The sequence below is a fragment of the Streptomyces sp. NPDC052299 genome, from assembly GCF_040679335.1.
Lineage (GTDB): Bacteria > Actinomycetota > Actinomycetes > Streptomycetales > Streptomycetaceae > Streptomyces.
This window is the reverse complement of the sequence record NZ_JBFAUP010000025.1, coordinates 1-57,671: the sequence shown is the minus strand read 5'-3', so window position 1 is coordinate 57,671 and position 57,671 is coordinate 1. Positions and strand designations below refer to the sequence as shown.

The 57,671-nt window shown below is 72.2% G+C and carries 45 protein-coding genes and 1 tRNA gene; 23 read left to right on the top strand and 23 right to left on the bottom strand.

Annotated elements, in window-relative coordinates:
- Nucleotides 1–339: 339 nt before the first annotated feature.
- Entirely contained in the window at nt 340–1,071 is a 732-nt protein-coding gene (locus AB0L33_RS31175) for a hypothetical protein (protein ID WP_365686740.1), read from the bottom strand.
- 204 nt (nt 1,072–1,275) lie between these two features.
- Between AB0L33_RS31175 and AB0L33_RS31170 the strand changes: the two genes are divergently transcribed.
- Complete coding sequence (locus AB0L33_RS31170) at nt 1,276–1,809, top strand: DUF3574 domain-containing protein (RefSeq protein WP_365686738.1); 534 nt, start codon at nt 1,276–1,278, stop codon at nt 1,807–1,809.
- 90 nt (nt 1,810–1,899) lie between these two features.
- On the opposite strand, the gene AB0L33_RS31165 is transcribed toward AB0L33_RS31170, so the two are convergent.
- Entirely contained in the window at nt 1,900–2,409 is a 510-nt protein-coding gene (locus AB0L33_RS31165) for an HXXEE domain-containing protein (protein ID WP_365686798.1), read from the bottom strand.
- 124 nt (nt 2,410–2,533) lie between these two features.
- Between AB0L33_RS31165 and AB0L33_RS31160 the strand changes: the two genes are divergently transcribed.
- Entirely contained in the window at nt 2,534–3,124 is a 591-nt protein-coding gene (locus AB0L33_RS31160) for a TetR/AcrR family transcriptional regulator (protein WP_365686736.1), read from the top strand.
- Between the two features lie 12 nt (nt 3,125–3,136).
- On the opposite strand, the gene AB0L33_RS31155 is transcribed toward AB0L33_RS31160, so the two are convergent.
- From AB0L33_RS31155 to AB0L33_RS31145, 3 genes are all read right to left on the bottom strand, one after another.
- Nucleotides 3,137–4,468 (bottom strand): SWIM zinc finger family protein, encoded by a 1,332-nt coding sequence (locus AB0L33_RS31155; protein WP_365686734.1) that lies wholly within the window; start codon nt 4,466–4,468, stop codon nt 3,137–3,139.
- Nucleotides 4,465–7,326 carry a DEAD/DEAH box helicase gene (locus tag AB0L33_RS31150; RefSeq protein WP_365686733.1) on the bottom strand — a complete coding sequence of 954 codons (2,862 nt, stop codon included), beginning with the start codon at nt 7,324–7,326 and terminating at the stop codon, nt 4,465–4,467. The genes AB0L33_RS31155 and AB0L33_RS31150 overlap by 4 nt, the downstream gene beginning before the upstream one ends.
- Before the next feature lie 173 nt (nt 7,327–7,499).
- Nucleotides 7,500–8,396: an SPFH domain-containing protein gene (locus tag AB0L33_RS31145; RefSeq protein ID WP_365686732.1), complete on the bottom strand. Its 897-nt coding sequence runs from the start codon at nt 8,394–8,396 to the stop codon at nt 7,500–7,502.
- Between the two features lie 237 nt (nt 8,397–8,633).
- On the opposite strand from AB0L33_RS31145, the gene AB0L33_RS31140 reads away from it, so the two are divergent.
- Nucleotides 8,634–8,981 (top strand): hypothetical protein, encoded by a 348-nt coding sequence (locus AB0L33_RS31140; RefSeq protein ID WP_365686731.1) that lies wholly within the window; start codon nt 8,634–8,636, stop codon nt 8,979–8,981.
- A gap of 3 nt (nt 8,982–8,984) precedes the next feature.
- Here the strand turns inward: AB0L33_RS31140 and AB0L33_RS31135 are convergent, their stop codons facing one another.
- Complete coding sequence (locus AB0L33_RS31135; protein WP_365686730.1) at nt 8,985–9,680, bottom strand: class I SAM-dependent methyltransferase; 696 nt, start codon at nt 9,678–9,680, stop codon at nt 8,985–8,987.
- Nucleotides 9,658–10,968: a helix-turn-helix domain-containing protein gene (locus tag AB0L33_RS31130; protein WP_365686797.1), complete on the bottom strand. Its 1,311-nt coding sequence runs from the start codon at nt 10,966–10,968 to the stop codon at nt 9,658–9,660. The genes AB0L33_RS31135 and AB0L33_RS31130 overlap by 23 nt, the downstream gene beginning before the upstream one ends.
- Nucleotides 10,969–11,120: 152 nt before the next feature.
- On the opposite strand from AB0L33_RS31130, the gene AB0L33_RS31125 reads away from it, so the two are divergent.
- Genes AB0L33_RS31125 through AB0L33_RS31115 form a run of 3 tightly spaced genes read left to right on the top strand, consistent with a single transcriptional unit; the run spans nt 11,121 to nt 15,139 of the window.
- Entirely contained in the window at nt 11,121–12,023 is a 903-nt protein-coding gene (locus AB0L33_RS31125; protein WP_365686729.1) for an SGNH/GDSL hydrolase family protein, read from the top strand.
- Nucleotides 12,024–12,026: 3 nt separating this feature from the next.
- Entirely contained in the window at nt 12,027–14,018 is a 1,992-nt protein-coding gene (locus AB0L33_RS31120) for a hypothetical protein (protein WP_365686728.1), read from the top strand.
- Between the two features lie 38 nt (nt 14,019–14,056).
- On the top strand, nt 14,057–15,139 hold the full coding sequence (locus AB0L33_RS31115) for a tyrosine-protein phosphatase (RefSeq protein WP_365686726.1): 1,083 nt from the start codon (nt 14,057–14,059) through the stop codon (nt 15,137–15,139).
- A gap of 22 nt (nt 15,140–15,161) precedes the next feature.
- Here AB0L33_RS31115 and AB0L33_RS31110 read toward each other — a convergent pair whose 3' ends face one another.
- Nucleotides 15,162–16,280, bottom strand: a complete 1,119-nt coding sequence (locus AB0L33_RS31110; RefSeq protein WP_365686795.1) for an ADP-ribosylglycohydrolase family protein — start codon at nt 16,278–16,280, stop codon at nt 15,162–15,164.
- Nucleotides 16,281–16,360: 80 nt separating this feature from the next.
- On the opposite strand from AB0L33_RS31110, the gene AB0L33_RS31105 reads away from it, so the two are divergent.
- Nucleotides 16,361–16,654, top strand: a complete 294-nt coding sequence (locus tag AB0L33_RS31105) for a DUF6343 family protein (protein WP_365686724.1) — start codon at nt 16,361–16,363, stop codon at nt 16,652–16,654.
- Here AB0L33_RS31105 and AB0L33_RS31100 read toward each other — a convergent pair.
- The 5 genes from AB0L33_RS31100 to rpsA all read right to left on the bottom strand — a co-directional run bounded on the left by AB0L33_RS31100 (nt 16,651) and on the right by rpsA (nt 22,113).
- On the bottom strand, nt 16,651–17,013 hold the full coding sequence (locus tag AB0L33_RS31100) for a tetratricopeptide repeat protein (RefSeq protein WP_365686722.1): 363 nt from the start codon (nt 17,011–17,013) through the stop codon (nt 16,651–16,653). The genes AB0L33_RS31105 and AB0L33_RS31100 overlap by 4 nt on opposite strands.
- Nucleotides 17,014–17,085: 72 nt before the next feature.
- Nucleotides 17,086–17,691 carry a dephospho-CoA kinase gene (gene coaE, locus AB0L33_RS31095; protein ID WP_365686720.1) on the bottom strand — a complete coding sequence of 202 codons (606 nt, stop codon included), beginning with the start codon at nt 17,689–17,691 and terminating at the stop codon, nt 17,086–17,088.
- A 74-nt stretch (nt 17,692–17,765) separates the two neighbouring features.
- Complete coding sequence (locus tag AB0L33_RS31090) at nt 17,766–18,704, bottom strand: PAC2 family protein (RefSeq protein WP_365686718.1); 939 nt, start codon at nt 18,702–18,704, stop codon at nt 17,766–17,768.
- Nucleotides 18,705–18,789: 85 nt separating this feature from the next.
- Nucleotides 18,790–20,313: an FAD-dependent oxidoreductase gene (locus AB0L33_RS31085; RefSeq protein WP_365686794.1), complete on the bottom strand. Its 1,524-nt coding sequence runs from the start codon at nt 20,311–20,313 to the stop codon at nt 18,790–18,792.
- Between the two features lie 291 nt (nt 20,314–20,604).
- Nucleotides 20,605–22,113: a 30S ribosomal protein S1 gene (gene rpsA, locus AB0L33_RS31080; protein WP_365686717.1), complete on the bottom strand. Its 1,509-nt coding sequence runs from the start codon at nt 22,111–22,113 to the stop codon at nt 20,605–20,607.
- Nucleotides 22,114–22,509: 396 nt separating this feature from the next.
- Between rpsA and AB0L33_RS31075 the strand changes: the two genes are divergently transcribed.
- Together AB0L33_RS31075 and hrpB are read left to right on the top strand one after the other, a co-directional pair.
- Nucleotides 22,510–23,322 carry a class I SAM-dependent methyltransferase gene (locus AB0L33_RS31075; RefSeq protein ID WP_365686715.1) on the top strand — a complete coding sequence of 271 codons (813 nt, stop codon included), beginning with the start codon at nt 22,510–22,512 and terminating at the stop codon, nt 23,320–23,322.
- Between the two features lie 49 nt (nt 23,323–23,371).
- The gene (gene hrpB, locus AB0L33_RS31070) at nt 23,372–25,876 is read left to right on the top strand and encodes an ATP-dependent helicase HrpB (protein ID WP_365686714.1); all 2,505 of its coding nucleotides are present in this window, start codon (nt 23,372–23,374) and stop codon (nt 25,874–25,876) included.
- A gap of 45 nt (nt 25,877–25,921) precedes the next feature.
- Here the strand turns inward: hrpB and AB0L33_RS31065 are convergent, their stop codons facing one another.
- Nucleotides 25,922–27,628: a lytic murein transglycosylase gene (locus AB0L33_RS31065; protein ID WP_365686712.1), complete on the bottom strand. Its 1,707-nt coding sequence runs from the start codon at nt 27,626–27,628 to the stop codon at nt 25,922–25,924.
- Nucleotides 27,629–27,851: 223 nt separating this feature from the next.
- On the opposite strand from AB0L33_RS31065, the gene AB0L33_RS31060 reads away from it, so the two are divergent.
- Nucleotides 27,852–28,721: a DUF4184 family protein gene (locus tag AB0L33_RS31060; protein WP_365686710.1), complete on the top strand. Its 870-nt coding sequence runs from the start codon at nt 27,852–27,854 to the stop codon at nt 28,719–28,721.
- A 150-nt stretch (nt 28,722–28,871) separates the two neighbouring features.
- Here the strand turns inward: AB0L33_RS31060 and polA are convergent, their stop codons facing one another.
- Entirely contained in the window at nt 28,872–31,583 is a 2,712-nt protein-coding gene (polA, locus tag AB0L33_RS31055) for a DNA polymerase I (protein ID WP_365686709.1), read from the bottom strand.
- A gap of 167 nt (nt 31,584–31,750) precedes the next feature.
- Here polA and AB0L33_RS31050 point away from each other — a divergent pair, with 167 nt between their 5' ends.
- The 7 genes from AB0L33_RS31050 (at nt 31,751) to AB0L33_RS31020 (ending at nt 40,844) form a co-directional block, all read left to right on the top strand.
- Entirely contained in the window at nt 31,751–34,024 is a 2,274-nt protein-coding gene (locus tag AB0L33_RS31050; protein ID WP_365686708.1) for an FdhF/YdeP family oxidoreductase, read from the top strand.
- A gap of 65 nt (nt 34,025–34,089) precedes the next feature.
- A complete protein-coding gene (locus tag AB0L33_RS31045; protein WP_365686706.1) occupies nt 34,090–34,560 on the top strand; it encodes a hotdog fold thioesterase in 471 nt (156 codons plus the stop codon).
- A gap of 648 nt (nt 34,561–35,208) precedes the next feature.
- Complete coding sequence (locus AB0L33_RS31040) at nt 35,209–36,426, top strand: branched-chain amino acid ABC transporter substrate-binding protein (protein WP_365686793.1); 1,218 nt, start codon at nt 35,209–35,211, stop codon at nt 36,424–36,426.
- 99 nt (nt 36,427–36,525) lie between these two features.
- Complete coding sequence (locus AB0L33_RS31035) at nt 36,526–37,455, top strand: branched-chain amino acid ABC transporter permease (RefSeq protein WP_365686704.1); 930 nt, start codon at nt 36,526–36,528, stop codon at nt 37,453–37,455.
- A 5-nt stretch (nt 37,456–37,460) separates the two neighbouring features.
- Nucleotides 37,461–39,239 carry a branched-chain amino acid ABC transporter permease gene (locus tag AB0L33_RS31030; RefSeq protein WP_365686703.1) on the top strand — a complete coding sequence of 593 codons (1,779 nt, stop codon included), beginning with the start codon at nt 37,461–37,463 and terminating at the stop codon, nt 39,237–39,239.
- 4 nt (nt 39,240–39,243) lie between these two features.
- Nucleotides 39,244–40,131, top strand: coding sequence for an ABC transporter ATP-binding protein (locus AB0L33_RS31025; RefSeq protein WP_365686701.1), 888 nt, complete (start codon nt 39,244–39,246; stop codon nt 40,129–40,131).
- Nucleotides 40,128–40,844 carry an ABC transporter ATP-binding protein gene (locus tag AB0L33_RS31020; RefSeq protein WP_365686699.1) on the top strand — a complete coding sequence of 239 codons (717 nt, stop codon included), beginning with the start codon at nt 40,128–40,130 and terminating at the stop codon, nt 40,842–40,844. The genes AB0L33_RS31025 and AB0L33_RS31020 overlap by 4 nt, the downstream gene beginning before the upstream one ends.
- Before the next feature lie 65 nt (nt 40,845–40,909).
- Here the strand turns inward: AB0L33_RS31020 and AB0L33_RS31015 are convergent, their stop codons facing one another.
- Nucleotides 40,910–41,560, bottom strand: a complete 651-nt coding sequence (locus tag AB0L33_RS31015; RefSeq protein ID WP_311313004.1) for a response regulator — start codon at nt 41,558–41,560, stop codon at nt 40,910–40,912.
- A 96-nt stretch (nt 41,561–41,656) separates the two neighbouring features.
- Here AB0L33_RS31015 and AB0L33_RS31010 point away from each other — a divergent pair.
- Both AB0L33_RS31010 and AB0L33_RS31005 read left to right on the top strand, forming a co-directional pair.
- Nucleotides 41,657–41,731 (top strand) — tRNA-Leu (locus tag AB0L33_RS31010).
- 109 nt (nt 41,732–41,840) lie between these two features.
- Nucleotides 41,841–42,611, top strand: coding sequence for a helix-turn-helix domain-containing protein (locus tag AB0L33_RS31005; RefSeq protein WP_365686698.1), 771 nt, complete (start codon nt 41,841–41,843; stop codon nt 42,609–42,611).
- A 9-nt stretch (nt 42,612–42,620) separates the two neighbouring features.
- On the opposite strand, the gene pyk is transcribed toward AB0L33_RS31005, so the two are convergent.
- Nucleotides 42,621–44,054: a pyruvate kinase gene (gene pyk / locus AB0L33_RS31000; protein ID WP_365686697.1), complete on the bottom strand. Its 1,434-nt coding sequence runs from the start codon at nt 44,052–44,054 to the stop codon at nt 42,621–42,623.
- A gap of 146 nt (nt 44,055–44,200) precedes the next feature.
- Nucleotides 44,201–44,902, bottom strand: a complete 702-nt coding sequence (locus AB0L33_RS30995; protein ID WP_365686695.1) for an SIMPL domain-containing protein — start codon at nt 44,900–44,902, stop codon at nt 44,201–44,203.
- A gap of 192 nt (nt 44,903–45,094) precedes the next feature.
- Between AB0L33_RS30995 and AB0L33_RS30990 the strand changes: the two genes are divergently transcribed.
- Nucleotides 45,095–46,900, top strand: coding sequence for a 5'-nucleotidase C-terminal domain-containing protein (locus tag AB0L33_RS30990; protein ID WP_365686792.1), 1,806 nt, complete (start codon nt 45,095–45,097; stop codon nt 46,898–46,900).
- Between the two features lie 70 nt (nt 46,901–46,970).
- Here AB0L33_RS30990 and AB0L33_RS30985 read toward each other — a convergent pair whose 3' ends face one another.
- From AB0L33_RS30985 to AB0L33_RS30970, 4 genes are all read right to left on the bottom strand, one after another.
- Nucleotides 46,971–48,374 carry a SidA/IucD/PvdA family monooxygenase gene (locus tag AB0L33_RS30985; RefSeq protein ID WP_365686694.1) on the bottom strand — a complete coding sequence of 468 codons (1,404 nt, stop codon included), beginning with the start codon at nt 48,372–48,374 and terminating at the stop codon, nt 46,971–46,973.
- The gene (locus AB0L33_RS30980) at nt 48,371–49,774 is read right to left on the bottom strand and encodes an aminotransferase class V-fold PLP-dependent enzyme (RefSeq protein ID WP_365686693.1); all 1,404 of its coding nucleotides are present in this window, start codon (nt 49,772–49,774) and stop codon (nt 48,371–48,373) included. Before AB0L33_RS30980 ends, AB0L33_RS30985 begins: the two co-directional genes overlap by 4 nt.
- Nucleotides 49,775–50,003: 229 nt before the next feature.
- Nucleotides 50,004–52,505, bottom strand: coding sequence for an aminopeptidase N (pepN, locus tag AB0L33_RS30975; RefSeq protein ID WP_365686691.1), 2,502 nt, complete (start codon nt 52,503–52,505; stop codon nt 50,004–50,006).
- 97 nt (nt 52,506–52,602) lie between these two features.
- Nucleotides 52,603–52,941 carry a chorismate mutase gene (locus AB0L33_RS30970; RefSeq protein ID WP_365686689.1) on the bottom strand — a complete coding sequence of 113 codons (339 nt, stop codon included), beginning with the start codon at nt 52,939–52,941 and terminating at the stop codon, nt 52,603–52,605.
- Nucleotides 52,942–53,097: 156 nt separating this feature from the next.
- Here AB0L33_RS30970 and AB0L33_RS30965 point away from each other — a divergent pair, with 156 nt between their 5' ends.
- On the top strand, nt 53,098–53,832 hold the full coding sequence (locus AB0L33_RS30965; protein ID WP_365686688.1) for a hypothetical protein: 735 nt from the start codon (nt 53,098–53,100) through the stop codon (nt 53,830–53,832).
- Here AB0L33_RS30965 and AB0L33_RS30960 read toward each other — a convergent pair.
- Nucleotides 53,822–54,700, bottom strand: coding sequence for an AraC family transcriptional regulator (locus AB0L33_RS30960; protein ID WP_365686687.1), 879 nt, complete (start codon nt 54,698–54,700; stop codon nt 53,822–53,824). The genes AB0L33_RS30965 and AB0L33_RS30960 overlap by 11 nt on opposite strands.
- Nucleotides 54,701–54,836: 136 nt before the next feature.
- Between AB0L33_RS30960 and AB0L33_RS30955 the strand changes: the two genes are divergently transcribed.
- Nucleotides 54,837–56,618: a beta-galactosidase gene (locus AB0L33_RS30955; RefSeq protein ID WP_365686686.1), complete on the top strand. Its 1,782-nt coding sequence runs from the start codon at nt 54,837–54,839 to the stop codon at nt 56,616–56,618.
- A gap of 72 nt (nt 56,619–56,690) precedes the next feature.
- Entirely contained in the window at nt 56,691–57,575 is an 885-nt protein-coding gene (locus AB0L33_RS30950; protein ID WP_365686685.1) for a hypothetical protein, read from the top strand.
- Nucleotides 57,576–57,671: the final 96 nt, after the last annotated feature.

Sequence of the window (57,671 nt, the reverse complement as noted above, 5' to 3'; positions counted from 1 at the left end):
GGGCCCGGGGGCGTAGCCGGCCCCCGAGCCCTGTGATTGCCGCCTGCTGTCGCACACCGGCACGTTTAAGGTCCCGCATCAGTTTTATGTCGTCGCGTCCTGCCTTTAGACGACCGCGGACCGGAGCTCCACGGGCCGGAGTCGAACCGGCATCTCGACGCACACGGGCACGGGCCCGGTCGATCCGGCGATAGGCGGCGCATGCTGAGCCTGGAGCGAGAGTCTGAGATTGATCACGGTCTCCGTCGGAGCCGCTTCGTCACGACAAACTTCAGTTTCAGCTTTGCGCTCCTCGCGCACCCCGACGGTTTCGACCACCGTCGGGGAATCCATGGTCGGTCACCCGAAGAGGTAACCGAAGACGGCGTCACCCACCCTCTGGTCCGTGACCTCCACGCCGTTGGCCTCCTCGCGGGCGAACTTGACGGCCTGCTGGAGCTTCTCGACCCGGTCGAGCAGTTCGTTCACCCGGCGCGCGGGCAGCGCCCCGGAGAACTTCACGGTCGTCCAGTAGCCGATCGGCACATCCTCGTAGTACACCTCGACCTGCGCCGGGTGCTTCTCGGTGGCCTCCGCCTTCACGTGGTTGCGGGGCACCTTCTTGGTGCGCAGGGTGCGGACCGGCTCGGTCTTCCAGGCGTCGGTGGACGGGTCCTGGGCCCACGCCTCGGAGGCGTCGAGCACCGGCAGCTTGCGGACGAAGGTGTTGACGTCGACGAGCTGCTTCTCCAGGAAGAGCAGGTAGGACACCGGTACGTCACTCACCAGGACGCGGCCGTCGACGGTCACGTCGGCGCGCGCCTCGCAGTTCGCCCAGTCCTTCGTGGCGGTCACGTCGAAGAGGCGGGTGAGCGTCTTCGCGGTCTCCCGCAGCACGTCCTCGGCCCTGACCTGCACCGGTGTCGACTCGGGCGGCAGCTGCTCGCCCTCCTCGTCCTTCGGCTGGTAGGTCCGGGAGATCCCGGCCAGGAGTCCGGCCTTCTGGAGGCCGTGATGCGCCGCCGTCAGGTCCTGGTGTGCCTTGGACTTGACGCCCTTCTCCACTGCGATGATCTGATTGAGTTTCGCCACGTCCAGGAAGCTAGCAGCGCCAACGACGCCTGGGCCAAGGGTTTTCCGGGGCGGTCGGCGCCCTTCCGTGCGCCGGTGCACGCCCGCCCGATCGAGTGGTTTCCCGGTGACGCCCGGCTTCCGCCGCCCTCGGCCGGTGCCCGCTTGCGACAGTGAGGCCCGCGCGTCTGCGCCTCACCCGTTTCCGGATCGAAGGGCTCCCCCATGCCTCTCCTGTCCCGCACGGCCGCCGCGAGCGACCCGGCCGGCACCCCCGACGACCGTCGCCGCCCGCACCGGCGGACCGCACTCGTCGCCGCCACGGCGGGGCTCGCCGTCCTGGCGGTGGGCACCCCCGTCGCGTACGCGACCCTCGGTTCGGGCGCCTCGCCGGAGCCCCGCCCCGCGGTGGCGGGGGCCGTGCGGGGGAAGGACTACATCGAGACCCGGCTGCTCTTCGGCACCGAACGCCCGGACGGCGGACCGGTGGTGACCGACCGGCAGTTCCTCGCGTTCATCGACGAGGAGGTCACCCCGCGCTTCCCCAACGGGCTGACCATCCAGGACGGCCGGGGGCAGTGGCGCGACTCCCACGGCGTCATCGAGCGCGAGCGCAGTTACGAGCTGACCCTGCTCTACCCGGCCTCCGAGGCCCGGCTGCGCGGCCGCCAGATCGAGCGCATCCGCGACGCGTACGAGAAGCAGTACGCCCAGGACTCGGTGGGCCGGCTGGAGGAGCGGCTGACGGCGGACTTCTGAGGGCGGGGCGCTCCCGCGCCGGGCGTACGGGCCGGGCCCGCCTGGGCGCATCAGGCGCCGGGTCTACGGGGCCGGGCCCGCCGGGGCGTGTCAGGCGCCGGAAGTACGGGTTCGGGTCAGCACCCTGGCCGCCGCGTGCGCGCCCGCCACGGCGGCCGGGAGGAGTGCCAGCCCGAGCGCCGCGTCGCGGGCGCCGCCGACCGGGATGTCCGCCGCGCGCAGACGGCGCAGCGCCCAGAGCGAATACGGGATGACGACGGTCGGCGAGGTGGCCACGCCCGGCGTGTAGCCGCCGTACGCCGCCGACTGGGCCAGGTGCACCACCCCGTGGAGCCCGAATCCGGCCAGGACGGTACGGAAGAACGGGCTGCGGCCGCCCGTGCGCGCCCCGTCGGCGGCGGCCGCCGCGATGAGCACGCCCATCAGGCCGATGGCCGCGTTCACCTCGCGCTGCGAGGGCGCCGCCCGGTCCCACACCCGGTCGGGCACCCACGGCAGGCGCTTCCTCAGCCGCGGCCGCGCGGTCCGGTGCCAGCCCGCCATGGTGGCGATCTCCTCCAGGTCGTTGGCCGCCCAGGCGGCCAGCAACCCCCAGGTCACGGCCGCGGAGACCCCGGAGTCCCGGTCGTCCTTCATGAGCATCCCCCTGTGTGTCGCGTTCCGGTGATCGGTCGCAGCCTATAATGCAACGCAACGTTGCGTTGCACTTTTCTCCGGAGCCGCCATGTCCACCCCTGCCCCGCGCCCCCGCCCCGGTAAGGGCCCCCGCGCCGCCGAGGCGATCTTCGACGCCACGCTGCGGCTGCTCGCCGAGCGCGGGTACGCGGGGCTCGCCATCGAGGCCGTCGCCCAGGAGGCGGGCGTCAACAAGACGACGATCTACCGCTGGTGGCCGTCGAAGGCGGCGCTGCTGCGGGCGGCGCTGCTCCGGGCCCGAGTACTGGACATCGAGGTCCCCGACACCGGTTCGCTGCGCGGGGACCTGATCGCCCTGACCGAGCAGGTGGCCGCCCTGGTCACCGGCGTACGGACGCGGGCGGTCGTGCGGGCCCTGGCCTCGGGGACGGGGCCGGCCGACGACGACCTCGCCGCGCTGGCCCGGGACTTCTTCGCGGACCGGTTCGCGCGCGAGCAGCCGGTGTTCGAACGGGCCGCCGCACGCGGGGAGCTGCCTCCGGGGGCCGACCCCAAGCTGCTGCTCGACCTGATCACCGGAGCCGTGTGGGTGCGGGCGGCGCTCCGGAACGAGCCCGTACCGCCCGGATTCGCCGCTGCCGTGGTCGACGCGGTTCTGCCGGCCGGGTGCGGCGGTTGAGCGGCGGGCCCCTCAGCCGCCGGTGAGCTCCAGAAGGGCGCCGACCGGGTCGTGGTCCGGCGCGGCGCGCGGCCACCACTCGTCCTGACCCGGGTCCGACTCGTAGCCGTACCAGCGGCCGTCGCGGCCGAAGCGGAGCTGGAGTGCGCCGCCGGGGTGCGTGAGGTGGTTGCGCCAGGGCTGGAAGCGGGGGAAGCCGGCGGCGGCGAGGGCCGGGCGGGCTCGGTCGAACGGGCCGGCCGGCGGGTCCCACGGGGTCTCCAGGACCGCGAGCCCCTCAGCCCCGCCCTGCCGCCAGGCGGCCACGGCGCGGGCCAGGTCCGTGGTATTGCGGCCGGTGGCGGCGGCCAGCTCCCGGTAGAGGGCGCGGGTCGTCGCGGTGAGCCCGGCGGTGGGCCCGGCGGCGGCGAGACGGACGGCGTCCTGCCAGGTGGTGAGCCCGGCGAGCGGGTCGTGGCCGGTGGTCAGCAGGGCGTGGGCGCGGGCTGCCGCGTCGGTGGCGAGCTGGTCCAGGGCGAGCGGGTCCCGGGCGCCCGGGAGGACGGGGTAGGCCGGCGGGCGGCCCGGATGCGGGTCGACGGGGAAGGGCGCGGGCAGCGGAGGCAGGAAGCGGTCGGCCAGTGCCTCTTCGGCGGGGACGGACGGGGTGTCGGGGGCGGGGGGCCGCTCGCGGGCGGAGTGCGCGGCGTTGCGCCGGGCCAGCTCCTCCAGCAGCTCGCGCTCGCCCCGGCCGCGCAGCAGGAGCAGGACGAACGGGTCGGTGTCGAGCAGGAGGGCCAGTTGGTAGCTGAGGGCCGCGACGTGCTTGCAGGGGCGGCCCCGGTCGGGGCAGGTGCAGGCGGGGTCCAGGTCGCCCGGGGCGGGCAGCAGGGTCATGCCCGCGTCGGTCGCCGTGTCGGCCAGCGAGTGCGGCATCTCCTTGGCGAGCAGCGCGGCGAGGTGGCCGGGCCGGGCGGCGACCGCGTCGAGCAGGGTGTCCCAGCCGGGGTCGGGGAACGTACGCAGCCGGAGCTCCGCGCGGTACGGCCGGGGGCGGCTGCCGTGCACATAGGCGACGACGTGCCCCGGTGTGACGGTGATCGCGGCGACGTGGCCGCCGTCCGCGTAGTCCCGGCCCCGGGCGAGGCGGGGGGCGTCCATCGACAGGGATTCGAGCGCCGCCACCCAGGCCCGGCCCCACCAGCTCTCCGCGAACGGCTCGCCCTCCCCGGACGCGCGCGCCGGGACGGCCTCGAAGGTGCGCCGCAGATCGTCGGGGCCGGGGCGGGAGCGGGCGCCGGGGCGGGCGGCGAGCGGTCCGGTGGTGGGGCGGGGGGCGCCGGGGCGGCGGGGCGCGGGGCTCATGACGGCCTCCGGAGGGAGACGAGGTCGGCCAGGTCACGGTCGCTCAGCTCGGTGAGCGCGCTCTCGCCGCTGCCGAGGACGGCGTCGGCCAGCGCCCGCTTGGCGAGCAGCATCTCGGCGATCCGGTCCTCCACCGTGCCCTCGGCGATCAGCCGGTGCACCTGGACGGGCTGGGTCTGGCCGATGCGGTAGGCCCGGTCCGTGGCCTGCTCCTCGACCGCCGGGTTCCACCAGCGGTCGTAGTGGATGACATGGGCGGCCCGGGTGAGGTTGAGCCCGGTGCCGGCCGCTTTGAGGGAGAGCAGGAAGACCGGGACCTCGCCGGACTGGAAGCGGTCCACCATCCGTTCCCGCTCGGCCACCGGCGTACCGCCGTGCAGGAGCTGGGAGGGGATCGCGCGGGCGGTCAGGTGGGCGGACAGCAGCCGGGCCATCGTGACGTACTGCGTGAAGACGAGCACGGAGCCGTCCTCGGCGAGGATGGTGTCGAGCAGTTCGTCCAGGAGGGCGAGCTTCCCGGAGCGGCCGGTGAGCCGGGCGGCGTCCTCCTTCAGATACTGCGCGGGGTGGTTGCAGATCTGCTTGAGCGAGGCCAGCAGCTTCATGATCAGGCCGCGCCGGGCGATGCCCTCGGACGCCTCGATGTACGCCATGGTCTCGCGCACCGTGGCCTCGTACAGCGTGGCCTGCTCGCGGGTGAGGAAGACGGGGTGGTCGGTCTCCGTCTTGGGCGGCAGCTCGGGCGCGATTCCGGGGTCGGACTTCTTGCGGCGCAGCAGGAACGGCCGGACGAGCCGGGACAGCCGCTCCACCGCCTCGTCGTTGCCGAGGCCGGCTGCCGTGCCGGTGTTCTCCACGATCCGGGCGTGGCGGGCCCGGAACGCCTTGAGCGGGCCGAGCAGTCCGGGCGTGGTCCAGTCGAGCAGCGCCCACAGCTCGGAGAGGTTGTTCTCGACCGGGGTGCCGGTGAGGGCGACACGGGCCGGGGACGGGATGGTGCGCAGGGCCTTCGCGGTGGAGGAGTGGGGGTTCTTGACGTGCTGCGCCTCGTCGGCGACGACCAGGCCCCAGCCGTGGGCGGCGAGCTCGGCGGCGCTGGAGCGCATGGTGCCGTACGTGGTGAGGACGAAGCCCCGGTCCGCTCCGGCGAGGGTGCGGCCGGTGCCGTGGAATCTGCGCACGGGGACGCCGGGGGCGAAGCGGTTGATCTCGCGGTGCCAGTTGCCCAGCAGGGAGGCGGGGCAGACGACCAGGGTGGGCGCGGGGTGGGCGCGGTGGAGGTGGAGGGCGATCAGGGTGATCGTCTTGCCGAGGCCCATGTCGTCGGCGAGGCAGCCGCCGAGGCCGAGGGAGGTCATCCGGTCCAGCCAGGCCAGGCCGCGCAGCTGGTAGTCCCGGAGCGTGGCGTGGAGTCCGGGCGGCGGGGCGAGCGGGGCGTCGTCGGTGAGGAGGCGGGCGCGCAGCTCCGCGAGCGCTCCGGCGGGCACCGCCTCGACCTGCTCGCCGTCCACCTCGGCACTGCCGGTCAGGGCGACGGCCAGGGCGTCCACCGGGTCGAGCAGGCCCAGCTCCCGCTTGCGGGCCTTGCGGACCAGCGCCGGGTCCACGACGACCCACTGGTCCCGCAGCCGCACCACGGGGCGGTGGGCCTCGGCGAGCACGTCCATCTCGGCCTCGGTCAGCCGCTCGTCGCCGAGCGAGAGCTGCCAGTCGAACGCGAAGAGCTGTTCGGCGTCGAAGAACGCGGTGCCGTCGGTGGCCGTCCCGGGCGCGGGCCTGACCACGGCCGCGGCGGTGAGGGTGCGGGCCAGCTCCCTGGGCCAGTGGACGCTCACCCCGGCAGCGGCGAGGCGGCTGCCGGCGTCGCCCAGCAGCTCGTACAGCTCGTCCTCGCCGAGGGCCAGCACATCGGGGACCGGCTGGTCAAGGAGCCGTTCGAGCGGGGCCCAGACGCGGGCGGCGCGCCGCAGGGCGAGCGCGGTGTCGATCCGGGCCCGGGGGCCGAAGGGCTCGCCCGCCTCGCCGGCCCAGAGGGCGGCGGCGTCGACCACGTAGGTGGGGTCGGCGAGGCTGTGCACCTGGGTGACGGCGGCCGCGGCATGCCGGTCGGGGGTGCCGGCCGCCGCGTCGGGGCCGCTCGTGTCGAAGAGTTCGTACGCGGAGAGGTCCAGGCGGAGCGAGATCCGGACCCCGGCGTCCAGGCCCGAGGCGACCTCGACGGCCCATTCCCGGGCGCCGGGCAGACGCTGGGGCTCGGCCGCCGCGAAGGGGGCGCCCGCGGCGAAGGCGGCGGCGGGCGTCCGGGGCAGCGCGTCGGCGACGGCGTCGAGGAAGGCGCCGGTCAGCGCCTCGGGGTCGGGGAGCCGGAGCGGGGGCGGGCCGGGCAGCGGGACGGCGTGCCCCTCCCAGGGCAAAGCGGCGGCCACCGCGCGGAGGTGGGCGACGTCCCCGGCGTCGCGCGGGCCGGCCCGCCAGGCGTCGTGGTCGTCGGCGGTCAGCCCGGGGAGCATGCGGCCGCCGGCCACCAGGTGCAGCGCGTGCAGGGCGGCGGCGCCCCAGGCGCGGGTGGCCGGGTGGGCGGAGCGCAGGTGGCGGGCGCGGGCGAGCAGGGGCAGGGCATCGGCGACGGTGAGCAGGAGCGCGGGCACGGCCTGCGGGCGGACCTCGCTCCCGGCGCCGTGCGGCCGGACGACCGTGATCTCCTCGCTCCGGGCGCCGTCGGTCGCGGGGAGCGGGGCGTCGAGCGGGTCCCAGAAGGCCACGCGGCCCCGGCGCGGCGGCGTGCCGGGCAGGAAGACGGCGGCGCAGCGCAGCAGACGGCCGTCGTCCGCGTCCCCCGGCCGCGGTGCGGTGCTCATCGGTCCCTCCCCTCGCGCCCTTCGTCCCTGGTCAGCACGGATCACCCGTACCGGTCCCACTGCTCCGCGAGTCTAGGCGGGGGCTCTGACAACGGGCTCCGGCGAGGCCCGGCCCCCGCCGTTCCCGCAGCTCGTACGGGGCCGGCGGCGGCCGGCGTCTGCGTGCCGCCCGGTCAGTGCCGGACGTACGGTCCGGAGGCGGCGGCCGGGCGCGGGTCCGGCGCACCGGCGTCCTCGGAAGCGGCTGCCGGGCGCGGGTCCGGCGTACCGGAGTCCGGGGGCCGCGCGACCTCGGGCGCCCCCGGCGCCCCCTGCTGGGCCCGTTCCAGGAACCGCAGCAGCTCCACCGGGAACGGCAGCACCAGCGTGGAGTTCTTCTCGGCCGCCACGGCCACCACGGTCTGGAGCAGTCGCAGCTGGAGCGCGGCCGGCTGGGCGGACATCTCGGAGGCCGCCTCGGCCAGCTTCTTGGACGCCTGGAGCTCCGCGTCCGCGTTGATGACCCGGGCGCGCCGCTCACGGTCGGCCTCGGCCTGGCGGGCCATGGAGCGTTTCATGGTCTCCGGCAGCGAGACGTCCTTGATCTCGACCCGGTCGATCTGCACGCCCCAGCCGACCGCGGGGCTGTCGATCATCAGCTCCAGTCCCTGGTTCAGCTTCTCCCGGTTGGAGAGGAGGTCGTCCAGATCGCTCTTGCCGATGATGGAACGCAGGGACGTCTGCGCCATCTGCGAGACCGCGAAGCGGTAGTCCTCGACCTCCACGACGGCGCTCGCCGGGTCGACCACCTTGAAGTAGATGACGGCGTCCACCCGGACCGTGACGTTGTCCCGGGTGATCCCGTCCTGCGCCGGCACGGGCATGGTCACGATCTGCATGTTGACCTTGCGCAGCCGGTCGAAGCCCGGCAGCACCATCGTGAACCCCGGCGGGCGCACCTCGTCGCGGAGGCGGCCCAGCCTGAGGACCACGCCCCGTTCGTACTGCCTGACGACCCTGGCGGCCGCCGCCAGATACAGGGCGCCCAGCGCCGCTGCCGCGACCACCGCGATCAAGAGGTCCTGGACCATGACGGCCCCCTGCCAGCCGGACAACCCCGGCTCTCGGCCTCGCACCTCTTCGTGCGCTAATACCACGGTATGCCTGGTTCCGCTCCGGGTCGAACCCCTGCGCGTAAGCCGGGCGCGTACGCCCTCCCCCGCCCGGCCGCTCCCCGGGTGCCGGGGCCGGGGGAAGCGGGCAGGGTGAGCGGCACCGGCACGTACACCCGCGGTGTGCGTGGTGACGAGACAGACGAGGATCCGCTCATGCCCGTGATCGACCGCCGACGCCGCCGGCTCGGCATCGCCGCCCAGGCCGTGCTCCTGACCCTCACCGTCGCAGGCTGTTCGGGCCTCGGCCGGACCGCGGTCGGCCCGGTCATCTACACCACCGAGCGGGACGCGGTGATCGAGGTGAACAGCCCCTCGGTCAAGGGCTGCCACCGGCTCGCCCCGGCCGGCGCGAAAGAGGTGGCCAACGAGACCCTGGTCGACATCGTGCTGTACCGGACGCCCGACTGCACAGGGCCGGGCACCACGTACCTCGCGACCACCTTCTCGGACGTCAACGCGCCGAACGCCCGCCCCTGGCGCAGCTTCAGCACCATCCACTGACCGCTATACGGGCACCGCGCGCACCCAGACCCCGTCGTCCGTGAGCCGGCGGTCCACCCTCAGGCCCGCCCTCTCGAGGTGCCCCGCGAACTCCTCCTCCGTCAGCGGGCGGGACCGGAAGGTCTGCGTCCACCGGGCGTCGTCGAACTCGTACTCCGCGCGCACCGAGCGCACCCCGCCGCCGACCGGCTCCGAGGAGACGATGCGCACGGTGTATCCGGCGGGGTGGACGCGCTCGCGCGGGAGCCCGTCGTGGTAGTCCGCCCCCTCGCGCTGGAAGAGCACCACGCCCCCGTCGCGCACGTAGCGGCGGCAGGTCCGCAGCAGCCCGTCGCGCACCCGGGGGTCGCCCGCGTGCACCAGGAACGATGCGAGCACGACGGCGTCGAAGGTCTCGTCGCCGAGGTCCAGGGACTCGATCGGGGAGCACACCGTCCGCGCCCCGCGCACCCGCTCCAGCATCTGCGGCGACTCGTCCACGGCGGTGATCCGGAAGCCGCGCCCGGCCAGCGGGTGCGTCACCCGGCCCGCCCCGCAGCCCAGCTCCAGGATGTGGGCGCCGGCCGGGACGGCCGCCTCGATCACGTCCGGTTCGTCGCCCACGGCCAGTCGGGCGTACAGCTCGACCGCGCAGCCGTCCGGGGTGATCGCGCCCGGCCCGGTCCCTGAGTAACCCTCACGCACCAGTTGTCCGCTCATACCCGCCGAACGACCGTGCGGGGCCGGGCGTTCCCGCCCCCTGGACCGAGCGGCGTGCGACGAGGGCGGCGCTCAGGTGCTGGAGGTCGGCGGGGCGGGCCGGGGAGAGGCCGGTGAGGCGGTCGATGCGGCGGATGCGGTAGTCGACGGTGTTGGGATGGACGTGCAGCGCCGCCGCCGCGGCCCGGCGGTCGAGGCCGTGTCCGAGGTACGTCTCCAGCGTGTGCAGCAGCTCCGGCTTGGCGTCCAGCGGGCTCAGCAGGCCCGCTAGCCCGCGCAGCGCCTCGCTGGGGCGGCTCAGCTGGTACTCCAGGAGCACGTCGGACAGCCGGTAGAGGCCGGGGGCCCGGCCGGTGCGGGCCACCAGGTCCACGATCTCGGCGTTGCGGGCCACCGCCGCGGGCACCCCGTCCGGGGAGGCGGTCTCGGCGGCGGCCGTGATGGGGACCCCCGCCGCCCGGGTGGCCTCGGCGATCAGGTCGCACAGCCCTCCGGGCCCGTCCCACCGCGGCGGCTCCGCGACGGGCAGCAGGACGGTGCCGCCGGACGCGTCCAGCGCGGTCAGCGCGGGCGTCCCGGCGAACCGGTCGAGGGCCGTCCGGATGCGCCGTATCTTCCGCCGCGCGGCCACGCCCGCGCCCGCCCCGGAACCGGAAGCGGAAGCAGCCCCGGGCACCTGTGGCAGCCCCGTCCCCGTCTCGTCCGGGTGCGGGGCCAGCGCGAGCGTCATCGTCAGATAGCGGGCGGCCGGGCGCAGACCGGTGCGGCGGGTGAAGCCGTCCAGGTCCTCACCGGTCAGCAGCGCGGCCATCAGCGCGTGCCGGCCACCGTGCTCCTGGCTGTCCAGTATCTGCCGGGCCTCCAGATAGGCGCCGCTCACCGCGGAGGTCAGCTGCTGCTGGAGGACGAGGATGCGGTCCATGATCTCCAGCACGGCGGGCAGGTCCCCGGGCCCGGCGTCCTGCGCGGTCTCCTCCCAGCACATCGCGACGCCCACCTGGTAGGCGGTGAGGATGGCGTCCAGCGGCACGCCCTCCTCGGCGCGCTGGGCCGCCGAGTCCCGCTGCTGGGCGAGTTCGCCGTCGGTGGCCGCCCTGCGGTGTTCGAGGACGTCCGCGAAGAGCCTCAGGTTGTGCTGGACGATGTCCGCGATGTCGCCCGCGATCTCCTCGTGCGGCAGCTCCGCGTAGACCGGGAGGTCACTGAGAAGACGGGCGACCACCCGGGTGGTCAGCGCGGGGACGCGGGCCCGCAGCCGTACCGCCACCGGGCGTCCGGCGATGGCCAACGGCTCCTGGTCCGCGGCCCGTTCATTGTCACGCGTCACAAAAGCCCCCGGCGAAGTCTGCGTTACCCACCAGTTAAACGACGGCCTTCGAGTCTGCATGATGACCGGCGACACCCGCCATGCCCCCCACTCATAGCGCACCGGAGGTCGTCATGAACGCGTCCCGGAACAAAACTTTCTGTCGTACGGTCAGAGGAGCCGCCACCGCCGCCGCCCTGGCCTCCCTGGCCGTCGGCACCACCGCGTCCGGCGCCTGGGCCGCGAGCGCCGACGACCCCGTGCAGTACGTCGCACTCGGCGACTCGATGGCCTCGGGGCCGCTCATCCCGGACATCACGGGGCCGCTGGCCTGCGGCCGCTCCACCCACAACTACGCGCACGAGCTGGCGGCGAGCATCGGCGCCTCCCTGCGTGACGTCACGTGCAGCGGAGCCCAGTCCAAGCACATGACGGAGAAGCAGTCGCTGTCCCTGCTCGACGTGCCGATGGGTTCGGCGGCGCCCCAGTTCGACGCACTGCGCGCCGACACCGACCTGGTGACCCTCACCATCGGCGGCAACGACGCCGGTCTCGTCGGCATCGCGCAGGACTGCATGCAGCTCGACCCGACCGCGACGCCGTGCAAGGACAAGCTGACCGAGGGCGGGGTCGACCAGGTGGCGCAGCGGATCGACGCGTTCGCGCCGCGCCTCGGAGCCGTACTGGACGGAATCCACCAGCGCTCGCCGCAGGCCAGGGTTCTCGTGACGGGGTACGGGCTCTACATCAAGCCGGGCGGCTGCTGGCCGTTGCAGCCCGTGCTGCCGGTCGACGCGGACTTCCTGCAGGGCAGCGTGAACCGGATGAACGCGGTGATCGCCGAGCAGAGCGCCGCGCACGGCGCCGAGTACATCGACGTCGCCACGCCGAGCAAGGGCCACGACGCCTGCCAGGCCCCGTCCGACAAATGGGTCGAGGGGTACGTGCCCACCGCTTCGGCCGCCCCGCTGCACCCGAACCAGCGTGGTGAGGCCGCCTACGCGCGCATCATCGGCGACCACCTCCAGGGGAGCTGACCCGTGCGGCAGCGGACACTCGCCGGCCTGCTCGCCGCGGCGCTCGGCGCCGCCGCGCTCCTCGCCCCGCCCGCCCACGCGGCCCCGGCGGACCCTCCCCCGGCGCGGGGCTGCGACCCGCTGGCACCCGCCGAGTGCCTGCTGCCGTTCCCCAACGACTGGTACACCCGGCCCGACCCCGGCACCGACACGGGCCGCCGGGTGGCCTTCGACGCCTCGGTGCTGCCCCGGCCCGCGACCGGGCAGGCCGTCGACCCGGCCGCCTGGAACCGGTCGGACGGCTTCTCGCCCGGCTCCACGCTGATCGCCCAGGTGCCGGGCCTCGACCTGACGGAGACCGGCGCGGCCCCGCTCACCGACATCGGCCGGTCCCTCGACCGGGACGCGCCGGTCGTCCTGCTGGACACCACGACCGGTGAGCGGTGGCCGTACTGGGCGGAGCCCGACAGCAACGCCACCGACCCCGCGCGCCGGGCCCTGCTGATCCACCCGGCCCGCAACTTCCTCGACGGCCACCACTACGCCGTGGCGCTGCGCCACCTCAAGGACGCGTCGGGCCGTACGCTCCCGGCCGCCGCCCCCTTCGCCGCCGTCGCCGGGAAGCGACTGCCCGCGCACGATCCGCTGCGCGCCCGCCAGGACCGGCTGCGGCCCGCGCTGTCCGCGCTGCGCCGGGCGGGCGTCCCCACGCAAGGGCTCAACCTCGCCTGGGACTTCACGGTCGCCTCCACGCGCAGCCTCACCGGCGACCTGTTCACCATCCGCGACGACGCGTTCCGCGGGCTCGGCGACCGCTCGCCCGCCTTCAAGGTCACCGGGGTCACCGATCTCACCGCGGAGCAGGACGCCCGGATCGCCCGCGAGGTCACCGGCGAGATCACCGTCCCGGGCTATCTGGACGCACCCGGCGGGCCGCCCGGCGCGGTGCTGAACCGCGACCGGAACGGCACGCCGCGCGCGCTGCCCGGCAGCACCCAGACGGCCGCGTTCCGCTGCGAGATCCCGCGCGCCGCCTTCCGCAGCCCGTCGCACCCCTCGCTGTACGGGCACGGGCTGCTGGGCTCACGCAACGAGGTCGGCGCGGGCAACGTCAAGGACATGGCCGCCGAGCACGACTTCACGTTCTGCGCGACGGACTGGATCGGCATGGCCAAGGACGACGTCCCCGTCGTGCTGGCCGCGCTCGCCGACCCGAGCCGCTTCCCGGCCGTCCCCGAGCGCAGCGAGCAGGGCATGCTCAACGCCCTCTTCCTCGGCCGCGCCCTGATCCACGCCGAGGGCCTGACCACCGACCCGGCGTTCCGCACCGCCGACGGACGTCCGCTCGTGGACACCCGGCACGGCCTCGCGTACGACGGGAACAGCCAGGGCGGCATCCTCGGCGGCGCGCTCGTCGCCGCCTCCGCCGACATCCGGCGCGGGGTGCTCGGCGTCACCGGCATGAACTACGGCCTGCTCCTCAACCGCAGCGCCGACTTCGCCCCGTTCCAGCAGGTCCTGGACGCCGCCTACCCGGACAAGCTGCACCAGCAACTGGTCCTCCAGCTCTTCCAGATGGTCTGGGACCGGGGCGAGACCAATGCGTACGCCAACCACCTCACCGACCGCCACCAGGTCCTGATGCACATCGCGTACGGCGACCACCAGGTCGCCAACGCGGCGGCCGACGTGGAGGCACGCACCATCGGCGCCCGGCTGCTGACCCCCGCGCTCGCCCCGGGCCGCAGCCCGGACGCCGTCCCGTACTGGGGCATCCGGCGCATCGGCACGCGCCAACTGCCGTACCGGGGCTCGGCGATGACCGTCTGGGACAGCGGTACGCCCACGCCCCCGGTCACCAACACCCCGCCCGCCGGACCGGCGTACGGGCACGACCCGCACGAAGATCCCCGCAACTCGCCCGCCGCACGTCAGCAGAAGGCCACCTTCCTGACCACCGGCCGGGTCATCAATGTCTGCGGCACCACCCCGTGCACCGCCACCCCGATCTCCTGACGCCTCCCCTGCCCCGCAGGGTCACGACAAGGAGCACCATGCGTACGCACCGCATCGCCGGAGCCGTCCTCGCCACCGCCCTTCTCACCGGTACGGTCATGGCCCCGGCCGCCCTCGCCGCGCCGCGCTCGACCGCTCCGGCCGCCGTCGCGCAGTCCGCCGTCCCGTTCACGGCGGCCACCGCCACCCGCACCGCCGACGGCGGCCACACCCTGTCCTGGGCCTCGCCCGCCGGATCGGTGACCGTCACCGCCGTCACCTCGCCCGACGCCACCACCGGCACCGCGCTCGGCTCGGCCCCCGGCACCGGCTCGCTGACCGTCGCCCCGGGCACGCTCCCGGCGGCGGGGCGCTGGTACTTCCGGCTGGTCCCGGACAGCGGCAGCCCGCTCGTGGTCGCCGACCGGTCGCCCGGCCTGGCCTCGGCCCGTAACTTCCGGGACATCGGCGGCTACCGCACCACGGACGGGCGCTGGGTGCGCCCGGGCCTGGTCTACCGCTCCAACAAGCTGAGCGGCCTCACCGACGCCGACCAGCAGTGGCTGGGCTCCCAGGGACTCACGCTCGACGTCGACCTGCGCAACGCCCAGGAGCGCCACGACGCCCCGGACCGGCTGCCCGCCGGGGTGCGCTACCAGGTCGCGGACGTCGTCTCGCTCGCCCACGGCATCCGCTTCCACGACTCGGCCCTGATGACCCTGGCGGAGGCCGTCGCCGCCGGGCTCTTCTCCGGCTCGTCCGACCTCGGCCAGTCCATCGGCTACCCGTTCATGGTCAACTTCGTGGGCGCGGACTACGCCTTCCACGACCTCGTCACGGCCGTCGCCACGAACACCTCCGGCGCCACGGTCTTCCACTGCAGCGCGGGCAAGGACCGCACCGGCTGGGGCACGGCCGTCCTGCTCACCCTGCTCGGTGTCCCCCGGGCCACGGTCGAGGCGGACTTCCTGGCCAGCAACGCGTACACCGGCGACCCGAAGGCCGTGGAGCTGAGCTGGCTGCGCGCCGCGTACGCCGAGGTGGACCACATCTACGGCGACTTCGACACGTACGTACGGGAGGGGCTGAAGCTCGACGCGGCGACCGTGGCGGCGCTGCGGGCGAAGCTGCTGACCGACTGACCGCGCGGACCGTGCCCGGGACTCAGCAGCCCGGGTAGCGGTCCTGCGGCCACTCGACGGCGTGCTCGAACTCCAGGCACAGGTCGTCGGCCACCTCGGCGATCACCCCGCGTCCCTCCGTCCGCGCCAGCCAGTGCGGAGGGAGGCGGGTGTCGCCGTGGTGGGCGCCGAGGAGGTTGCCGCAGACCGCGCCGGTGGAGTCGCTGTCGCCGGAGTGGTTGACCGAGAGCAGCAGGGCCTCGGCGACCTGGTCCGCGCCGGGCCGGACGAGTGCGCAGTACACCGCGATGGCCAGCGCCTCCTCCGCCACCCAGCCCTGGCCCAGGGACTCCACCTTCTCGGCGCTGGGCACGCCCCGCGCGGCCAAGTCGACGGCCGCGCGCAGGGCCGCCGTGGTCTCCTCGTGGCCCCGGTGCCTGGCGAGCAGTTCCATGGCCCGCAGCACGGCGCCCGGCAGCGAGTCGCCCTCCAGGAGATATCCGACGATCGCCGCGAGCGCCCCGGCCGCGTAAGCGCCGGTGGGGTGGCCGTGGGTGATCTGCGCGCACCGGGCGGCGAGCGCGAAGCCGGTGGCGGGGTCCTCGCCGGTCAGGCCGAAGGGCGCGGACCGCATGACCGTGCCGCAGCCCTTGGACCCGGTGTTGACCGGCCCGGGCTCACCGACCGGGCCCGTCGGGTCCGGGACATGGGCGGCCGCGAGGCCGGTCAGGCAGGCGTTGCCGGGGGCCCGCTGGGCGTACAGCCAGGGCTGTTGCCGGAGCCATCCGTTGCGGACGGGGTGCCCGGCCGGGGCGTGGGGCGGCTTCGGATGGTTCTGGGTGTCCAGCCAGCGCAGGTACGCGTTCCTGACGATGGCCGTCTCGGCGCCGCCGATGCCCTTGGCCATGGCGCGCGAGTGCGCCCGGATCAGCCCCTCGGCGGTGAACAGCGTCATCTGGGTGTCGTCCGTGATCCGGCCGACGACCCCTTCGTCGTCCGGTGTCAGGCCGCGTACGCCCTGCTCGCCGTGCGCGCGCCGGATGCCCGCGAGCGACAGGAATTCGACCGGATTGCCCAGGGCGTCCCCGATCGCCCCGCCCAGCAGACATCCGCGCACCCTGGCCCGGCGGGCCGTGAGCCCCGCCCCCGTCGTCGTACCGATCACCGTCGGCCCCCGCCCTTTCCGCACCGTCGTGCCGCACCTGTCCGACCGTGGGTCCATCCTGGTAGGGAGGCGATGCCATGCGTACCGGCAATGAACCGACGACCGCCCGCAGTCCGCTGCGGATGCGGCTCTGGCTGAGTCTATGGGGCCTGGCCTGGGCCGTCTTCGGGGTGACGGCCTTCGCCGTGAACGGCCGCACCGGCTGGGCCGCCGTCTGCGGGGTGCTGCTCCTGCTGGTCCTGGTGGACCTGTGCGTGGTCGTGCACCGGCTGCGCCAGGGCCCGCACTACCAGCCGGGCCGCTCCATCCCCCCGTACGACCCCGACCACGGCCCGCACGGCGGCAAGGGGCCGCCGCCGGGCACGCCCTAGTCCTCGAAGCGGGCCGCGCGCAGATACTCCGGGTTCGGGTCGAGCGCCGCCGCCAGGCGGAAGTGGCGGGTGGCGCGCTCGGGGTGGCCGGAGCGTTCGAAGGTGCGGGCGAGGGCGAAGTGCGCGAAGGCGTTGTCCGGTTCGCGCTCAAGCACCAGCTCGAATTCCAGCTCGGCGGGGCGCAGCTGCGCCGCCGCGAAGAAGGCGCGGGCGCGCAGCAGCCGGGCGGCCGTGTTCTCCGGGTGCGCGGCGATCACCGAGTCGAGGAGCCGCACGGCGCCCCGGGGATCGCGTGCGGCGAGCAGCTGCTCGGCCGCGCGGAAGTCGATGACGTCGGTTTCCGGGGTCCTCTCGGGCACGGTGACATCCTTCCCTGGTCCGTCCCGGGGTGAACACGGGGGCGGCCGCGGGTATTCCGGTACGGTTCCGGCTCAGCCCGCCTGCGCCGCGCGGCGGGCCAGCTCCGCCCAGACCTCGCGGACCCGGGCCGTCAGCTCCTCGACCGGTCCGTCGTTGTCGATGACCACATCGGCGACGGCGCGCCGCTGCTCGCGGGTGGCCTGGGCGGCCATCCGGGCGCGGGCGTCCTCCTCGGTCATGCCGCGCAGCCGGACGAGCCGGTCGAGCTGGGTCTCCGGCGCGGCGTCGACCACGACGACCAGGTCGTAGAGGGGTGCGAGGCCGTTCTCGGTGAGGAGCGGGACGTCGTGGACGACCACGGAGTCCGGTCCGGCGGCCTTCTCCAGTTCGGCGGAGCGGTCGCGGACCAGGGGGTGCACGATCGCGTTGAGCGCGGCGAGGCGGTCCGGGTCGGCGAAGACGATCGCGCCGAGCGCGGGCCGGTCCAGGGTGCCGTCCGGGCTCAGGATGCCGGGGCCGAACTCCTCGACCACGGCGGCGAGTCCGGGGGTGCCGGGCTCGACCACCTCGCGGGCGATGCGGTCCGAGTCGATGAGGACGGCGCCGTGGCCGACGAGCAGCCGGGACACTTCGCTCTTACCGGCTCCGATGCCACCGGTCAGGCCCACTTTCAGCATGTCCGGCAGCCTAATGCCCGCTGCCCGTCACCCCCGCGGGCGGGGGTGACGGGCAGCGGGCACGGACGAGCCGGTCAGATGTCGCCCTCGCGCTCGGCGAGGAACTTCTCGAATTCGAGGCCGATCTCGTCCGCCGACGGCAGGTCCGCCGGTTCGGCGACCAGGTTGCCCCGCGTCTCCGCGCCCGCGACCGCGTCGTACTGGTGCTCAAGGCCCTCGACCAGTGCGACCAGCTCCTCGTCGCCCTGGCCGATCTGGCGGTCGATCTCCGTCTGGGTGCGGTGCGCCTCGGTGCGCAGGGCGTGCGCGACGGACGGCAGGACCAGGCCGGTCGCGGCCGTGATCGCCTCCAGCGCGGTGAGCGCCGCGTCCGGGTAGGCGGAGCGGGCGACGTAGTGCGGCACATGGGCGGCGACGCCGAGCACGTCGTGGCCCGCCTCCATCAGCCGGTACTCGACCAGCGCCTCGGCGGAGCCGGGGACCTGCGCCTCCTCGAAGGGGCTGCGGTGGCCGGGCGTGAGGTCGGTGCGGTTGCCGTGCGGGGTGATGCCCACGGGGCGGGTGTGCGGGACGCCCATCGGGATGCCGTGGAAGTTGACCGCGAGGCGGACGCCCAGGCGCTCGACCACCTCCTCGACGGCCGCGGCGAACCTCTCCCACTCCACGTCGGGCTCGGGCCCGGACAGCAGCAGGAACGGCGCGCCCGTGGCGTCCTGGACGACACGGACCTCCAGGGCGGGTGTCTCGTACGCCGCCCAGCGGTCGCGCTTGAACGTCAGCAGCGGACGCCGGGCGCGGTAGTCGATCAGGCGGTCGTGGTCGAAGCGGGCCACGACCTGGTGCGGCAGCGATTCGAGCAGGCCGTCAACGATCTGCTCGCCGGTCTCACCCGCGTCGATGTAGCCCTCGAAGTGGTAGAGCATGACCAGGCCGGCCGACTCCTGGGCGAGCGCCATGTCGACCACAGCCAGGCCCTTCGGCTCCCATTCGTACAAACTCTGCGGATCAGGCACGGTTACCGCTCCTCCTTGTGTTCCTGGAGAAGAACGCTCAGGGGGGCATGGTCATTCCCTGTCCATGCCCCCCTTCGTACGGTGTCTACCCAAGAACCCGCTCGTGCAGTGCCATGACGGCCTTGCGCGCCGAGGTGAACGCGCCGTGCTGCCAGGCGTCGGCGTAGCTCAGGTAGTCCCCCGCGAAGTAGACGTGCCCCGCGGCCCGGTTGAGGGGCGCGAAGACGGGGGCGTCCGGACCGCCCGCCAGGGAGTGCCAGGAAGCCTCCAGGTACGGGGTCTGACGCCAGTGGTGCGAGAACGAGGTGGCGAGTTCGGTGCGGTACTTCTCGCCGTGGATCTTCACTCCCTGGGCGATCGCGCGGGCCTCCCGCTCGGCAGGGGTGAGTGCGGCGTACGCGTCCGCGTTGGAGCCGGTGTTGTAGTAGCCGATGATCGTGCCGCGACGGCCTTGGTGGCCGTAGGACGGGTACCAGATGTGGGCGAGGTCCATGTCGGTCTCGGTGATGCCGCCGTAGATCCGGTGGTCGCTCTCCCACCAGCGGCTGCGGTATTCGAGCCCGATCTTCCCGGCCGAGGAGGGCTTGCACGCCTCCAGAGCGGTCTGGACGGCCGGGCCCAGATTGTGCGAGGTCTTGGCCAGGATGTTGGGCGGCAGGGCGGCGACGCAGTAGTCCGCCTCGATGCGGCGGGTCCGGCCGGACCGGGTGTACGTGACGGTGACGCCGTGGGCCGTGTCGGTGATGTCCGTAACGGCGGCCCCGGTCCGGATGCGTCGTTCGCCGATGGCCCGGGTGAGGGCGGCGGGTATGCGGTCCATGCCGCCGACGGGCTGGAACATCAGCATGGCCTGGTCGTACTCGAACTCGAAGGCGAAGTAGCGTCCGACACCGCTCGCGAAGACTTCGGAGGCGGAGGGGACGGAGCCGAGCGCTTCCCCCGGCGTGCCTGCGGCGGCCGGGTCGACACGGTAGCCCCGGCGGGGACTGCCGGTGTAGTCGAGCGTGTCGCCGATGTCCCCGAAGTCCTTGAGGAATTCCAGCAGCCGCTCCTGGTCCTCGGCGGTGACCTGCCGGTCGAGCGCGCCCTTGTCGGTGGCCTTGGAGAGCAGCTCCGCGACATAGCCGTATACGTCGGCCTTGGCGGTGCGGTAGCGCACCGGCGCCTTCATGCCCGCCTTCTCGTTGAAGATGTAGGCGTTGGCGTTCACGTTGGTGAAGACCTCTATGGGTACGCCGAGCTCGCGGCAGTAGTCGAGGGTGACCATCCACTGCGGTATCCGGCCGGGCCCGGCGTTCATGTACTGCCCGTCGGAGAAGTGGGCGGTCTGCTCGACGCCGTGGATGTCGGTGGTGGAATCGCCGCCGCGCACGGTGAAGTTCCGGCCGCCCGTGCGGCCCCTGGCCTCCAGGACCGTGCAGTCGTAGCCCGCCTTGCCCAGTTCGTAGGCGGTGGCCAGACCGGCGATGCCGCCGCCGACGACGACCACCTTGGCGGCTGCCCTGCCCTTGAGGTGGAAGTCGCTCTTGCTGGGAGCGCGGTAGGCGGGTTCGCGCCCTGCGGCCTGTGCGGTGGGGGCGAGCCCGAGCGCCCCCATGGTGGCGAACATGGCCCCGGCCCCACCTGCGATTCCGACGTTGTGCAGGAAGGTGCGGCGGCTCGTGCCCGGTGCCGCGGGCGACTGGTGCGATGCGTGCGTCATGTCCCGGCTCCCCTTCGGATCTTGAGGTTGCCGGGATCCTGACAAGCGGCTGTTACGAGCCGTCGGCTATTCGTGTATCCCGCACGTTTCTCTGTGTTACGTCACCGCGCGGAAACGCGTGAGGCCCGCTCCCCGAAGGGAGCGGGCCTCACGGTCACTTACCTACCGCAGCCGATGACCGGCCGGAGGGACAGAGCGTCAGCTCTGGCCACCCGCCAGCTTCTCGCGGAGCGCGGCCAGGGCCTCGTCCGACGCCAGGGCGCCGGAGTTGTCCGAGGACTCCGAGGAGTAGGAGCCGCCGCCGGTGCCCGACGCGGCCTGCGTGTTGCCGGCGGGGGTGGCAGCACCCTCGGCGGCAGCGGCCTCGTCGGCCTCGCGGGACTTGATGACCTGGGCCTGGTGCTGCTCGAAGCGCTGCTGCGCCTCGGCGTACTGGGTCTCCCAGATCTCGCGCTGAGCCTCGAAGCCCTCGAGCCAGTCGTTGGTCTCGGGGTCGAAGCCCTCGGGGTAGATGTAGTTGCCCTGGTCGTCGTAGGACGCGGCCATGCCGTACAGGGTCGGGTCGAACTCGACCGAGGCCGGGTCCCCGCCGAACGCCTCGTTGGCCTGCTTCAGCGAGAGGCTGATGCGACGGCGCTCGAGGTCGATGTCGATGACCTTGACGAAGATCTCGTCGTTGACCTGGACGACCTGCTCCGGGATCTCCACGTGGCGCTCGGCCAGCTCGGAGATGTGGACCAGACCCTCGATGCCCTCGTCCACGCGGACGAACGCACCGAACGGAACGAGCTTGGTGACCTTACCGGGGACGACCTGCCCGATCTGGTGCGTACGGGCGAACTGCTGCCACGGGTCTTCCTGCGTCGCCTTGAGCGACAGCGAGACGCGCTCGCGGTCCATGTCGACGTCGAGGACCTCGACGGTGACCTCCTGGCCGACCTCGACGACCTCGGAGGGGTGGTCGATGTGCTTCCAGGACAGCTCGGAGACGTGCACCAGACCGTCGACGCCGCCCAGGTCCACGAAGGCACCGAAGTTGACGATCGAGGAGACGACGCCGGAGCGGACCTGACCCTTCTGGAGGGTCGTGAGGAACGTCTGGCGGACCTCGGACTGGGTCTGCTCCAGCCAGGCACGGCGGGACAGGACCACGTTGTTGCGGTTCTTGTCCAGCTCGATGATCTTGGCCTCGAGCTCCTTGCCCACGTACGGCTGGAGGTCGCGGACACGACGCATCTCGACGAGCGACGCCGGGAGGAAGCCGCGGAGGCCGATGTCGAGGATGAGACCACCCTTGACGACCTCGATGACGGTACCGGTGACGATGCCGTCCTCTTCCTTGATCTTCTCGATGGTGCCCCAGGCACGCTCGTACTGAGCGCGCTTCTTCGAGAGGATCAGGCGGCCTTCCTTGTCCTCCTTCTGGAGAACCAGGGCCTCGATCTCGTCACCGACCTTCACGACCTCGTTCGGGTCGACGTCGTGCTTGATCGAGAGCTCGCGGCTCGGGATGACACCTTCGGTCTTGTAACCGATGTCGAGGAGAACCTCGTCCCGGTCAACCTTGACGATGACACCGTCAACGATGTCGCCGTCGTTGAAGTACTTGATCGTCTCGTCGATCGCCGCGAGGAACGCGTCCGCGTCGCCGATGTCGTTGACCGCAACCTGCGGAGTGGTGGCGGTGGTCTCGGTGCTGCTCGTCATGTGGGAAAGGGCTCCGGTACGGACAGTGAGTCGTAGGTACTGCTACGCCGAAAGCCCGTATCGCCTCTGCCTAAGCCGGACAGCCCGGGAAGCGCCAAATCCATGTCCGGAAGGCGCCTCGTGAACCGAGGGGACTAGCAACAGATGCGAGCGCGGCCTGCTAGGTCTGAGGAGCGCAGGCTCGCAGCGCAACTTGTAGCATACGGGGGCAGCAGGGCACGGTCAATGCGCGAAGGCGGACACCGTGGGCGGAAAGCCCCATATCCGGCACAACTCGGGTTCACCGAGGCCAGATCGTGTCCGGCAGCCTCCGGACACACCGGAGCAGCGCTGCGCAGGCCCGCTTGGTACGTACCGCGTACGGCGGGGTGAAGGCAAACTACAACGACGGACACGATGAGCCAAGAGATGTACGCCGCCGAACCCGAGGCGACCCGCCGCAGCACCGGGACCACCGAGAGCAGCCGGGCCAGCCGGGGCTGGTGGGACCGCAACGCCGACGAGTACCAGAGCGAGCACGGCGCCTTCCTCGGTGACGACCGCTTCGTCTGGGGCCCCGAGGGCCTGGACGAGGAGACGGCCGGGCTGCTGGGCCCCGCCGCCGCGCTGAAGGGGCTCGACGTCCTGGAGATCGGCGCCGGCGCGGCCCAGTGCTCCCGCTGGCTGGCCGCGCAGGGCGCCCGCCCCGTCGCCCTGGACCTCTCGCACCGCCAGCTCCAGCACGCCCTACGCATCGGCGCGGACGTCCCGCTGGTCGAGGCGGACGCCGGACGCCTGCCGTTCCGCACCGCCTCCTTCGACCTGGCCTGCTCCGCCTACGGCGCGGTGCCCTTCGTCGCCGACCCGGTCCAGGTCTTCCGCGAGGTCCACCGGGTGCTCCGCCCGGGCGGCCGCTGGGTCTTCTCCGTGACGCACCCCGTCCGCTGGGCCTTCCCGGACGAGCCCGGCCCCGAGGGCCTGTCGGTGGCCGCCTCCTACTTCGACCGCACGCCCTACGTGGAGCAGGACGAGCAGGGCGACGCGGTCTACGTCGAACACCACCGCACGCTGGGCGACCGGGTCCGGGACGTGGTCGCGGGCGGCTTCCGGCTGGTGGACCTGGTCGAGCCGGAGTGGCCCGCCTGGAACGACCAGGAGTGGGGCGGCTGGTCCCCGCTGCGCGGCAACCTGATCCCGGGGACCGCGATCTTCGTCTGCGTCCGGGACTGAGCCGACGGCCGGTGCGGGGACCGGGGCCACGCCGTACGAGACTGGGGGCGTGATCCGCACCGACGCCCTCGACCGGCTGCCCGTCCGCACCGCCGTCCCCGCCCTCCGGCAGGCGCTGGACGACCACGGGACCGCGGTCCTGTGCGCACCCCCCGGCACCGGCAAGACCACCCTCGTCCCGCTCGCCCTGGCCGGGCTCACCGGCGAGGGCCCGGTGCGCCGGGTCGTCGTCGCCGAGCCGCGCCGGATCGCCGCCCGCGCGGCGGCCCGGCGCATGGCGTGGCTGCTGGGCGAGCGGGCCGGGGCGCGCGTCGGGTTCACCGTGCGCGGCGAGCGGGTCGTCGGCCCGGACACCGTGGTGGAGGTCGTCACCACCGGGGTGCTGCTCCAGCGGTTGCAGCGCGACCAGGAGCTGGCCGGGGTGGACGCGGTGATCATCGACGAATGCCACGAACGCCATCTGGACGCGGACACGGTGGCCGCTTTCCTGCTGGACGTGCGCGCGGCGCTCCGCCCGGACCTGCGTCTGGTGGCGGCGTCCGCGACGACGGACGCGGAGGGCTGGGCCCGGCTGCTCGGCGACGCCCCGGTGGTCGAGGCGCGCGGCGTGTCGCACCCGGTGGAGGTGGTGTGGGCCCCGCCGTCCGCGCCGGTGCGGCCGCCGCACGGGATGAGGGTCGACCCGGCGCTCCTGAGCCATGTCGCCTCCGTGGTGCGGCGGGCGCTCGCCGAGCGGGACGGCGACGTGCTGTGCTTCCTGCCCGGCGTCGGCGAGATCGGCCGGGTCGCCGGGCAGCTGGCGGGCGTCGGGGCCGAAGTGCTCCAGGTCCACGGGCGGGCCCCGGCGGCCGTGCAGGACGCGGTGCTGGCCGGGTCTGCGGAGGGGCGGCGGGTGGTCCTGGCGACCTCGGTGGCCGAGTCGTCGCTGACGGTCCCCGGCGTGCGGACAGTGGTCGACTCGGGGCTCGCCCGGGAGCCGCGCACCGACCACGCCCGGGGCCTGAGCGCGCTGGCCACCGTACGGGCCTCGCAGGCGGCGGGGCGGCAGCGCGCGGGGCGTGCGGGGCGCGAGGCGCCGGGGACGGTGTACCGCTGCTGGGACCAGGCGGAGGACGGCCGGCTCGCCCGCTTCCCGGCCCCGGAGATCAGGGTGGCCGACCTGACGGCCTTCGCCCTCCAGACGGCCTGCTGGGGCGATCCGGACGCCTCCGGACTCGCGCTGCTCGACGCGCCGCCGGAGAGGGCGATGGCCGCCGCCCGCCAGGTCCTCGCGGCGGTCGGCGCGGTCGGCCCGGACGGCCGGGTCACCGAGCGGGGCGTCCGGATGTCCCGCCTCGGGCTGCACCCCCGGCTGGCCCGGGCGCTGCTGGACGGCGCGGCCGAAGTGGGCGGGCGCCGGGCCGCCGAGGTGGTGGCGCTGCTGAGCGAGGAACCGCCCCGCTCGTACGGGGACGACCTGGCGGCCGCGCTGCGCACCGCGCGCCGGGGCCAGGACGCCTACGCGGGCCGCTGGCGCCAGGAGGTGCGGCGCCTGTCGTCCGCGCTCGAGGGCGACGGCGGCGGCGGCCGGGCCGTCGCGGACGACGCGGCGGTGGGGCTCGTGGCGGCCCTGGCGTTCCCGGAGCGGGTGGCGCGAGCGCGGGGCGGCGGGGCGTTCCTGATGGCGTCGGGCACGGGCGCGGAGCCGGGCGAGGGCTCCGGGCTGCGCGGGGCGCCCTGGCTGGCCGTGGCGGTCGCGGACCGGCCGGCGCACGCGGCGTCCGCCCGGGTGCGCCTGGCAGCCGTCGTCGATGAGGACACCGCGCTCCTGGCGGCGGCTCCGCTGCGGTTCGCGGGCGAGGAGGTCCGCTGGGACGGCCACGACGTCGTCGCCCGCCGGGTGGAGCGGCTGGGTGCGGTCGAGCTGGCCGCCCGCCCGCTGAAGCAGCCCGATCCGGCGCTGGTCCGCGAGGCCCTGGTGGCGGGGCTGCGGCGGGAGGGCCCGGGGCTGCTGCGGTGGAGCCGGGACGCGGGGCAGCTGCGGGAGCGGCTGGCCTTCCTGCACCGGGTGCTGGGCGAGCCGTGGCCGGACGTGTCGGACGGGGCGCTGCTGGCGGACCCCGGGGCGTGGCTGGAGCCCGAGCTGTCGCGGGCACGGCGGCGCTCGGACCTGGCCGCGATCGACGCGGGGCAGGCGCTGCGGCGGCTGCTGCCGTGGGCGACGGGCGAGGCGGTCCGCCTGGACGAGCTGGCGCCGGAGCGGATCGAGGTGCCGAGCGGTTCGCGCGTCCGGGTGGAGTACGGCGGGGACCAGCCGGTGCTCGCGGTGAAGCTCCAGGAGCTGTTCGGCCTCCAGCAGACCCCGGAGGTCGCGGGCGTGCCGGTCCTGGTGCACCTGCTCTCCCCCGCCGGGCGGCCGGCGGCGGTGACGGCGGACCTGGCGTCGTTCTGGCGCGACGGCTACAAGGCGGTCCGGGCCGAGCTGCGCGGCCGCTACCCGAAGCACCCGTGGCCGGAGGACCCGACGACGATGGAGGCGACCCGCTTCACGAAGGCGCGGCTGAAGCGGGACTGAGCACGCCGCGGCCCCTCCGACGGGCGGAGGGGCCGCGGCGTGGTGTCAGGAGGCCGCGGTGGCCGTGCGTTCCTCGACGGTCAGGTCGATGGTGACCGTGGCACCGCCCTCGGTGGTGAGGCGCAGCTTGTACGTACCGGCCGGGCCGTCCGCGTAGAACTTCGGGAGCTTCAGGCTGCCGTCGGCCGCGGTGGTGAGCTCGATGGTGCGGACGGGGTCGCCCGCGTCGTTCGTGCAGTACGGGCCCTTGTCGTTCACGGCCGGGTCGTCGCCGCTGGTGATCATGGTCGCGGTGACGGCGACCCTGCCCGCGGCCTTGCCCTTGTAGGTGGCGGCGACGGTGATGTCGTCGAAGGTCTCCCCGGCGACGGCGGTCAGCTCGGTGGTGCCGGTCCGGGCGATGGCGTCGGCCTGGCGGGCGGTGACGGTCGCCTTGAACGTCGTGGCGACCGAGGTGCCGTCCACGGCGGCCCGCACGGTGAAGTCGCCGGTCTTCTCGCCCGCACGGAGCACCGGCGAGGAGACCGTGCCGTCGGCGCCGGTGGCAAGGGTGACCGACGTGAAGCCACCACCGAACGTGGTGTCGGTGTCGCCGACGACGGTGAAGGTGACCTTCGCCTTGGCCACCGCCTTGCCGACGCCGTCGCGCGCCCGCACCTTGACCCTCCCGGCGAACTCCTCACCGGCGGTGGCGGTCAGCGTGCCGGTGCCGTCGTTCTGCAGCGCCGCCACCTGCTGGGACGGGCTGGGCGCCGGGGTCGGGCTGTGCGTCGGGGGCTTCGGCTTGGAGGGCTCGGGGCTGGGCTCGGACGGCTTCGCGGGCTTGCCGGACGTGCCCGGCTTCGGCGTACTGGACGGCGAGGGCGTCGGGGACGGCGTGCGCGACGGGCCGCCGGACGGCCGGCCGGGGCCGCGGTCGCGGCTGGTGGGGCCGGTCGGGAGGACACCGGTGCCGTCGGGCACCTCGTGCGTGCCGCGGTTGTAGTACGTGAACCAGGAGCGGACCGTACGCAGGTACACGTCGGAGTGGTTGTAGCTCAGGACCGCCCGGTCCAGGTCGGTGGCGGTCGACAGGTCGCGGTCCCCGGCGCAGAGGTAGCGTCCCGCGGCGAGCGCGGCGTCGTAGACGTTGTTGGGGTCCTTGCGGCCGTCGCCGTTGCCGTCCTGACCCCAGGTCGCCCAGGTGGACGGGATGAACTGCATCGGGCCGACCGCCCGGTCGTGCGTCCGGTCCCCGTCGTAGGCGCCGTTGTCGGTGTCCTTGATCAGGGCGAAGCCGTTGCCGTCGAGGGCGGGGCCGAGGATCGGGGAGAGCGTGGTGCCCTGCGCGTCGACCCGGCCGCCACGGGCCTGCCCGGACTCGACCTTGCCGATCGCGGCGAGCAGCTGCCACGGCAGCCGGCAGGCCGCGTCCGTGCCCGCGATGGTCCGCTCGGCCCTCTTGTACGCCGCCAGGACGGAGGCGGGTATGCCGGCCTCGGCGGGGCCGGTCACCGGGAGATCGGCCGAACTGCCGGGCTTCTCCGGGGTGTTCAGCGGCGGCAGGTCCGTGTAGTACGGCGAGTCGCCGGAGACGCCGCCGCCCTGGTCTGCCGGGGTCGAGGAGCCCGCGGCCGGCTGCTCGCCGTCCGCCGCGTTGAACGGGGACGGGGCACCGGGGGCCTGCGAGGCCGAGAGCGCCGCCACGGCGACGGCAGCCACGGCGGTGGTGGCCGCTCCTCTGTACAGTCGGCGACCGAATTGCGCTGCCATGACGTGTGGGCCCTCCCCCTCGTCGCTGTCGGCGCTCCCCTGCGCCTGGACTCAGGCGACCCTACGGCAACTCCTGCGGCGCGCACACAGCGGGCGGGCCGGTTCTTACCGCTTTCTCACCTTCCTGAACACAAGTTGTCCACGTGCGGACATCCCCGTGACGGGGCTTCCTGCCCGCCGGGCCACCCCGGACCTGCCCCTCCGGGTCACGCATACTGCCCGCATGCCCTTCACGCTCAGCCATGCCGCCGCCGTGCTCCCGGGGCTCCGGCGCGACGGCACGGGCCGCGGTCCGCTGCTCGCCTCGGCCCTGGTCGCCGGGTCGTTCGCCCCCGACCTGACGTACTTCGCGGACTCGGTGATCCCGGGCGCGATGGAGTTCGGCGAGGCCACCCACGCGGTGTGGGGTGTCGTCACCGTGGACGTCCTGATCACCGCACTGGCACTCGGGCTGTGGCTGCTGCTGCGCGACCCGCTGGTGGCGTTGCTGCCTCGGCGGTGGCGGGGGCGCGTGCACACCTGGCTGCGCGGCGGGGCCCCGGCGGGCCCCGGGCGGTGGCGGCCCGGCGCGCGGGACGCCATGTGGTTCGCGGTGTCGGCGGTGATCGGGTCCGCCACCCATGTCGTGTGGGACGCCTTCACCCATCACGGCCGGTGGGGCGTACGCCTGGTGCCCGGGCTCGACGGCAGCGTGGCCGGATACCCGGTCTTCACGCTCGTCCAGTACGGCACATCGGCCCCGGCCCTGCTGCTGCTCGCCTGGTTCGCGGTGTCGGGGCTGCGGCGCACCGGGGACCGGCCGGTGCCCGCCTCCGTGCCGGTCCTCGGCGCACGGGTCCGGGGCTGGGCGCTCGCCGGCATCGGGCTCTGCGCCGTCCTGGGCACCGTGCACCGGTGCGCCCGCTGGTACGCGTACCACGGGCGCGTCGACACGCCGCTGGACATCATCCCGACGGCCTGCTTCGGCGCGGGCGCGGGCCTCGCGGCGGGGCTCCTTCTCTACGCGGCAACGGTGCGGCCAGGGCCTTTCGTTTGGATCAGGCCGGATCAGGGAGCGGGGCCTGGTGCGTGCAGCTGCAAGGCGGAGGATTGAGGCAACGCGGAGCGTTGGTGATTGACGACAACGCCGCAGATGCGCGTGCCAGGCCCCGCGAGCCCGGCCTGATCCAAACGAAAGGCCCTGACCACAGCGCGGCGGGAGGCGGAGGCGGCCGGGGCCCCTGCGGACCCCGGCCACCGGCGGTCAGTGGGCCGCTGACTCCCAGTCGCCGCCGACGCCGACCGACACGTCCAGCGGGGCGCGCAGCCGCACCGCCGTGGACATTTCGTGGCGCAGGATGCTCTCGACCTGCTCCCGCTCGCCCGCGGCGATCTCCAGCACGATTTCGTCGTGCACCTGGAGCAGCATCCGGGACCTCAGCTCCGCCTCGGTCAGCGCCCGGTCGACGTGGAGCATGGCGACCTTGACGATGTCGGCGGCGGTGCCCTGGATCGGGGCGTTGAGCGCCATCCGCTCGGCGGTCTCGCGGCGCTGGCGGTTGTCGCTGTTGAGGTCGGGGAGATAGCGGCGGCGGCCGAAGATCGTCTCCGTGTATCCGGTGGCCCGGGCCTCCTCGACCACGCGGCGCAGATAGTCCCGGACCCCGCCGAACCGCTCGAAGTAGGTGTCCATCAGGACCCGGGCCTCGCCCGCCTCGATGTTCAGCTGCTGGGAGAGGCCGAAGGCGGAGAGCCCGTACGCCAGGCCGTAGCTCATGGCCTTGATCTTGCGCCGCATCTCCGGGTCGACCGCCGTCTTCTCGACGCCGAAGACCTGTGAGGCGACCGTGGTGTGCAGGTCCTCGCCGGAGGTGAACGCCTCGATGAGGCCCGCGTCCTCGGAGAGGTGGGCCATCACGCGCAGTTCGATCTGGCTGTAGTCGGCCGTCATCAGCGTCTCGAAGCCCTCGCCGACGACGAAGCCGCGGCGGATCGCCCGGCCCTCGTCCGTGCGGACGGGGATGTTCTGCAGATTCGGGTCGGTGGAGGACAGCCGGCCGGTCGCCGCCACCGTCTGGTTGAACGTGGTGTGGATACGGCCGTCCGCCGCGATCGTCTTCACCAGGCCCTCGACGGTGACCCGCAGCTTCGCCTGCTCGCGGTGGCGGAGCATGAGAACGGGCAGCTCGTGCTCCGTCTGGGCGGCCAGCCAGGCCAGCGCGTCCGCGTCCGTCGTGTAACCGGTCTTGGTCTTCTTGGTCTTCGGCAGGCCCAGCTCCCCGAACAGGACCTCCTGGAGCTGCTTGGGCGAACCGAGGTTGAACTCCCGGCCCACCGACGCGTGGGCCTCCTTCACCGCCTGCTGGACGGCACCGGCGAACTGCTGCTCCATGCCCTCCAGATGGGCCCGGTCCGCCGCGATGCCGTGCCGCTCCAGGCGGGCGAGCAGGACCGACGTCGGAAGCTCCATGTCGTGCAGCAGCTCGGCCGCGCCGACCTCCTTCAGCCGCTCCGTGAACGCGTCACCGAGATCCAGGACCGCGCGGGCCTGCGCCATCAGGGCGTCGGCCTCCGCCCGGTCGTCGGCGCCGAACGCCAGCTGACCGTCGGCCGCGGCGGCCGGGGCGAGCTCCCGGCCCAGATACTCCACGGCCAGCGCGTCCAGCGCGAAGGAGCGGCGGCCGGGCTTCACCAGATACGCGGCGAGCGCGGTGTCCATCGTGACGCCGTCGAGGTGCCAGCCGTGCTCCGGGAAGACCCGCATCGCGCTCTTCGCGTTGTGCATGACCTTGGGCCGGGCCGGGTCCGCGACCCAGGCGGCGAACGCCCGCTCGTCGGCCTCGTCCAGCTGCGCCGGGTCCAGCCAGGCAGCGGACCCGTCGGCGGCGGCGAGCGCGATCTCGGTGACCGTGCCCGCGCCGAGCGCCCAGGTGTCGACCGTCATGACGCCGAGCGGCTGCCCGCCGTGCTCCGCCAGCCAGGGGCCCACCTCGCCGGTGCCGAGCACCGCCCCGTCCAGCTCGATCCCGGCGGCGGGCGCGGGCGGCTCGGCCTCCGCGGCGCCCGGGTCCACCGCGAGCAGCCGCTCGCGCAGGCTCGGGTTGCGGATCTCCAGTATGTCCAGGATGCCGGTGACCGCCGTGCGGTCGTAGGGGGCGCGCTCCAGCCCTTCCGGGGTCTTCGGCAGCTCCACGTCCCGGACCATCTCGGTCAGCACGCGGTTCATCTTCACCGCGTCCAGGTGGTCGCGGAGATTCTGCCCGGCGACGCCCTTGACCTCGTCGGCCCGGGCGATCAGCTCGTCGAACGAACCGAACTGGTTGATCCACTTCGCGGCGGTCTTCTCACCGACCTTGGGGATGCTCGGAAGGTTGTCCGACGGGTCACCGCGCAGCGCCGCGAAGTCCGGATACTGCCGCGGGGTGAGGCCGTACTTCTCCACGACCTTCTCCGGGGTGAACCGGGTCAGCTCGGAGACCCCCTTGGTGGGGTAGAGCACCGTCACGTTGTCCGTGATCAGCTGGAAGGAATCGCGGTCCCCCGTGACGATGAGGACCTCGAAGCCGGCCGCCTCGGCCTGCGTCGCCAGCGTGGCGATGACGTCGTCCGCCTCGAAGCCCTCGACCGCGAACCGGTCCGCGTGCATCGCGTCCAGCAGCTCGCCGATCAACTCGACCTGGCCCTTGAACTCGTCGGGCGTCTTCGACCGGTTCGCCTTGTACTCGGGGAACTCCTGCGCGCGCCACGTCTTGCGGGACACGTCGAACGCCACCGCGAAGTGCGTCGGCGCCTCGTCACGCAGGGTGTTCGCCAGCATCGACATGAAGCCGTACACGGCGTTCGTCGGCTGGCCCGCCGCCGTCGTGAAATTCTCCGCGGGCAGGGCGAAGAACGCCCGGTACGCCAGGGAGTGCCCGTCCATGAGGAGCAGGCGCGGTCGGTTGTCTGCCGTCTTCTTCGATGCCGTCTCAGCCACACCCCGATCCTGCCACGGACCACTGACAATCCGGACCGGCCGCCGCCCGCGACGCCTCACCCGGCGCCCCGCCCGCACCCCGTGCCAGGATCGGAGGGAGAAGGAAACCCACACGGCGGACCCGCGAGACACCCCCCGGGCCCCGCAGGACCCCGAAGAGGAGCACCATGGCCGGCAAGCCGCCCGCAGGAGACCCCGTCCAGGACGCCCCCCGGGTCGGACCGGCCAAGCACTCCGCCGCCGGGCTGCCCGCCGTCGCCCAGAGCCTGCGCGTCGCCCAGCAGCAGATGGGCCTGCGCCGCACCGCGCAGACCCTCCTCAAGGTCAACCAGAAGGACGGCTTCGACTGCCCCGGCTGCGCCTGGCCCGAGGGCGACAAGCGGCACACCGCCGAGTTCTGCGAGAACGGCGTCAAGGCCGTCGCCGAGGAGGCCACGCTCCGGCGGGTCACCCCGGACTTCTTCGCCGCGCACCCCGTGTCCGACCTCGCCGGGCGCAGCGGCTACTGGCTCGGCCAGCAGGGCCGCATCACCCAGCCCGTGTACCTCCCCGAGGGCGCCGACCGCTACGAGGCGGTCACCTGGGAGCGGGCCTTCGCCATCATGGCCGAGGAGCTGGGCGCCCTCGCATCCCCCGACGAGGCGGTCTTCTACACCTCCGGGCGCACCAGCAACGAGGCCGCGTTCCTCCTCCAGCTCTTCGCCCGCGAGTTCGGCACCAACAACCTGCCGGACTGCTCCAACATGTGCCACGAGTCCTCGGGCTCCGCGCTCACCGAGACCATCGGCGTCGGCAAGGGCTCGGTGTCCCTGGAGGACCTGCACCACGCCGACCTGATCATCATCGCCGGGCAGAACCCCGGCACCAACCACCCCCGGATGCTCTCCGCCCTGGAGCAGGCCAAGGCGGCCGGAGCGAAGATCATCTCGGTGAACCCGCTGCCCGAGGCCGGCCTCGAACGCTTCAAGAACCCGCAGACCCCTCAGGGCATGCTCAAGGGCACCCCGCTGAACGACCTCTTCCTCCAGATCAGGATCGGCGGCGACCAGGCCCTCTTCCGCCTCCTGAACAAGCTGATCCTGGAGACCGAGGGCGCCGTCGACCGCACGTTCGTCGCCGAACACACCCACGGATACGAGGAGTTCGCGGCCGCCGCGGCCGAGGCGGACTGGGACGCGACGCTCGCCGCGACCGGGCTCGACCGCGCCACCGTCGAACAGGCCCTCGCCATGGTCCTGGCCTCGGAGCGCACCGTCGTCTGCTGGGCCATGGGCCTCACCCAGCACAAGCACTCCGTGCCCACCATCCGCGAGGTCGTCAACTTCCTCCTGCTGCGCGGCAACATCGGCCGCCCCGGCGCCGGCGTCTGCCCCGTGCGCGGCCACTCCAACGTCCAGGGAGACCGCACCATGGGCATCTTCGAACGGCCCGCGCCCGCCTTCCTCGACGCCCTCGACAAGGAGTTCGGGATCACCTCACCGCGCCACCACGGCTACGACGTGGTCCGCGCGATCCGCGCCCTGCGCGACGGCGAGGCCAAGGTCTTCTTCGCGATGGGCGGCAACTTCGTCGCCGCGACCCCCGACACCGACGTCACCGAGGCCGCCATGCGCAACGCGCGCCTCACCGTCCACGTCTCCACCAAGCTCAACCGCTCCCACGCGGTCACCGGCGCCCGCGCGCTGATCCTGCCCACCCTCGGCCGTACCGACAAGGACGTCCAGGCGAGCGGCAAGCAGTTCGTCACCGTCGAGGACTCCATGAGCAAGGTCCACGCCTCGCGCGGCAACCTCACCCCCGCGAGCCCCCACCTCCTCTCCGAACCCGCCATCGTCGCCCGCCTCGCCCGCGCCGTCCTCGGGCCCGCGTCCGCCACGCCCTGGGAGGAGTTCGAGAAGGACTACGCCACGATCCGCGACCGCATCTCCCGGGTCGTCCCCGGCTTCGAGAACTTCAACGCGCGCATCGCCCACCCCGGCGGCTTCACCCTCCCGCACGGCCCCCGCGACTCCCGCCGCTTCCCCACCACCACCGGCAAGGCCAACTTCACCGCCGCACCGGTCGAGTCCCCCGAAGTCCCCGAGGGCCGGCTGCTGCTCCAGACCCTGCGCTCCCACGACCAGTACAACACCACGATCTACGGCCTGGACGACCGCTACCGGGGCATCAAGGGCGGCCGCCGCGTCGTCCTCGTACACCCGCAGGACGCGGACGCCCTCGGGCTGGCCGACGGGTCGTACACCGATCTGGTCAGCGAGTGGAAGGACGGGGTCGAGCGCCGCGCCCCCGGCTTCCGCGTCGTCCACTACCCCACCGCCCGGGGCTGCGCCGCCGCGTACTACCCGGAGACCAATGTGCTGGTCCCGCTCGACGCCACCGCCGACACCAGCAACACCCCCGCCTCCAAGTCCGTCGTGGTCCGCTTCGAGCCCGCGCACTAAGCGCCCGCTCAGGCGTCTGATATGAACGACGCGACACGAGCACCGCACAGACGAAAGGCGGACCCATGGGCGAGCACACCGCACCCCAGTTCCCCCAGGAGATCATCGACGAGTACGCCGCACTCGGCGTCGACCTGCCCGCCCTCTTCTCCGCAGGCCACCTCGGCGAACGCATGGGCGTCCGCATCCTCGAAGCCTCCGCCGAACGCGTCGTCGGCACCATGCCGGTCGAGGGCAACACCCAGCCGTACGGGCTCCTGCACGGCGGCGCCTCCGCCGTCCTCGCCGAGACCCTGGGCTCCGTCGGGTCCATGCTGCACGGCGGCCCGTCCAAGCTCGCCGTGGGCGTCGACCTGAACTGCACCCATCACCGAGGGGTACGGAGCGGCCTCGTCACCGGCACCGCCACCCCCGTGCACCGGGGACGCACCACCGCCACCTACGAGATCGCCATCACCGACGAGCAGGGCAAGCGGGTCTGCACCGCACGCCTCACCTGCCTGCTCCGCGAGGCCCCCACCCCCGAGGCCGCCTGACCCCCACCACGCTCCACCACCCCTGCCCGGCCGTCACCCAAAACGGCCGGGCAGCGGCATACCCGGGCACAACCACCGCCACGATCAAGGAAATTGAGCGGCACGAGGCGTCAACCCCCTTGACCCGAAGCCCTGTTCCGTGGCCCACTCAGCTGCCCACACCTCACCCGCCCCCACCACCACACCGCGTCGCCGCACCCCCGCCACCGTAACGCAGCGTAACCAACGCCCGAAGCGGGGCGCTCCGCCGCGACGCGACCAGCCCGGCCCCGAAGCCACCGGGCCCTTCGCCATGCCCCGGACCCCCACACCGGACCCCCCGCCGGGCGACAGCAGCAAGATCACCTCAAGCCCCTTAGCAGAGCTGCGCGTTCTCACATTGCGGTCACTTCACGGTCCGGTAAAAAACCGTACATGTCCGCCCACCCACCTCAAGCCTTGCTCAAGGGCATAACAAGACAGTCACATCCTTGGCCGGCACCCCTCCCGACCCCCACCACTGCCCTTAGAGTCACGGCCAGTCACCGCGCCGCCGGGCGCGTCTGCAAGCACGGCCCTGTACCAATCCAGTACGGCCCGGCGAACGACACGGCACCTCAAGCAGAGGAGGCCGCGCCAGGGAAAGGACCTTTCGTGCGACACCGTTCTTTGCTCATCCTCACCACAGTGCTCACCACCGGCGCACTGACGCTCACCGCCTGCGGGTCGCGCGACGACGACAACAAGAGCGACGGCAGCAGCGGCGGCTCCAACACCACCGTCGTCATCGGCGTCGACGCACCGCTCACCGGTGACCTCTCCGCCCTCGGCCTCGGCATCAAGAACTCCGCCGACCTCGCCGCCAAAACGGCGAACAAGGAGAAGACCGTCCCCGGCATCACCTTCGAGGTGCAGCCGCTCGACGACCAGGCCCAGCCCTCCGTCGGCCAGCAGAACGCCACCAAGTTCATCGACAACAAGAAGGTCGTCGGTGTCGTCGGCCCGCTGAACTCCGGCGTCTCCCAGTCGATGCAGAAGCCGCTCAACGACGCCGGCCTCACCCAGGTCTCCCCCGCCAACACCGGCACCGAGCTCACCCAGGGCGACAACTGGAAGACCGGCGACAAGAAGCGCCCCTTCAAGACCTACTTCCGCACCGCCACCACGGACCAGATCCAGGGCGCCTTCGCCGCGAAGTACCTCTACAACAACGCGAAGATCAAGCAGGTCTACCTCATCGACGACCAGAAGCCCTACGGCGCCGGTCTCGCCGCCTCCTTCAAGACGACCTTCACCGGCCTCGGCGGCAAGATCGTCGGCTCCGACCACGTCAACCCCGACGACCGCGACTTCAACGCCGTCGTCACCAAGGTCAAGAAGTCCGGCGCCAAGGCCGTCTACTACGGCGGTGAGTACCCCGCCGGCGCACCCCTGAGCCAGCAGCTCAAGGACAGCGTCCAGATCCCCCTCATGGGCGGCGACGGCATGTACAGCGCCGACTTCATCAAGCTCAACAAGAAGGCCCAGGGCGACATCGCGACCTCCGTCGGCAAGCCCGTCGAAGAACTCGACTCCGCCAAGAAGTTCATCGCGGACTACAAGACCGCCGGCTACAAGGACGCCTACGAGGCCTACGGGGGCGGCACCTACGACGCCACCTGGGCCATCATCGAGGCCGTCAAGCTCGCCGTCTCCGAGAACGACGGCAAGCTCCCCGACGACGCCCGCGCCAAGGTGCTCGACGCCATGAGCAAGGTCAAGTTCGACGGCGTCACCGGCCCCGTCTCCTTCGACCAGTACGGCGACACCACCAACACCATGATGACCGCCTACCAGGTCGACGGCGGCAAGTGGGTCTCCAAGCTCAGCGAGGCCTACAAGCCGTAACCGCTCCCGGGCCACGCCCGACCGACCCCAGACCGCGCGGGAGCGCTACGAGCACTCCCGCGCGGTGCCATATCCGAACCACTCCACGGAGGCCCTGCGGTGCACGAACTGCCGCAACAGCTGGCCAATGGACTCATCCTCGGCGCGATGTACGGACTCATCGCGATCGGCTACACGATGGTCTACGGAATCATCCAGCTCATCAACTTCGCCCACGGCGAGATCTTCATGATCGGAGGCTTCGGAGCTCTCACCGTGTACCTCTGGATGCCGGCCGGCTCCAACCTCCTCGCCATCGTCCCCCTCATGATCATCGGCGGCGTCATATGCTCCGTCGCCATCAGCGTCGCCGCCGAACGCTTCGCCTACCGGCCCCTGCGCAACGCCCCCAGGCTCGCCCCGCTGATCACCGCGATCGGACTCTCCCTCGCACTCCAGCAGGCCATCTGGAAGTGGTACCCGGACGCCACCAAGGACCACCCCTTCCCCCAGTTCAAGGGCGACGCCTTCGAACTCTTCGGCGCCCACGTCCAGCGCGGTGACCTCTTCGTCCTCATCTCCGCACCCGTCTGCATGATCGCCCTCGGCCTCTTCGTCTCCAAGACCCGCGCCGGCCGCGGCATGCAGGCCACCTCGCAGGACCCCGACACCGCCAAACTCATGGGCATCAACACCGACCGCATCATCGTCATGGCCTTCGCCATCGGTGCCGCGTTCGCCGCCGTCGCCGCCGTCGCCTACGGACTCAAGAACGGCCAGATCGGCTTCCGCATGGGCTTCCTCATGGGCCTCAAGGCATTCACCGCCGCCGTCCTCGGCGGCATCGGCAACATCTACGGCGCCATGCTCGGCGGCGTCGTCCTCGGCGTCGCCGAATCCCTCGCCACCGGCTACATGAGCGACGTCCCCGGCATGGACCTCTTCGGCGGCGGCGCCTGGAAGGACGTGTGGGCCTTCGTCCTCCTCATCGTCGTCCTGCTGCTGCGGCCCCAGGGCCTGCTCGGCGAACGCGTCGCGGACAGGGCGTGATACGGATGACCACCGCACTCCTCCCCGCCCCCGCCCCCGTCGCCCGCATCGCCACCCTCACCGGCGCCGCGGCCGCCCTCGCCGGCACCCTCCTCCCCTGGACCTGGACCTCCGAATTCCCCGGCGACCTCACCGTCACCGGCTACCCCGGCGGCCTCCAGGTCCTCACCCTCACCGGCGCCGTCCTCACCCTGCTCTTCGCCCTCACCGGCTACGGCATCCCCGGACTGCGCTGGCTCACCCCCGCCGGCACCAACAGCCCCGTCCGCCTCCTCGCCCTCGCCACCTTCGGCACCACCGGCTACGCCATGGGCGCCATCTCCTACGAGCTCGGCGGCGTCGTCAACCTCGAACCCGGAGCCTGGGTCAGCGGCATCGGCGCACTCGTCGCCGTCATCGCCTCCCTCGCCCTCCCCTACGACGTCCCGCTCACCACCGACGGCCCCGCGCAAAACGCCTGGCAGCGCTTCCGCAACAGCCTCGCCGCCACATCGGCCCCCCGCGCCAAGGCCCTCCCGGCCTGGGCCGAGATCGTCATCATCGCGGTCGCCTTCGGCCTCGCGCTCTACGTCTTCACCTACGGGATCGACATCCCCACCGAGGACTCCGAACAGTTCATCGGCTTCCTCATCACCGCGGGCTTCGCCTTCACCGCCCTCACCCGCGCCGGACTCATCGCCCGGCTCACCGCGCTGACCGCCAAGCACCGCAACGTCACCCTCGCGGCCGCCCTCGTCGCAGCCCTCTGCTTCCCCTTCACCCAGGACACCGCGGAATACGCCCTCATCGGCGTCAACATCCTCATCTTCGCCACCGTCGCCCTGGGCCTCAACGTCGTCGTCGGCCTCGCCGGCCTCCTCGACCTCGGCTACGTCGCCTTCCTCGGCGTCGGCGCCTACACCGCCGCCCTGGTCTCCGGCGCACCCCTCTCCGCGATCGGCGTCAAGTTCCCCTTCTGGGCCGCCGTCCTCACCGGAGCGGTCGTCTCGATGATCTTCGGCGTCCTCATCGGCGCCCCCACCCTGCGGCTGCGCGGCGACTACCTCGCCATCGTCACCCTCGGCTTCGGTGAGATCTTCCGCGTCACCGTGAACAACCTCAACGGCAACAGCGGCCCCGACCTCACCAACGGCTCCCAGGGCATCCCCAGCATCCCCGACCTCAACCTCTTCGGGATCGACTTCGCCCTCAGCCACGACGTCGGACCCTTCACCCTCAGCAGGCCCGCCAACTACTACCTGCTGATGCTCATCGTCACCGCCGTCGTCGTCCTCGTCTTCCGCCGCTCCGGGGAATCCCGCATCGGCCGCGCCTGGGTCGCCATCCGCGAAGACGAAACCGCCGCCACCGCCATGGGCATCAACGCCTTCCGGCTCAAGCTGCTCGCCTTCGCCCTCGGCGCCACCCTCGCCGGCCTCGCCGGCACCGTACAGGCACACGTCAACTACACCGTGACGCCCGAGCAGTACCAGTTCGCCGGCTCCGTGCCGCCGAACTCCGCGTTCCTCCTCGCCGCCGTCATCCTCGGCGGCATGGGAACCCTCAGCGGACCCTTCGTCGGCGCCGCACTGCTCTACCTCATCCCGGCGAAGCTCCAGTTCATGCAGGACTACCAGCTGTTCCTCTTCGGCATCGCGCTCGTCCTCCTGATGCGCTTCCGGCCCGAGGGCCTGATCGCCGACCGCAGGAAGCAGCTCGAATTCCACGAGAACGACCAGCTCGACGTGCCCACACCCCGGAAGTCCGACGAGACGGACGCCGGCATCGCCAAGGCGGGGGCGTAACACCATGACCACCACCACAGGAACCGCCACCCGGACGACCGTCCTGGACGCCAGCGGGGTCACCATGCGCTTCGGCGGCCTCACCGCCGTCCGCGACGTCGACCTCCAGGTCAACACCGGCGAGATCGTCGGACTCATCGGCCCCAACGGCGCAGGCAAGACCACCTTCTTCAACTGCCTCACCGGCCTCTACGTCCCCACCGAGGGCAAGGTCAGCTACAAGGGCACCGTCCTGCCGCCCAAACCCCACCTCGTCACCAAGGCCGGCATCGCCCGCACCTTCCAGAACATCCGGCTCTTCGCCAACATGACCGTCCTGGAGAACGTCCTCGTCGGACGCCACACCAGGACCAAGGAAGGACTCTGGTCCGCCCTGCTCCACCTGCCCGGCTACCGGGCCGCCGAGAACTCCAGCCGCGAACGCGCCATGGAACTCCTGGAGTTCATCGGCCTCCAGGACAAGGCCGACCACCTCGCGCGCAACCTCCCCTACGGAGACCAGCGCAAACTGGAGATCGCCCGCGCCCTCGCCAGCGACCCCGGACTCCTCCTCCTGGACGAGCCCACCGCCGGCATGAACCCGCAGGAGACCCGCGTCACCGAAGAGCTCATCTTCGCGATCCGGGACCAGGGCATCGCCGTCCTCGTCATCGAGCACGACATGCGCTTCATCTTCAACCTCTGCGACCGCGTCGCCTGCCTCGTCCAGGGCGAAAAGCTCGTCGAAGGCACCGCATCCGAGGTCCAGAGCGACGAACGCGTCATCGCCGCCTACCTCGGCACCCCCTTCGAAGGCGCCCCCGGCGCCGACGAGGTCGCCGAGGTCGAGAAGGCCGAGGCCGAGGCCCACACGAGCACGAACACGAGCACGGAAGAGGAGGACAACCGATGACCGCACTGCTGGAGGTCGAGGACCTCCGCGTCGCCTACGGCAAGATCGAAGCCGTCAAGGGCATCTCGTTCACCGTCGAAGCCGGCCAGGTGGTCACCCTCATCGGCACCAACGGCGCCGGCAAGACCACCACCCTGCGCACCCTCTCCGGGCTGCTCAAACCCCTCGCCGGACGCATCCTCTTCGAGGGCAAACCGCTCAACAACATCCCCGCGCACAAGATCGTCTCCCTCGGCCTCGCCCACTCCCCCGAGGGCCGCCACATCTTCCCCCGGCTGACGATCACGGAGAACCTCCTCCTCGGCGCCTACCTCCGCAACGACAAGGCCGGCATCGAGAAGGACGTCCAGCGCGCCTACGACCTCTTCCCCATCCTCGGGGAACGCCGCAAGCAGGCCGCCGGAACGCTCTCCGGAGGCGAGCAGCAGATGCTCGCCATGGGCCGGGCGATGATGTCCCAGCCCAAGCTGCTCATGCTCGACGAGCCCTCCATGGGCCTCTCCCCGATCATGATGCAGAAGATCATGGAGACCATCGTCGAACTCCGCGCCTCCGGCACGACGATCCTCCTGGTCGAGCAGAACGCCCAGGCCGCGCTGTCGCTGGCCGACCAGGGCCATGTCATGGAGATCGGCAAGATCGTCCTCTCCGGCACCGGGGCGGACCTCCTCCACGACGAGTCCGTCCGCAAGGCGTACCTGGGCGAGGACTGAGCGCTCCCGCATACGAGGAAGGCCCGCGCCTCCGTGGCGCGGGCCTTTTCTCTGCTCTACGGGGCCTACTCGGCGGCCCGCTTCTTCTCCTCGGCGTCCTCGATCAGGGCCTCGGCGAGCTGCTGCATCGACAGCCGGCGGTCCATGGACGTCTTCTGAATCCACCGGAACGCCTCCGGCTCGGAGAGCCCGTAGTCCGTCTGGAGGATGCTCTTCGCCCGGTCCACCAGCTTCCGCGTCTCCAGCCGCTGGGCAAGGTCGGCGACCTCGTTCTCCAGCGCCTTCAGCTCGGAGAACCGGGATACGGCCATCTCGATCGCCGGGACGACATCGCTCTTGCTGAACGGCTTCACGAGGTACGCCATCGCCCCGGCGTCCCGGGCCCGCTCCACGAGGTCGCGCTGCGAGAACGCGGTGAGCATGAGCACCGGCGCGATGGACTCCTCGGCGATCTTCTCGGCGGCGGAGATCCCGTCGAGGACCGGCATCTTCACGTCCAGGATGACCAGGTCCGGCTTGTGCTCCCGCGCCAGCTCGACGGCCTGCTGCCCGTCCCCGGCCTCGCCGACGACGGAGTAGCCCTCTTCTTCGAGCATCTCTTTGAGGTCGAGGCGGATGAGTGCCTCGTCCTCGGCGATGACGACGCGGGTCGTCAGCGGCGGAACGTGCGACTTGTCGTCATCGGCGACGGGCTGGGGCGACTCGGGGGTGGTCACGGGGCTCCTTGTTCAGGGCATACGTCTCTCCCTGAGCCTACCTAGCTACGGTATGGTGTAGCTACACGGGGGCGCCGCTCGCCCTTTCTTTCTAAGGCCCCAGTACTCCAACTGGTTAGAGAGGCCGCTCTCAAACAGCGGACAGTGTGGGTTCGAATCCCACCTGGGGCACTTTTCCTTCATTTCCAAGGTTGCATGAGAACGGCCCGGATTCACATGATCGTGTGGCTTCTCTGCCAATTCCGCCACCGGGCCCGACAACTTCTTCAAGCTCGGCCATGTGTACGACATTGAGACGCGCAAGCACGCGCTCGCCCTCCTCGATCAGGGCCTCAGCCTGAACGCCGTGAGTAAGCAGACCGGCATTTCGCGGGCAGCGATACGCGCCTGGCTCACACGCATCGAGCCGCTGCCTCGCATCCAAGGGCACACCGAATGCCCCCGCTGTGCGACCGTGCCGTTACCGCCCAGCGACCCCGCCAACTACTCGTATCTACTGGGCCTGTACTTGGGCGACGGGTGCATCAGCGCGCACCCGAGGGGTCTCGGCTACCACTTGCGCATTGTCTGCGCCGATGCATGGCCGGGCCTCATTGAGGAATGCCGCAAAGCCATCGCCGCTATCCATCCGTCCAGCGCCACGTATCTCGTCCAGAAGCAGGGGTGCGTCGCGGTGACCAGCTACAGCAGACACTGGCCCTGCTGGTTTCCCCAACACGGCCCGGGCAAGAAGCACCACCGCCGGATCGCCCTTGCTGTTTGGCAGCAGGACCTTGTGGACGCCCACCCTTGGGAGTTCGTCCGAGGACTGGTCCATTCCGATGGCTGCCGCATCACCAATTGGGCCACTCGCCTCGTCCGGGGAGAACGACGGCGCTACGAGTACCCGCGCTACTTCTTCACCAACCTGTCGGCCGACATCCTGCGCCTTTACACCGACACACTCGACAAACTCGGCGTCGAGTGGAAGGACACCAACGGCAAGAACATCTCCGTCGCCCGACGGGCGTCCGTAGCCCTCATGGACGCTCACGTCGGGCCGAAATACTGAGCCGCCCCGCTACTTCGGGCTGTCGTCCTCGCCGATGTGGTGCACGCGCACCAGATTGGTCGAGCCCGCGACACCCGGCGGGGAGCCCGCCGTGATGACCACGACGTCGCCCTTCTGGCAGCGGCCGATCTTCAGCAGTTCCTCGTCCACCTGGGCCACCATCGCGTCCGTGGAGTCCACGTGCGGCCCCAGGAACGTTTCGACGCCCCACGTCAGGTTGAGCTGGGAACGCGTGGCCGGGTCCGGGGTGAAGGCCAGGAGGGGGATCGGGGAGCGGTAACGCGACAACCGCTTCACCGTGTCGCCGCTCTGGGTGAAGGCCACCAGGAACTTCGCCCCGAGGAAGTCGCCCATCTCGGCCGCCGCGCGGGCCACCGCGCCGCCCTGGGTGCGGGGCTTGTTGCGCTCCGTCAGCGGCGGGAGCCCCTTCGCGAGGATGTCCTCCTCGGCCGCCTCCACGATGCGGGCCATCGTGCGGACCGTCTCGATCGCGTACTTGCCGACGCTCGTCTCGCCGGAGAGCATCACCGCGTCCGTGCCGTCGATGACGGCGTTGGCGACGTCGGACGCCTCGGCGCGGGTGGGCCGGGAGTTGTCGATCATCGAGTCGAGCATCTGCGTCGCGACGATGACCGGCTTCGCGTTGCGCTTGGCGAGCTTGATCGCGCGCTTCTGGACGATCGGAACCTGCTCCAGCGGCATTTCGACGCCGAGGTCGCCGCGGGCGACCATGATGCCGTCGAAGGCGGCGACGATGTCCTCGATGTTCTCGACGGCCTGTGGCTTCTCGACCTTGGCGATGACCGGGAGGCGGCGGCCCTCCTCGTCCATGACGCGGTGGACGTCCTCGATGTCGCGGCCGCTGCGGACGAAGGAGAGGGCGATGATGTCGGCGCCCGTGCGGATGGCCCAGCGCAGGTCCTCGATGTCCTTTTCGGACAGCGCGGGAACGGAGACGGCGACGCCGGGGAGGTTGAGGCCCTTGTGGTCGGAGACCATGCCGCCCTCGACCACGGTGGTTCGGACGCGGGGGCCGTCGACCTCGGTGACCTCCAGGGTGACGCGGCCGTCGTCGATCAGGATGCGCTCACCGGGGGTGACGTCCGCGGCGAGGCCGCTGTACGTCGTACCGCAGCCGTTTCGGTCGCCGTCCATCGGCTCGACGGTGATGGTGAAGTCGTCGCCGCGTTCAAGGAGTACCGGTCCTTCGCGGAAGCGTCCGAGGCGGATCTTCGGGCCTTGAAGGTCGGCGAGGACGCCCACGCTGCGGTGCGCCTCGTCGGACGCTTTGCGCACGCGGTGGTACCGCTCTTCGTGTTCGGCGTAGCTGCCGTGGCTGAGGTTGAGGCGGGCGATGTCCATTCCCGCCTCGACCAGGGCCTTGATCTGGTCGTATGAGTTGGTTGCGGGTCCCAGGGTGCAAACGATTTTGGCTCGGCGCATGGTTCGAGCCTAGACCTTACCTATGGGTAGGTAATTGGCTCCGTATGACTGTCCAACCACCTTTGAATGAAGGGTTATTGACAACTGTTGAATTGTGCGGCGGCGCGCTCGGATGAGCACGCGCCGGTGTCCCCGCGTGCGGGAATTCAGAGTTTCGGCGGGGTCATGGTGAAGCGGGCGTTCACCTGCGCGTACACGGTCTGCTGCTGGGGTTCGAGGTCGACCGGGGGCGGCGGCGGTGCGCCCGCTCCGGCGGGGGCGGGCACCGCGCCGCCGTAACCGGCGCGGCGGGCGTAGGCGACGGGGGCGGCGTTCTCCGCGCCTATGTCGGCGAGTTCGACCAGGGCGGCGAGCTCGGCGCCGAGCGCCCCGGCGTATTCGCGGGCGCGCTGGACGGCTTCGCGGACGGCCTGGCGGCGGGCCTCGCCGTGGGCGGGTGAGGTGGGGCGCAGGGCCCACCAGGGTCCGCTGACGTGGGTCATGTCGAGGTCGCCGACGCGGGTGACGAATTCGCCGAGTGCGGTGAAGTCGTTGAGGACGGCGGTGATGTAGACGCGGCCGTGGTAGGCGCGGATCTTCTCGTCGCGGCCGCGCTGGACGAGTTCGGGGTGGATGGAGAGGGCGCCGGTCTCGATCTTCTCGACGGCGTCGCCGTAGGTGCGGGCGAGTTCGAGGACGGTGGCGTTGCGTCGGGTGAGGTCTTCGAGGGCGGCTCGGCGGTCCTTGCCGCGGGCGGTGACGGTGATGGAGAGGCGGGCGATTTCGGGGTCGACTTCCAGGCGGGCTTCGCCTCGGACGGCGAGGCGGGGCTGGTCCGGGGTGCCGTAGGGCTGTGCGGGTTCGGTCATGGGTCCACTGTGGCATCCGGGTGTGACAGCGGGGGTGTTCGCGGCCGGTCGGCGTCCTGTCGATGTGTGGTCATGGAACGGAAACCTGCCGGGGGTGTTGCCGGGGGTGGTGCGTGGGTGATTATCTACGCGCGTTGTTGGACGGCGTACGACCGAACTTTGCACCAAGTGAAACGAAATGTGGGAGACGAGATGCCGCTGAACCGAAGGACGTTCCTGGGGACATCGGCCGCGGCCGGCGCGGGTGCGGTGGTGGTGGGTGGCGTCGCGTCGCCCGCGCAGGCGCACGGGCGTGGGCAGGGTCATGGGCGTCCGCAGAAGCGGTACTCGTTCACCGTGATGGGGACGACGGACCTGCACGGGAACGTCTTCAACTGGGACTACTTCACGGATGCCGAGTTCGACGACAAGGATCACAACGACGTCGGTCTGGCGAAGATCTCGACGTTGGTGGAGCAGGTGCGGCGGGAGAAGGGCCGCGAGAACACGTTGATGATCGACGCGGGTGACACGATCCAGGGCACGCAGCTGTCGTACTACTACGCGAAGATCGACCCGATCACGGCGAAGCGTGGTCCGGTGCATCCGATGGCGCAGGCGATGAACGCGATCGGTTATGACGCGGCGGCGCTGGGGAACCACGAGTTCAACTACGGGATTCCGGTGCTGCGGAAGTTCGAGGAGCAGTGCGACTTCCCGCTGCTCGGGGCGAATGCGCTGGACGCGAAGACGTTGCGGCCGGCGTTCGCGCCGTATGTGATCAAGACGCTGCGGACGCCGCACGGGCGTGATGTGAAGGTGGGCATCCTGGGGCTGACGAACCCGGGGATCGCGATCTGGGACAAGGCGAACGTGAGCGGGAAGATGGTGTTCCCGGGTCTTGAGGAGCAGGCGGCGAAGTTCGTGCCGCGGCTGCGTTCGATGGGCGCGGACGTGGTGATCGTGTCGGCGCACTCGGGGAACAGTGGGACGTCGTCGTACGGGGACCAGATTCCGTACGTGGAGAACGCTGCGGGTCTGGTGGCGGAGCAGGTGCCGGGGATCGACGCGATCCTGGTGGGGCATGCGCATCTGGAGATTCCCGAGTACTTCGTGGAGAACAAGGAGACGGGGAAGAAGGTCGTGCTCTCGGAGCCGTTGAAGTGGGGGCAGCGCCTGACGTTGTTCGACTTCGATGTGGTGTGGGAGAAGGGCCGCTGGGTGGTGGAGAAGGCCGGTTCGCGGGTGCTGAACTCGAACACGGCGGTGGAGGACCGGAAGATCACGAAGCTGCTGGCGGACGAGCACGAGAAGGTCGTGGCGTACGTCAACCAGGTGATCGGTACGGCGGCGTCGGAGATGACCACGGCGGAGGCGGCGTGGAAGGACGAGCCGATCATCGATCTGATCAATGTCGTCCAGGCGGAGACGGTGAAGGCGGCGCTGGCGGGTGGGGAGTACGCGGGGCTGCCGGTGCTGTCGCAGGCGTCGTGCTTCTCGCGTACGGCGCGGATTCCGGCGGGTGATGTGACGATCAAGGATGCGGCGGGTCTGTATCCGTTCGAGAACACGCTGGAGGCGCGTCTGGTGACGGGTGCGCAGATCGCGGAGTATCTGGAGTACTCGGCGAAGTACTACGTGCAGACTGCCGTGGGCGCTCCGGTGGATCCGGAGAGGCTGACGAATGCGGAGAACACTCCGGACTACAACTACGACGCGGTGTCGGGGCTGACGTATGACATCGACATCGCGAAGCCGGTGGGTTCGCGGATCGTGAATCTGTCGTTCGAGGGGCAGCCGCTGGATCCGGAGGCGCAGTTCGTGCTGGCGGTGAACAACTACCGGGCGAGCGGGGGCGGCAACTTCCCGCATGTTCCGGCGGCGAAGCAGCTGTGGGCGAATTCGGAGGAGATCCGGAACACGATCATCGCGTGGGTGCAGGCGAAGGGTTCGGTGGACCCTGCGGAGTTCGCTTCGGTGGACTGGCGGCTGACGCGTGACGGTGTGCCGGTGTTCTAGGCGCGGGTTTGGTGTGGGCGGTCGTTCCGTCTCCCCGTTTTGGGGAGGTGGGGCGGCCGCCCTTTTCTGTTCAGGGGTGGGTGAGGGGGACGAGGGTGGGTTGCTGGGTGGGGATGGCGGGTTGGGTGAGGCCGAAGGTGGTGAAGGCGGTGCGCTTCGGGAGGGGGTAGGGGTTGGTGCCGGTGAGGTCGTTGAGGATGGTGGCGCTGCGCCAGGCGGCGAGGCCGAGGTCGGGGGCGCCGACGCCGTGGGTGTGGCGTTCGGCGTTCTGTACGTAGATGTGGCCGGTGACCGCGGGGCCGAGGTCGAGGCGGTGGTGGGCGTCGATGCGGGGGCGGCCGGCGCTGTCGCGGCGGAGGTGGGGGGCGAGGTGGTGGAGGAGGGTGTCGAGGGGGCGTTCGCGGTAGCCGGTGGCGAGGACGACGGCGTCGGTGGTGAGGCGGGTGCGGGTGGATTGCTGGGTGTGTTCGAGGTGGAGTTCGACGCGGGTGTTGGCGACGCGTCCGGCGGTGCGGACGGTGACGCCGGGGGTGAGGGTGGCGTCGGGCCAGCCGCCGTGGAGGGTGCGTCGGTAGAGCTCGTCGTGGATGGCGGCGATGGTGTCGTGGTCGATGCCCTTGTGGAGCTGCCATTGCTGGGGGACGAGGGTGTCGCGGACGGTTTCGGGGAGGGCGTGGAAGTAGCGGGTGTAGTCGGGGGTGAAGTGTTCGAGGCCGAGTTTTGAGTACTCCATGGGTGCGAAGGCGGGGGTGCGGGCGAGCCAGTGGAGTCCTTCGTTGCCGGTGGGGCGGGCGCGGAGGAGGTCGAGGAAGATTTCGGCGCCGGATTGTCCTGAGCCGATGACGGTGATGTGGCGGGCCGTCAGGAGGCGGTCGCGGTGGTGGAGGTAGTCGGCGGAGTGGATGACGGGGGCGTTGCCGGTGTCGGTGAGGGGTTTGAGGGGGTCGGGGATGTGGGGTTCGGTGCCGATGCCGAGGGCGATGTGGCGGGTGTGGGTGCGGCCGAGTGATGCGGCTTCGCCGTGGGCGTCGAGGTGGGTGTGGTCGACGTCGAAGCGGGCGGTGTGGGGGTCCCAGCGGATGGCGTCGACCTGGTGGCGGAAGTGGAGTCCGGGGAGTTGGGTGCTGACCCAGCGGCAGTAGGCGTCGTATTCGGCGCGGTGGATGTGGAAGCGCTCGGCGAAGTAGAAGGGGTAGAGGCGGTCCTGGGTGCGTTGGTAGTTGAGGAAGCTCCAGGGGCTGGTGGGGTCGGCGAGGGTGACGAGGTCGGCGAGGAAGGGGACTTGGAGGGTGGCGCCGTCGATGAGGAGTCCGGGGTGCCAGTGGAAGGCGGGGCGTTGTTCGTAGAAGGCGGTGGTGAGGGGGGTGGGAAGGCCGTGGGCTAGGGCGGCGAGGGAGAGGTTGAAGGGGCCGATGCCGATGCCGACGAGGTCGTGGGTGCGGAGGGGGTCGTGGGTGGGTGGGGCGGCGGTCATCGGAGGGTGCTGCCTTCCTTGAGTTCGGCGGTGAGGTGGGTGACGAGGGTGAGGAGGCGGTGGAGGTCGTCGGGGGTGGTGTGGGGGTTGAGGAGGGTGGCTTTGAGCCAGAGGCGGCCGTGGGTGTGAGTGCGGCCGAGTACGGCGTGGCCGCGGGTGAGGAGGGTGCGGCGGATGGTGGCGACGGTGTGGTCGTCGGCGTCGGTGGGGCGGAAGAGGACGGTGCTGATGGTGGGGCGGTCGTGGAGTTCGAGTCCGGGGGTGCCGGTGATGAGGTCGGCGAGGGTGTGGGCGGCGGCGCAGGTGCGGTGCACGAGGTCGGCGAGTCCGGTGCGGCCGAGGGCCCGGAGGGTGACGGCGATCTTGAGTGCGTCGGGGCGGCGGGTGGTGCGCAGGGAGCGGCCGAGGAGGTCGGGGAGGCCGGCTTCGGTGTCGTCGTCGGCGTTGAGGTAGGGGGCTTGGTGGTGGAGGGCGTGGAGGTGGTGGCGGTCGGGGACGGCGAGGATGCCGGCTGAGGCGGGCTGCCAGCCGAGTTTGTGGAGGTCCAGGGTGACGCTGTGGGCGCGGTCGATGCCGTCGAGGAGGGGGCGGTGGGCGGGGCTGAAGAGGAGGGGTCCGCCGTAGGCGGCGTCGATGTGGAGTTCGGCGCCGTGGTGGGCGCAGAGGTCGGCGATGTCGGTGAGGGGGTCGATCTGGCCGGTGTCGGTGGTGCCCGCGGTGGCGGTGACGAGGAGGGGGCCTTGTCCGTGGTTGCGGGCGAGGGTGTCGTGCAGGGCGTGGAGGTCGATGGTGCCGGTGGGGGCGGGCACGGTGAGGGGTTCGGGGAGGCCGAGGAGCCAGGCGGCGCGGGTGATGCTGTGGTGGGCGTTGGCGCCGGTGATGGTCTGGACGGGGCCGTGGCGTTCGCGGGCGAGGAGGAGGCCGAGTTGGTTGGCTTCGGTGCCGCCGGTGGTGACGAGGGCGTCGGGGGCGGGGTGGTGGGGGTAGACCTCGGTGGCGAGTGCGGCGGTGGTGTCGGCTTCGAGGGTGGAGGCGGCGGGGGCCTGGTCCCAGGAGTCCATGGAGGGGTTGAGGGCGGAGGCGGCGAGGTCGGCGGCTGCGGCGAGGGCGAGGGGCGGGGTGTGGAGGTGGGCGGCGCAGAGGGGGTGGGCCGGGTCGGCGGCGCCTTCGGTGAGGGCTTGGACGAGGGTGGCGAGGGCGTCGTGGGGGCCGGTGCCCTGGTCGGGGATGACGGGGGTGAGGGCGGTGCGGGTGCGGGGGGTGACGGTGTCGGGTCCGCCTGCGGGGAGGGGGCCGTCGCGGCGTCGGGCGCCTTCGGCGAGGGCGGTGAGGACGGTGTCGAGGAGGGGGCGCAGGGCGTCGGGTCCGGTGGTGGAGCCGGCGAGGGGTGGTACGGGCATGGGATGGGGTGGTCCTTCGGGCGCGCGGGGACGGGGCACGGGTGTGGGCATGGGTGTGCGTGCCAGCTTGTCCGGGTTTCGGGTGGCGCGGCCGGGGACCGGGTGATCTGAACTCGAAAGGGTGGCGGGGCGCGGGTGGGGGCGCGTTGTCCGGGGTGGGGGTGGTATGGGCGTGCCCGGCGCGCTCCTCGGGTGAGGGGCGGGCCGGGCACGGGTGGGGCGGGTGGGGTCAGTTGGCGTTGCGTACGTTCAGGGCGCGGCGCAGGTCGTCGATCTGGTCGATGAGCTTGCGGCGGAGGGCGGGGATGAGGGCGGGGTCGGCCAGGGCCTCTTCGCCGGTGCGGAGGCTGTCGGTGTCGACGGCGTGGGCGGGGAAGGCGTAGCGGCCGGCGGCTTCGGCGATGGCGGCGCCGCGGCGGGCGGCGAGCTGGGCGGCCTCGGGGTAGAAGCGGGGCACGTACGCGCGTACGAGGTCGGTCTGTTCGGGTTGCCAGAAGCCCTGGGCGGTGGCGGTGAAGAGGTAGTTGGAGAGGCTGTCGTCGTGGAACATCGCGTCCCAGGCGGCGGCCTTGGCCTCGGGGGTGGGCAGGGCGGCGCGGCAGCGGGCGGCGCCTTCCTGGCCGGTGGCGCTGGGGTCGTCCTCCAGGGCGGTGTCGATGGCGGCTTCGTCGGTGGCGCCGAGGACGGCGAGGCGAGTGAGGATGCGCCAGCGGAGTTCGGGGTCGAGTTCGGGTCCGCCGGGGACGGTGTCGTCGGCGAGCCAGCCCTGGATGGTGTCGGGCTGGGTGGCGGCGTCGATGAGGTGGCGGACGGCGGTGAGGCGCAGGCCGGGGTGGGTGCCGTCCTCGGTGCGGCGGATGAGGTCGCGGCAGAGGGCGGTGAGGGTGGCGAGGGCGGCGGGCCGGTCCTCGGGGGCGGTGTAGCGGCCGGCGACCTGGGTGTCCGCGAAGGCGAGGACGCCTTGGAGGAGGGCGAGGTCGGTTTCGTGGGGGAGGTGGGCGCGGGCGGCTTCGAGGTAGGTGCTGGGGGCGAGTTCGCCGTCGCGGACCATGTCGCGGGCGGCGTTCCAGATGACGGCGCGGGTGAGGGCGTCAGGGATGCCGGAGAGGCTGTCCAGGACGGTGTTCCAGGAGTGGGGGTCGAGCCGGATCTTGGCGTAGGTGAGGTCTTCGTCGTTGATGACGACGAGGGCGGGGCGGCGGCCGGGGCGGGTGGCGGGGGCTTCCTCGGGGATGCCCGCTTCGAAGCGTTCGCGCAGGACGAGGGGGGTGGGTCCGTGCTGGGTGTCGAGGCTGTGGTCGTAGGCGCCGACGCTGATGCGGTGGGGGCGGGTGCCGCGGTGGTCGATGGTGAGCGACCAGGTGGTGTCGGTCTCGGTGGTGTGCGCGGCGAGCGTGTCGACGCCGGTCGTGCGGAGCCACTGGTCGGCCCAGGCGTGGACGTCCCGGTCGGTGGCGGATGCGAGGTTGTCGATGAAGTCGGCGAGGGTGGCGTTGCCGAATTTGTGGCGGGCGAAGTGGGTGTTGATGCCCGCGAGGAAGTCCTTCTCGCCGAGCCAGGCGACGAGCTGGCGCAGGGCGGAGGCGCCCTTGGCGTAGGAGATGCCGTCGAAGTTGAGGAGCGCGGAGGCGGTGTCGGGGACGTCGGCCGGGTCGGGTGCGACGGGGTGGGTGGAGGGGCGCTGGTCGGCGTCGTATCCCCAGCCCTTGCGGGCGACGCCGAAGTCGACCCAGGTGTCGGTGAACCTGGTGGCTTCGGCGAGGGTCTGGTAGCCCATGTACTCGGCGAAGGACTCGTTGAGCCAGATGTCGTCCCACCAGGCGAGGGTGACGAGGTCGCCGAACCACATGTGGGCCATTTCGTGGGCGATGACCATGCCGCGGGTCTGGCGTTCGGTGTCGGTGACGGCGGAGCGGTAGATGAATTCGTCGCGGAAGGTGACGAGTCCGGGGTTCTCCATGGCGCCGGCGTTGAATTCGGGGACGAACGCCTGGTCGTACGAGTCGAAGGGGTAGGGCTCGGTGAACTTTTCCTGGAACCGGTCGAAGCAGGCCCGGGTGATGTCGAGGATTTCGTCCGCGTCGGCGTCGAGGTGGGGGGCGAGGGAGCGGCGGCAGTGGATGCCGAAGGGGAGTCCGGCGTGCTCGGTGGTCACGGAGTGCCAGGGGCCGGCCGCGACGGCGACGAGGTAGGTGGAGAGCGGCGGGGTGGGGGCGATGGTCCAGCGGCCGTCGCCGGTGTGTTCGGTGGTGCCGTTGCCGAGGACGGTCCAGCCTTCGGGGGCGGTGACGGTGAGGGCGAAGACCGACTTGAGGTCGGGCTGGTCGAAGGCGGCGAAGACGCGCTGGACGTCCTCCATGAAGAGCTGGGTGTAGACGTATGTCTCGTTGTCGCTGGGGTCGGTGAAGCGGTGCATGCCCTCGCCGGTGCGGGAGTAGCGCATGGCGGCGTCGACGCGGATCTCGTGCGGGCCTTCGGTGAGGCCGGTGAGGGGGTACCGGTTCTCGGTGAGGTCCGCGGGGTCCAGCGGCTGCCCGTCGAGGCTGATCGAACGCAGGGTGGCGGGCTTGAGCTCGATGAAGGTGTCACCGGCCTGGCGGGCGGTGAACTCGATCACGGCGCGGGAGTCGAAGGTCTCCTCCCCCGTGGTGAGATCGAGGTCGATCGTGTATCGCTGTACGTCGAGGATCTGGGCTCGGGCCTGCGCTTCATCGCGCGTCAGTACGGACATGGGGACATGCTGCCGTATCGTCCGGGCGGCGCGCAGGGGGGTTCCGCTGGGGGCGGACGGCCGCGGAGGCGGCCGGGCCGCCTCCGCGGTCAGGCCGTCAGCGTCCCCCGGTTGCCTCCGCGCCGTTCGCGGACTCCTCCGCGATGCGTTCGTGGTGGCGGATGACCTCCGCGACGATGAAGTTGAGCAGCTTCTCGGCGAACGCCGGGTCGAGGTGGGCGCTTTCCGCGAGCTCCCGGAGGCGGGCGATCTGGCGGGCCTCGCGGGCCGGGTCGGCCGGGGGGAGCTGGTGGGCGGCCTTGAGGTGGCCGACCTGCTGGGTGCATTTGAAGCGTTCGGCCAGCATATGGACGACGGCGGCGTCGATGTTATCGATGCTCTGGCGCAGCCGGTCGAGTTCGACGCGTACGGAGGCGTCGATGTCGTTCGTGGTCATGGGCAGCGAGCTTACGGGGCTACGAGGAGATCGTCGGCGGGTGTTCGGGGTCCGGGACGCGGTCGCTCCAGCCGCAACCGCAGGGGTGGTCGTGGCGTCCCCGCAGGTGCAGGGAGGGGGGCGTGGCTGGTGCCCTGGCCGGGAATCGGGAGCGGAGTGGACGGAAACAGTTCGCCGGGGGCGGCGGAAGCACGCGAACGGCCGGTGGTCGTCGTGCCCTGGGGGGTGGCGGCGGGCACGGTCGCCTGGTGTGTCGTGGGTGGTGTCCGGGCGGCCCGCATGGAGAACTATCCCTGGAACGTGTGGACGCCGATCGGCTACGGCGCGGTCAAGGGCGTCTTCCTGGGGCTGCTGGCCGGCTGGTGTGCCGTACTGGGGGTCCGAATTGTCCGTCGGACCGGTGGCGGGGCGGTGCCGCGCGCGGTCTCGCTGTTCGCGGGTGGTCTCCTGGGCGGGCTGGTGCCGGGCTCGCTGCGCGACTTCCTGGGTCCGCCGCAGCCGCGGACGCTGTACTACTTCGACGGACCGAGGCCCGGGTCGCAGTGGTACTGGCGGCCGTTGCTGACCGAGTGGCTGGTCCACACGGTGCTGCCGGCGGTGGGCTGCGCGGTGCTGCTCACCGTGTGCGCGCTGCTCTGCGCCCGGTCCTCGCGTCGCGAGCGCGCCCGCTGGGCGGTGCCCGTGTCGGTGGGTCTGGGTCTGCTGGTCCTCCCCCACTACGCGGCGGCGGGGCTGCCCGCGCCCGAGGGGAACGGCGACCACGTCAACGAGTCGGCGACGGCGGGCATGGCGGTCGCTGCCACGGGGTTCGGTCTGCTGGTCAGCGCCTGGATCGCGTGGACGAGGCGACGCCGCCGGCCCGGGGAACGGACCGTACGGACTACGACGTGATCGTCGGCGGGTGTTCGGGATCCGGGACGCGGTCGCTCCAGCCGCCCGGGACCGTGCGGCCCTGCTGTTCCCGGAAGCGGACGGGGGCGGTGCCGACGCGCCGCGCGAAGAGGCGGGAGAAGTAGGCCGGGTCGTCGTAGCCGACGCGGCGGGCGACGGCCGCGACCGGCAGGTCGCTCGTGGCGAGGAGTTCCTTCGCGCGCCCGAGCCGGATGGTGAGGAGGTAGTCCTTCGGGCTGCATCCCGCGCCCCGGCGCACCGCCGTCCGCAGCTCGGCGGAGGTCATCCCGTGCCGGGCGGCGTGCTCGGCGACGGACAGCGGCTGGAAGGCGTCCCGGGCGAGCGCCTGGAGGACCGGGTCGCCGTCGGGGCCGACGTCGGCGCGGGCCCGGCGCAGGGCGACGAGGAGTTCGTGCACGGCAGCCCCGGTCTCGACCTCCAGGAGCGGGTTGCCGCGCCGGGCGGCCCGGACCATCCGGCCGATGGCGGCGCGCGGGGCGGCGGTGTCGGCGAGGGGCACCAGGGGGCGGTCGGGCTCGATGTAGCCGAGCTCGGTGTAGGTGGTGGTGGCGGGGCCGGTGAAGTCCACGAAGCTCTCGTCCCAGCCGGTCGCGGGGTCGGCGCCGTAGTGGTGCGGGGTGCCGGGGGTCAGCCAGATGAGGCTGGGCGCGGTGACCGGGACCCGCCGCCCGTCCGGCCCGGCGAACCAGCCGCTGCCCGCGTGGACGACGACGGCCACGTGGTGGTCCAGGGTGCGCGGCCCGACGGTCGGCAGGGTGCCGTGCTGGAGCCCGACGCCGAGGCAGACGAGGCCGAGGCGGTGGTGCAGCGGACTGGGCGTGAAGAAGCGCATCCAGGTGTGGTACATCGGCCTCTTCCTCCCCGGTCCGGCCCTCTGGTCAGGCAACACGTGTCCAAACAGCCAAGATCTTTGTCCATGGACCGGCCGCGCACCAGGGGTGAGGCTGGACCGAGACATTCCGCGCATCAGGAGAACGGGCACCATGGCTGACTTCACCGTCGGGGACGACGGCTTCCGGATCGACGGGGAGCCCGTGCGGCTGCTGTCCGGGGCGCTGCACTACTTCCGGGTGCACGAGGGCCAGTGGGACCACCGGCTCGCGATGCTGCGGGCGATGGGCCTCAACTGTGTGGAGACGTACGTCCCGTGGAATCTCCACGAGCCCCGGCCCGGCCGCTTCCGGGACACCGGGGCGCTGGGCCGCTTCCTGGACGCGGCGCACCGGGCCGGCCTGTGGGCGATCGTGCGCCCGGGCCCGTACATCTGCGCGGAGTGGGAGAACGGCGGTCTGCCGGCCTGGGTGACCGGCCGGTTCGGGCGGCGGGTGCGGACCCGGGACGAGGGGTATCTCGACGCGGTCGGGGCCTGGTTCGCGGAGCTGCTGCCGCAGGTCGCGGAGCGGCAGATCGACCGCGGCGGCCCGGTGATCATGGTGCAGACGGAGAACGAGTACGGGAGTTACGGCACCGACGGTGTGTATCTGCGCCGGGTGGCGGAGCTGCTGCGGGCGTACGGGGTGACCGTGCCGTTGTTCACCTCGGACGGGCCGGAGGACCACATGCTCACCGGCGGTTCGGTGCCCGGTCTGCTCGCCACCGCCAACTTCGGTTCGGGTGCCCGCGAGGCGTTCCGGGTGCTCCGCCGCCACCAGGCGTCGGGTCCGCTGATGTGCATGGAGTTCTGGTGCGGCTGGTTCGAGCACTGGGGCGCGCCGCCGGTGGTGCGGGATCCGGCGCAGGCGGCCGGTGCGCTGGCGGAGATCCTGGAGTGCGGGGCGTCGGTGAACGTCTACATGGCGCACGGCGGCACGAACTTCGCGGGCTGGGCGGGCGCGAATCGTTCCGGGCCGCTCCAGGACGAGGAGCTGCTGCCGACGGTGACGTCGTACGACTACGACGCGCCGGTGGACGAGTACGGCCGGGCCACGGAGAAGTTCCGGCTGTTCCGGGAGGTCCTCGCCGGCTATGCGGACGGGCCGCTGCCCCCGCTGCCGCCGGAGCCGGCCGGGCTCGCGGCCCCGGTGCGGGCGGAGCTGACCGAGTGGGCGCCGCTGAACTCGGTGCTGGAGGCGCTGGGCGACGAGGAGGCGGCGGAGTCCGGGGTGCCGCCGACGTTCGAGGAGCTGGGCGTCGACCGCGGCCTGGTGCGCTACCGGGTCGCCGTGCCGGGTCCGCGCCGCCCGTATCCGCTGGGCGTCTCGGGGCTGAGGGACCGTGCGGTGGTGTACGTGGACGGGGTGCGCCGGGGTGTCCTGAGCGAGGGGGCCGCCGTCCTGGAGGAGCCGGTGGCGGGGCCCGCCGATGTGGAGCTGTGGGTGGAGTCGCTGGGCCGGGTCAATTACGGGCCGCGCCTGGGCGAGCCGAAGGGCATCACCGGCGGCGTGCTGCACGAGCGGCAGTATCTGCACGGGGTGCGGGCGCGGGCGCTGCGGCTGGACGCGTTCGACGAGCCGGGTGCGGTGGCGGGGGTGCCGTTCGCGCCGGTCGGCGGGGAGGGCGGGCCGGGCCTGTACCGGGGCACGTTCGGGCTGACGGCCGGGGCGGACCACGCGGGGCTCGAACTCCCGGGCTGGACGCGGGGGTTCGTCTGGGTGAACGGCTTCTGTCTGGGCCGGTACTGGTCGGCGGGCCCGCAGCACACGCTGTACGTGCCGGGTCCGGTGCTGCGGGACGGGGTCAACGAGGTGTGGGTGCTGGAGACGGAGGGCGCGGGTGCGCCGTTCGTCGAGCTGGGTCCGGGGCTGCCGGTGCGGGCGGGCGGCTGACAACCCCGGGGCGCGCTTACCCGTCTTCATGGGTGAGGAGTCGGGCCCGGAGCGACGAGCGGGGGTACGGAGATGCCGGACAGCCCCCGCCGCAGCCCGGTCGAGCACGGGTTCCCGCATCTGGAGACGGTCCGTTCGGCGATCACCGCGCTGTACCGCAGGCTGTCCGCCGACGGTGTCCAGCGGTTCGCGACGAGCCTCGCGCCGGTCGACGCCGCGTTCACCGGCGCGGAGGATCTGCACCTGGGTGCGCAGCGGGTGGCCCGGGCGATGGTGCGCCACTACCGGCTGCCGGACGCCCGGGTGATCGTGGCGTTCCGGTCGATGGAGCACGCGGGCAGCGTCGAGCTGGCGGCGGGGCCGGAGTACTTCGTGGAGCTGAACGACCGCTTCCGCACCCATCGGCGGGACATCGGGGCGGCCCTGTCGCACGAGGTGGCGCATGTGCTGCTGCACCGGCTGGGCCTGGAGTTCCCCGGCACCCGTGACAACGAGATCCTGACCGACACGGCGGCGGTCTACCTGGGGGCGGGGTGGCTGCTCCTCGACGCGTTCCGCGAGGACGCGACGTCCAGCCAGAAGCTGGGTTACCTGACGCCGGAGGAGTTCGGTTACGTGCTGGCGAAGCGGGCGCTGGTGTTCGGCGAGGACCCTTCGCCGTGGTTCACCAGTCCGCAGGCGTACACCGCGTACACGGTGGGCCGGGCGCGGGCGCTGCGGGATGCGGCGCGGGCGCCGCTGACGGCGGCGGGGTGGTCGGGTCGGCGGCGGTACGCGCGGGACCGGCGGGCCGCGTCGGGGGTGACCGGGGGGTCGTACGCCTTCGAGGCGGGCGGGGACGGGTTGCGGGTGGCGTTCCCTTGTCCCGTCTGCCATCAGCGGAACCGGGTTCCGGTGCGGGGGCGGGTGCGGGTGCGGTGCGCGTTGTGCCGCGCGGTGCTGGATTGCACGACGTGACCGGTCACCGTCCCGGGGGGGGGGGGGGCGGGGCCCCCCCCCCCCCCCGCCCCCCACCCCCCCCCCCCGGCGAGGGGACGAAGAGAGGACGAGATG

Bases quoted from the DNA above. Each gene is read 5' to 3' on its own strand.
- AB0L33_RS31170 (WP_365686738.1), top strand. From the start codon at position 1,276: ATGCCTCTCCTGTCCCGCACGGCCGCCGCGAGCGACCCGGCCGGCACC.
- AB0L33_RS31160 (WP_365686736.1), top strand. From the start codon at position 2,534: ATGTCCACCCCTGCCCCGCGCCCCCGCCCCGGTAAGGGCCCCCGCGCC.
- AB0L33_RS31155 (WP_365686734.1), bottom strand. From the start codon at position 4,468: ATGAGCCCCGCGCCCCGCCGCCCCGGCGCCCCCCGCCCCACCACCGGA.
- AB0L33_RS31150 (WP_365686733.1), bottom strand. From the start codon at position 7,326: ATGAGCACCGCACCGCGGCCGGGGGACGCGGACGACGGCCGTCTGCTG.
- AB0L33_RS31145 (WP_365686732.1), bottom strand. From the start codon at position 8,396: ATGGTCCAGGACCTCTTGATCGCGGTGGTCGCGGCAGCGGCGCTGGGC.
- AB0L33_RS31140 (WP_365686731.1), top strand. From the start codon at position 8,634: ATGCCCGTGATCGACCGCCGACGCCGCCGGCTCGGCATCGCCGCCCAG.
- AB0L33_RS31135 (WP_365686730.1), bottom strand. From the start codon at position 9,680: ATGAGCGGACAACTGGTGCGTGAGGGTTACTCAGGGACCGGGCCGGGC.
- AB0L33_RS31125 (WP_365686729.1), top strand. From the start codon at position 11,121: ATGAACGCGTCCCGGAACAAAACTTTCTGTCGTACGGTCAGAGGAGCC.
- AB0L33_RS31115 (WP_365686726.1), top strand. From the start codon at position 14,057: ATGCGTACGCACCGCATCGCCGGAGCCGTCCTCGCCACCGCCCTTCTC.
- AB0L33_RS31105 (WP_365686724.1), top strand. From the start codon at position 16,361: ATGCGTACCGGCAATGAACCGACGACCGCCCGCAGTCCGCTGCGGATG.
- coaE (WP_365686720.1), bottom strand. From the start codon at position 17,691: ATGCTGAAAGTGGGCCTGACCGGTGGCATCGGAGCCGGTAAGAGCGAA.
- AB0L33_RS31085 (WP_365686794.1), bottom strand. From the start codon at position 20,313: ATGTTCGCCACCATGGGGGCGCTCGGGCTCGCCCCCACCGCACAGGCC.
- rpsA (WP_365686717.1), bottom strand. From the start codon at position 22,113: ATGACGAGCAGCACCGAGACCACCGCCACCACTCCGCAGGTTGCGGTC.
- AB0L33_RS31075 (WP_365686715.1), top strand. From the start codon at position 22,510: ATGAGCCAAGAGATGTACGCCGCCGAACCCGAGGCGACCCGCCGCAGC.
- AB0L33_RS31065 (WP_365686712.1), bottom strand. From the start codon at position 27,628: ATGGCAGCGCAATTCGGTCGCCGACTGTACAGAGGAGCGGCCACCACC.
- AB0L33_RS31060 (WP_365686710.1), top strand. From the start codon at position 27,852: ATGCCCTTCACGCTCAGCCATGCCGCCGCCGTGCTCCCGGGGCTCCGG.
- AB0L33_RS31050 (WP_365686708.1), top strand. From the start codon at position 31,751: ATGGCCGGCAAGCCGCCCGCAGGAGACCCCGTCCAGGACGCCCCCCGG.
- AB0L33_RS31045 (WP_365686706.1), top strand. From the start codon at position 34,090: ATGGGCGAGCACACCGCACCCCAGTTCCCCCAGGAGATCATCGACGAG.
- AB0L33_RS31030 (WP_365686703.1), top strand. From the start codon at position 37,461: ATGACCACCGCACTCCTCCCCGCCCCCGCCCCCGTCGCCCGCATCGCC.
- AB0L33_RS31025 (WP_365686701.1), top strand. From the start codon at position 39,244: ATGACCACCACCACAGGAACCGCCACCCGGACGACCGTCCTGGACGCC.
- AB0L33_RS31020 (WP_365686699.1), top strand. From the start codon at position 40,128: ATGACCGCACTGCTGGAGGTCGAGGACCTCCGCGTCGCCTACGGCAAG.
- pyk (WP_365686697.1), bottom strand. From the start codon at position 44,054: ATGCGCCGAGCCAAAATCGTTTGCACCCTGGGACCCGCAACCAACTCA.
- AB0L33_RS30995 (WP_365686695.1), bottom strand. From the start codon at position 44,902: ATGACCGAACCCGCACAGCCCTACGGCACCCCGGACCAGCCCCGCCTC.
- AB0L33_RS30990 (WP_365686792.1), top strand. From the start codon at position 45,095: ATGCCGCTGAACCGAAGGACGTTCCTGGGGACATCGGCCGCGGCCGGC.
- AB0L33_RS30985 (WP_365686694.1), bottom strand. From the start codon at position 48,374: ATGACCGCCGCCCCACCCACCCACGACCCCCTCCGCACCCACGACCTC.
- AB0L33_RS30980 (WP_365686693.1), bottom strand. From the start codon at position 49,774: ATGCCCGTACCACCCCTCGCCGGCTCCACCACCGGACCCGACGCCCTG.
- pepN (WP_365686691.1), bottom strand. From the start codon at position 52,505: ATGTCCGTACTGACGCGCGATGAAGCGCAGGCCCGAGCCCAGATCCTC.
- AB0L33_RS30970 (WP_365686689.1), bottom strand. From the start codon at position 52,941: ATGACCACGAACGACATCGACGCCTCCGTACGCGTCGAACTCGACCGG.
- AB0L33_RS30960 (WP_365686687.1), bottom strand. From the start codon at position 54,700: ATGTACCACACCTGGATGCGCTTCTTCACGCCCAGTCCGCTGCACCAC.
- AB0L33_RS30955 (WP_365686686.1), top strand. From the start codon at position 54,837: ATGGCTGACTTCACCGTCGGGGACGACGGCTTCCGGATCGACGGGGAG.
- AB0L33_RS30950 (WP_365686685.1), top strand. From the start codon at position 56,691: ATGCCGGACAGCCCCCGCCGCAGCCCGGTCGAGCACGGGTTCCCGCAT.